The organism is Rhodococcus yunnanensis NBRC 103083 (assembly GCF_001895005.1).
Taxonomy (GTDB): Bacteria; Actinomycetota; Actinomycetes; order Mycobacteriales; family Mycobacteriaceae; genus Rhodococcoides; species Rhodococcoides yunnanense.
In genome coordinates this window covers 747,774-805,444 of the sequence record NZ_BCXH01000001.1, presented here as the reverse complement: position 1 = coordinate 805,444, position 57,671 = coordinate 747,774, and the positions used below count along the sequence as shown (strand labels likewise).

Annotated in this window: 55 protein-coding genes and 1 pseudogene (2 of these 56 cut by a window edge); 28 read left to right on the top strand and 28 right to left on the bottom strand. The window is 63.4% G+C overall.

Annotated elements, in window-relative coordinates; all coding sequences use genetic code 11:
* The 4 genes from RY1_RS03625 to RY1_RS03610 form a co-directional block, all read right to left on the bottom strand.
* A protein-coding gene (locus RY1_RS03625; RefSeq protein ID WP_072802082.1) for a polyprenol monophosphomannose synthase crosses the window boundary here: on the bottom strand, window positions 1–542 show its 5' portion. 199 nt of this gene lie to the left of the window's left edge; the window shows 542 of its 741 coding nt (coding positions 1–542); it begins with the start codon at window positions 540–542; the stop codon falls past the left edge of the window.
* Window positions 543–664: 122 nt separating this feature from the next.
* Window positions 665–1,432, bottom strand: a complete 768-nt coding sequence (locus tag RY1_RS03620) for a 2-phosphosulfolactate phosphatase (RefSeq protein ID WP_072802081.1) — start codon at window positions 1,430–1,432, stop codon at window positions 665–667.
* 18 nt (window positions 1,433–1,450) lie between these two features.
* Complete coding sequence (locus RY1_RS03615; RefSeq protein WP_072802307.1) at window positions 1,451–1,639, bottom strand: hypothetical protein; 189 nt, start codon at window positions 1,637–1,639, stop codon at window positions 1,451–1,453.
* Window positions 1,640–1,647: 8 nt separating this feature from the next.
* A complete protein-coding gene (locus tag RY1_RS03610) occupies window positions 1,648–2,760 on the bottom strand; it encodes a GGDEF domain-containing protein (RefSeq protein ID WP_072802080.1) in 1,113 nt (370 codons plus the stop codon).
* Window positions 2,761–3,054: 294 nt separating this feature from the next.
* On the opposite strand from RY1_RS03610, the gene RY1_RS03605 reads away from it, so the two are divergent.
* Together RY1_RS03605 and RY1_RS03600 are read left to right on the top strand one after the other, a co-directional pair.
* Window positions 3,055–4,470 carry a sugar porter family MFS transporter gene (locus tag RY1_RS03605; protein ID WP_174565310.1) on the top strand — a complete coding sequence of 472 codons (1,416 nt, stop codon included), beginning with the start codon at window positions 3,055–3,057 and terminating at the stop codon, window positions 4,468–4,470.
* Window positions 4,471–4,499: 29 nt separating this feature from the next.
* A complete protein-coding gene (locus tag RY1_RS03600; RefSeq protein ID WP_072802078.1) occupies window positions 4,500–4,856 on the top strand; it encodes a universal stress protein in 357 nt (118 codons plus the stop codon).
* Between the two features lie 10 nt (window positions 4,857–4,866).
* Here the strand turns inward: RY1_RS03600 and nuoN are convergent, their stop codons facing one another.
* The 15 genes and pseudogenes from nuoN to RY1_RS03525 form a co-directional block, all read right to left on the bottom strand.
* Complete coding sequence (nuoN, locus tag RY1_RS03595; protein ID WP_072802077.1) at window positions 4,867–6,441, bottom strand: NADH-quinone oxidoreductase subunit NuoN; 1,575 nt, start codon at window positions 6,439–6,441, stop codon at window positions 4,867–4,869.
* Window positions 6,438–8,015 carry an NADH-quinone oxidoreductase subunit M gene (locus RY1_RS03590; protein WP_072802076.1) on the bottom strand — a complete coding sequence of 526 codons (1,578 nt, stop codon included), beginning with the start codon at window positions 8,013–8,015 and terminating at the stop codon, window positions 6,438–6,440. The genes nuoN and RY1_RS03590 overlap by 4 nt, the downstream gene beginning before the upstream one ends.
* The gene (gene nuoL, locus RY1_RS03585) at window positions 8,009–9,889 is read right to left on the bottom strand and encodes an NADH-quinone oxidoreductase subunit L (RefSeq protein ID WP_072802075.1); all 1,881 of its coding nucleotides are present in this window, start codon (window positions 9,887–9,889) and stop codon (window positions 8,009–8,011) included. The genes RY1_RS03590 and nuoL overlap by 7 nt, the downstream gene beginning before the upstream one ends.
* 1 nt (window position 9,890) lies before the next feature.
* Window positions 9,891–10,190 (bottom strand): NADH-quinone oxidoreductase subunit NuoK, encoded by a 300-nt coding sequence (nuoK, locus tag RY1_RS03580; protein WP_068375643.1) that lies wholly within the window; start codon window positions 10,188–10,190, stop codon window positions 9,891–9,893.
* The gene (locus RY1_RS03575) at window positions 10,187–10,909 is read right to left on the bottom strand and encodes an NADH-quinone oxidoreductase subunit J (RefSeq protein WP_072802074.1); all 723 of its coding nucleotides are present in this window, start codon (window positions 10,907–10,909) and stop codon (window positions 10,187–10,189) included. The genes nuoK and RY1_RS03575 overlap by 4 nt, the downstream gene beginning before the upstream one ends.
* Window positions 10,906–11,409, bottom strand: coding sequence for an NADH-quinone oxidoreductase subunit NuoI (nuoI, locus tag RY1_RS03570; protein WP_072802073.1), 504 nt, complete (start codon window positions 11,407–11,409; stop codon window positions 10,906–10,908). Before nuoI ends, RY1_RS03575 begins: the two co-directional genes overlap by 4 nt.
* Before the next feature lie 22 nt (window positions 11,410–11,431).
* Window positions 11,432–12,649, bottom strand: a pseudogene (gene nuoH / locus RY1_RS03565) (NADH-quinone oxidoreductase subunit NuoH); the annotation flags it as partial.
* Entirely contained in the window at window positions 12,646–15,033 is a 2,388-nt protein-coding gene (locus RY1_RS03560) for an NADH-quinone oxidoreductase subunit G (RefSeq protein ID WP_072802071.1), read from the bottom strand. The pseudogene nuoH and the gene RY1_RS03560, both read right to left, overlap by 4 nt.
* Entirely contained in the window at window positions 15,030–16,328 is a 1,299-nt protein-coding gene (gene nuoF, locus RY1_RS03555; RefSeq protein WP_072802070.1) for an NADH-quinone oxidoreductase subunit NuoF, read from the bottom strand. The genes RY1_RS03560 and nuoF overlap by 4 nt, the downstream gene beginning before the upstream one ends.
* Before the next feature lies 1 nt (window position 16,329).
* Window positions 16,330–17,157 carry an NADH-quinone oxidoreductase subunit NuoE gene (gene nuoE, locus RY1_RS03550; RefSeq protein WP_072802069.1) on the bottom strand — a complete coding sequence of 276 codons (828 nt, stop codon included), beginning with the start codon at window positions 17,155–17,157 and terminating at the stop codon, window positions 16,330–16,332.
* Complete coding sequence (nuoD, locus tag RY1_RS03545) at window positions 17,154–18,470, bottom strand: NADH dehydrogenase (quinone) subunit D (protein ID WP_072802068.1); 1,317 nt, start codon at window positions 18,468–18,470, stop codon at window positions 17,154–17,156. The genes nuoE and nuoD overlap by 4 nt, the downstream gene beginning before the upstream one ends.
* The gene (locus RY1_RS03540) at window positions 18,470–19,132 is read right to left on the bottom strand and encodes an NADH-quinone oxidoreductase subunit C (RefSeq protein ID WP_072802306.1); all 663 of its coding nucleotides are present in this window, start codon (window positions 19,130–19,132) and stop codon (window positions 18,470–18,472) included. The genes nuoD and RY1_RS03540 overlap by 1 nt, the downstream gene beginning before the upstream one ends.
* Window positions 19,120–19,674, bottom strand: coding sequence for a NuoB/complex I 20 kDa subunit family protein (locus RY1_RS03535; protein WP_072802067.1), 555 nt, complete (start codon window positions 19,672–19,674; stop codon window positions 19,120–19,122). The genes RY1_RS03540 and RY1_RS03535 overlap by 13 nt, the downstream gene beginning before the upstream one ends.
* A 37-nt stretch (window positions 19,675–19,711) precedes the next feature.
* Window positions 19,712–20,071, bottom strand: coding sequence for an NADH-quinone oxidoreductase subunit A (locus RY1_RS03530; protein WP_072802066.1), 360 nt, complete (start codon window positions 20,069–20,071; stop codon window positions 19,712–19,714).
* A gap of 226 nt (window positions 20,072–20,297) precedes the next feature.
* Window positions 20,298–20,681: a response regulator transcription factor gene (locus RY1_RS03525; RefSeq protein ID WP_072802065.1), complete on the bottom strand. Its 384-nt coding sequence runs from the start codon at window positions 20,679–20,681 to the stop codon at window positions 20,298–20,300.
* Window positions 20,682–21,290: 609 nt separating this feature from the next.
* Here RY1_RS03525 and RY1_RS03520 point away from each other — a divergent pair.
* Window positions 21,291–22,709: an MFS transporter gene (locus RY1_RS03520; protein ID WP_139279701.1), complete on the top strand. Its 1,419-nt coding sequence runs from the start codon at window positions 21,291–21,293 to the stop codon at window positions 22,707–22,709.
* A 628-nt stretch (window positions 22,710–23,337) separates the two neighbouring features.
* Here the strand turns inward: RY1_RS03520 and RY1_RS03510 are convergent.
* The gene (locus tag RY1_RS03510; RefSeq protein WP_072802062.1) at window positions 23,338–23,970 is read right to left on the bottom strand and encodes a CG0192-related protein; all 633 of its coding nucleotides are present in this window, start codon (window positions 23,968–23,970) and stop codon (window positions 23,338–23,340) included.
* Between the two features lie 181 nt (window positions 23,971–24,151).
* Here RY1_RS03510 and RY1_RS03505 point away from each other — a divergent pair, with 181 nt between their 5' ends.
* Window positions 24,152–24,334 (top strand): hypothetical protein, encoded by a 183-nt coding sequence (locus tag RY1_RS03505; RefSeq protein ID WP_072802061.1) that lies wholly within the window; start codon window positions 24,152–24,154, stop codon window positions 24,332–24,334.
* A gap of 2 nt (window positions 24,335–24,336) precedes the next feature.
* Here the strand turns inward: RY1_RS03505 and RY1_RS03500 are convergent, their stop codons facing one another.
* Window positions 24,337–24,879, bottom strand: coding sequence for a dihydrofolate reductase family protein (locus RY1_RS03500; protein WP_072802060.1), 543 nt, complete (start codon window positions 24,877–24,879; stop codon window positions 24,337–24,339).
* Window positions 24,880–25,024: 145 nt separating this feature from the next.
* On the opposite strand from RY1_RS03500, the gene RY1_RS03495 reads away from it, so the two are divergent.
* The 6 genes from RY1_RS03495 (at window position 25,025) to RY1_RS03470 (ending at window position 35,403) form a co-directional block, all read left to right on the top strand.
* Window positions 25,025–26,536, top strand: a complete 1,512-nt coding sequence (locus RY1_RS03495) for an aldehyde dehydrogenase family protein (protein ID WP_139279722.1) — start codon at window positions 25,025–25,027, stop codon at window positions 26,534–26,536.
* Between the two features lie 38 nt (window positions 26,537–26,574).
* Entirely contained in the window at window positions 26,575–28,095 is a 1,521-nt protein-coding gene (locus RY1_RS03490) for an APC family permease (RefSeq protein ID WP_072802059.1), read from the top strand.
* A complete protein-coding gene (locus tag RY1_RS03485; protein ID WP_072802058.1) occupies window positions 28,092–29,645 on the top strand; it encodes a GMC family oxidoreductase in 1,554 nt (517 codons plus the stop codon). Before RY1_RS03490 ends, RY1_RS03485 begins: the two co-directional genes overlap by 4 nt.
* Window positions 29,629–31,512, top strand: a complete 1,884-nt coding sequence (locus tag RY1_RS03480; protein WP_072802057.1) for a putative nucleotidyltransferase substrate binding domain-containing protein — start codon at window positions 29,629–29,631, stop codon at window positions 31,510–31,512. Before RY1_RS03485 ends, RY1_RS03480 begins: the two co-directional genes overlap by 17 nt.
* 23 nt (window positions 31,513–31,535) lie before the next feature.
* A complete protein-coding gene (locus RY1_RS03475) occupies window positions 31,536–34,214 on the top strand; it encodes an MGH1-like glycoside hydrolase domain-containing protein (RefSeq protein ID WP_072802056.1) in 2,679 nt (892 codons plus the stop codon).
* Window positions 34,215–34,299: 85 nt separating this feature from the next.
* Entirely contained in the window at window positions 34,300–35,403 is a 1,104-nt protein-coding gene (locus RY1_RS03470) for a zinc-binding dehydrogenase (protein WP_072802055.1), read from the top strand.
* On the opposite strand, the gene RY1_RS03465 is transcribed toward RY1_RS03470, so the two are convergent.
* On the bottom strand, window positions 35,385–36,197 hold the full coding sequence (locus RY1_RS03465; protein WP_072802304.1) for an ABC transporter ATP-binding protein: 813 nt from the start codon (window positions 36,195–36,197) through the stop codon (window positions 35,385–35,387). The genes RY1_RS03470 and RY1_RS03465 overlap by 19 nt on opposite strands.
* 218 nt (window positions 36,198–36,415) lie before the next feature.
* Between RY1_RS03465 and dapB the strand changes: the two genes are divergently transcribed.
* The 5 genes from dapB (at window position 36,416) to zwf (ending at window position 40,994) form a co-directional block, all read left to right on the top strand.
* Window positions 36,416–37,174, top strand: coding sequence for a 4-hydroxy-tetrahydrodipicolinate reductase (gene dapB / locus RY1_RS03460; protein WP_072802303.1), 759 nt, complete (start codon window positions 36,416–36,418; stop codon window positions 37,172–37,174).
* A 7-nt stretch (window positions 37,175–37,181) separates the two neighbouring features.
* The gene (locus RY1_RS03455) at window positions 37,182–37,649 is read left to right on the top strand and encodes a hypothetical protein (protein ID WP_072802054.1); all 468 of its coding nucleotides are present in this window, start codon (window positions 37,182–37,184) and stop codon (window positions 37,647–37,649) included.
* Complete coding sequence (locus RY1_RS03450) at window positions 37,646–38,095, top strand: flavodoxin family protein (protein WP_072802053.1); 450 nt, start codon at window positions 37,646–37,648, stop codon at window positions 38,093–38,095. Before RY1_RS03455 ends, RY1_RS03450 begins: the two co-directional genes overlap by 4 nt.
* A gap of 172 nt (window positions 38,096–38,267) precedes the next feature.
* Window positions 38,268–39,488, top strand: coding sequence for a winged helix-turn-helix domain-containing protein (locus tag RY1_RS03445; protein ID WP_072802052.1), 1,221 nt, complete (start codon window positions 38,268–38,270; stop codon window positions 39,486–39,488).
* Between the two features lie 51 nt (window positions 39,489–39,539).
* Window positions 39,540–40,994, top strand: coding sequence for a glucose-6-phosphate dehydrogenase (gene zwf, locus RY1_RS03440; protein WP_072802051.1), 1,455 nt, complete (start codon window positions 39,540–39,542; stop codon window positions 40,992–40,994).
* A gap of 2 nt (window positions 40,995–40,996) precedes the next feature.
* Here zwf and RY1_RS03435 read toward each other — a convergent pair whose 3' ends face one another.
* A complete protein-coding gene (locus RY1_RS03435) occupies window positions 40,997–41,503 on the bottom strand; it encodes an Arc family DNA-binding protein (RefSeq protein ID WP_072802050.1) in 507 nt (168 codons plus the stop codon).
* A 97-nt stretch (window positions 41,504–41,600) separates the two neighbouring features.
* Between RY1_RS03435 and thyX the strand changes: the two genes are divergently transcribed.
* Genes thyX through RY1_RS03420 form a run of 3 tightly spaced genes read left to right on the top strand, consistent with a single transcriptional unit; the run spans window position 41,601 to window position 45,141 of the window.
* Complete coding sequence (gene thyX, locus RY1_RS03430; protein WP_072802049.1) at window positions 41,601–42,353, top strand: FAD-dependent thymidylate synthase; 753 nt, start codon at window positions 41,601–41,603, stop codon at window positions 42,351–42,353.
* Between the two features lie 56 nt (window positions 42,354–42,409).
* Window positions 42,410–43,318 carry a 4-hydroxy-tetrahydrodipicolinate synthase gene (dapA, locus tag RY1_RS03425; protein ID WP_072802048.1) on the top strand — a complete coding sequence of 303 codons (909 nt, stop codon included), beginning with the start codon at window positions 42,410–42,412 and terminating at the stop codon, window positions 43,316–43,318.
* A complete protein-coding gene (locus tag RY1_RS03420; protein WP_084727146.1) occupies window positions 43,315–45,141 on the top strand; it encodes a ribonuclease J in 1,827 nt (608 codons plus the stop codon). The genes dapA and RY1_RS03420 overlap by 4 nt, the downstream gene beginning before the upstream one ends.
* A gap of 53 nt (window positions 45,142–45,194) precedes the next feature.
* Here RY1_RS03420 and RY1_RS03415 read toward each other — a convergent pair whose 3' ends face one another.
* Window positions 45,195–45,974, bottom strand: a complete 780-nt coding sequence (locus RY1_RS03415) for a sulfite exporter TauE/SafE family protein (protein ID WP_072802046.1) — start codon at window positions 45,972–45,974, stop codon at window positions 45,195–45,197.
* A 62-nt stretch (window positions 45,975–46,036) separates the two neighbouring features.
* Between RY1_RS03415 and RY1_RS03410 the strand changes: the two genes are divergently transcribed.
* Both RY1_RS03410 and RY1_RS03400 read left to right on the top strand, forming a co-directional pair.
* A complete protein-coding gene (locus RY1_RS03410) occupies window positions 46,037–46,660 on the top strand; it encodes a TIGR03085 family metal-binding protein (protein WP_072802045.1) in 624 nt (207 codons plus the stop codon).
* A 92-nt stretch (window positions 46,661–46,752) separates the two neighbouring features.
* A complete protein-coding gene (locus RY1_RS03400; protein WP_174565309.1) occupies window positions 46,753–49,422 on the top strand; it encodes an FtsK/SpoIIIE family DNA translocase in 2,670 nt (889 codons plus the stop codon).
* Window positions 49,423–49,490: 68 nt separating this feature from the next.
* Here the strand turns inward: RY1_RS03400 and RY1_RS03395 are convergent, their stop codons facing one another.
* The gene (locus tag RY1_RS03395) at window positions 49,491–49,772 is read right to left on the bottom strand and encodes a YciI family protein (protein WP_072802043.1); all 282 of its coding nucleotides are present in this window, start codon (window positions 49,770–49,772) and stop codon (window positions 49,491–49,493) included.
* A 51-nt stretch (window positions 49,773–49,823) separates the two neighbouring features.
* Complete coding sequence (locus RY1_RS03390) at window positions 49,824–50,408, bottom strand: amino-acid N-acetyltransferase (RefSeq protein ID WP_371829436.1); 585 nt, start codon at window positions 50,406–50,408, stop codon at window positions 49,824–49,826.
* 116 nt (window positions 50,409–50,524) lie between these two features.
* Here RY1_RS03390 and pgsA point away from each other — a divergent pair, with 116 nt between their 5' ends.
* From pgsA to RY1_RS30045, 6 genes are all read left to right on the top strand, one after another.
* Entirely contained in the window at window positions 50,525–51,148 is a 624-nt protein-coding gene (gene pgsA, locus RY1_RS03385) for a CDP-diacylglycerol--glycerol-3-phosphate 3-phosphatidyltransferase (RefSeq protein ID WP_072802042.1), read from the top strand.
* On the top strand, window positions 51,145–51,645 hold the full coding sequence (locus RY1_RS03380; RefSeq protein WP_072802041.1) for a CinA family protein: 501 nt from the start codon (window positions 51,145–51,147) through the stop codon (window positions 51,643–51,645). Before pgsA ends, RY1_RS03380 begins: the two co-directional genes overlap by 4 nt.
* 97 nt (window positions 51,646–51,742) lie before the next feature.
* Window positions 51,743–52,084 carry a helix-turn-helix domain-containing protein gene (locus RY1_RS03375; protein ID WP_072802040.1) on the top strand — a complete coding sequence of 114 codons (342 nt, stop codon included), beginning with the start codon at window positions 51,743–51,745 and terminating at the stop codon, window positions 52,082–52,084.
* 237 nt (window positions 52,085–52,321) lie between these two features.
* Window positions 52,322–53,137 carry a PspA/IM30 family protein gene (locus RY1_RS03370; RefSeq protein WP_072802039.1) on the top strand — a complete coding sequence of 272 codons (816 nt, stop codon included), beginning with the start codon at window positions 52,322–52,324 and terminating at the stop codon, window positions 53,135–53,137.
* A gap of 62 nt (window positions 53,138–53,199) precedes the next feature.
* On the top strand, window positions 53,200–53,991 hold the full coding sequence (gene pspM, locus RY1_RS03365; protein WP_174565308.1) for a phage shock envelope stress response protein PspM: 792 nt from the start codon (window positions 53,200–53,202) through the stop codon (window positions 53,989–53,991).
* A gap of 149 nt (window positions 53,992–54,140) precedes the next feature.
* The gene (locus RY1_RS30045) at window positions 54,141–54,314 is read left to right on the top strand and encodes a hypothetical protein (protein ID WP_169914549.1); all 174 of its coding nucleotides are present in this window, start codon (window positions 54,141–54,143) and stop codon (window positions 54,312–54,314) included.
* On the opposite strand, the gene RY1_RS03360 is transcribed toward RY1_RS30045, so the two are convergent.
* Together RY1_RS03360 and RY1_RS03355 are read right to left on the bottom strand one after the other, a co-directional pair.
* A complete protein-coding gene (locus RY1_RS03360) occupies window positions 54,301–55,212 on the bottom strand; it encodes a diacylglycerol kinase (RefSeq protein ID WP_072802038.1) in 912 nt (303 codons plus the stop codon). The two genes, RY1_RS30045 and RY1_RS03360, sit on opposite strands and share 14 nt — an antisense overlap.
* Entirely contained in the window at window positions 55,209–56,792 is a 1,584-nt protein-coding gene (locus RY1_RS03355) for an FAD-binding oxidoreductase (protein WP_072802037.1), read from the bottom strand. Before RY1_RS03355 ends, RY1_RS03360 begins: the two co-directional genes overlap by 4 nt.
* A gap of 118 nt (window positions 56,793–56,910) precedes the next feature.
* Between RY1_RS03355 and RY1_RS03350 the strand changes: the two genes are divergently transcribed.
* Both RY1_RS03350 and RY1_RS03345 read left to right on the top strand, forming a co-directional pair.
* A complete protein-coding gene (locus tag RY1_RS03350; RefSeq protein WP_072802036.1) occupies window positions 56,911–57,522 on the top strand; it encodes a TetR/AcrR family transcriptional regulator in 612 nt (203 codons plus the stop codon).
* On the top strand, window positions 57,522–57,671 hold the 5' portion of the coding sequence (locus tag RY1_RS03345; protein WP_072802035.1) for a glycerol-3-phosphate dehydrogenase/oxidase. It continues 1,383 nt past the right edge of the window; the window shows 150 of its 1,533 coding nt (coding positions 1–150); its start codon is at window positions 57,522–57,524; the stop codon falls past the right edge of the window. The genes RY1_RS03350 and RY1_RS03345 overlap by 1 nt, the downstream gene beginning before the upstream one ends.

Here is a 57,671-nt window from a genome sequence, read left to right as displayed (position 1 = left end):
ATCTCGCGGAGCGTTTTCGCGTGCCACGCCTTGAATCCCGCCGTCGCATCCTTGACCCTCAGGCGGAGAATCGCGTTGACGTAGAAGTTCGCCCACGCGGACAACGCCTTGCGATGCCACGGCCAGTCGCTGGCGACAGCGCCTCCGGGAACATATCGAGATCCGAGTACGACCGACGCATCAGTGCTGGTGAGCGTTTCGATCATCGTCGGGACGACGTCGGCCGGATGGGACAGATCGGCGTCCATCTGGACGACGATGTCGGCGCCCTCGGCGAGAGCCTGTGTCATGCCCGCGACGTACGCTCGGCCGAGACCGTTCTTCTCCGTGCGGTGCAACACCGACACCGGAATGGGTCCCGTCTCGCTCAATTCGTCGGCGATCTTTCCGGTGCCGTCGGGTGAGTTGTCGTCCACGACCAGAACGTGCAAATTCTCTATGCCCAGGTCGGCGAGGAGCCCGACGAGCTTGGGCAGATTCTCGCGTTCGTTGTACGTCGGTACGACGACGGTCGTCTTCGGGGCGACGCTGGGATAAGTCACGCTCGTATGATCCGTGATCGGGGTGGCAAGAACCAAATAACGGACATGCTTGTAGGCCCCCTGGCCGGGTTTGCCCAGCTCGTGGCCGAGATGAGACAGGCCACTGTATGGCGTGCGTCACATCACGCCAACACCGCTTCGTCCGTGAAGCAACCGTTGCGAAGCACTGGAACTGTTCGGCTGCCGTCGACCTCGGCGGCAATGTCGACATCGGCAGCGAAGCCGATGTCGATCAGTTCCTGCCCGGAGGCACACTGGCGAAGACGGTCGTGCACGGCCGACGACACCGCTGTCCACGCATCGATCGCGACCCGGGCTTCGGGGGAGAACGAGCGTGCAGGATCACGCAGTGCCAATTCGGCGAGGACGTAGCCGGCGCCCCACAAGTCCTCCACAGCAGGCCGCAGTTCCCCGTCCGGCCAGCGTTCACCGGCGGCGACCACCGACACCACTGCGTTCGGTCCGACCGTGTGCGAGATCCATGACGCGACCGCAGCGGCGTTTCGCAGGCTCGCGCCTACACAGACGGTCGTCTCGGTGGACAGCGCCGAGGCGATGGTCGAACCGTTCGGTGACGGAAGCACGAGGCGGGCGGGAGCCTGACCCATTCGCAGCGTGGCCGGAGACAGGCTGATCTCGCCCGCTCGCGCAACCGAACGCCCGACGGCCAGTGACGCATCTTGGCTACGCGCCAGGGTGCGAGCGGTCTCGTCCCGTGAGTGCCAGGGGATCACGTGGGTCCCTCGATCCAACGCCACCGAGAGCGTGGTGGTGAAGGAGAGAACATCGACGACCACTGCGACGTCGGATGCCGGTGCGAGTGCCGCGGCGCCGGACGGTCCCCAGTCGAATCGACCGTTGTGTGACAGTTGTCGGTGGGCAGGGTTCACCGAGTGTTTCTAGCACGATCACAGCAGGGAAAGGTGACCGTGCTCCACCATCGATTGAGTGCCCTCGTACGGCGACGGGCCCTCGGGCGGCCCGAGAATCTGGCGTACGACGAGAGTTGCCAGCGCGGCGAGTAGCGCCACCACGACGACCACGGCTACGACCGTCAGTAGCCGTCTGGGTCCTCCGAAGAGATCGTTCGAGCTCATGGGCTCCATCATGAGCTATCGGCAGGACCGTGATGGCACCGGCCCATGTCGTCCGCGGGCCCGTCGATGACGACGGAGTTTCCGCCGCGTCGTTTGGCCTCGTACATCGCCGCATCCGCTCGATCGAGCAGTCGATCGAGCGATGTCGACAGATCGCGTACCGGAATCGGGCGAAAATGAATTCCGATGCTGGTCGTGGTGAGCCCGGCCGAATTGCACGCGGGGATCGATGCTCTCAGCCGATCGGCCGCGGCTGCAGCGGCGTGCAACGACCCGGTGACGACTGCGACGAATTCTTCACCCCCGGTGCGCGCGGTGACTGCAGGAGCCGGGAAGACGGCCACGATGGTCTGCGCAGTTCGTCGCAGGACGTCGTCGCCGTAGCTGTGCCCGTAGTTGTCGTTGACCGACTTGAAGTTGTCGAGGTCCACGACGATGACCGACACTCCGATCTGTTCGGGGGCGTTCAACACCGCCACCGCAGCGTCGAGTCCTCTTCGGTTGCGGAGACCCGTCAACGGGTCGAAGTGTGCGACAGCGGCGTCCTGCCGAAGGAACATGAGGAACGACTGAGTCAGGACCGGTGACGATACGAGGACGAGTATCAGAACGATGAGGTAACCGGTGTACTGAGCGAAGTACGCACCGGGCTCGGACACGGCGCGCACGTAGAGGACGGCGCACGTCGCGACCGCCCAGAGCTGATGTCCGACGAAGACCTTGGCGCTGTGGAATGCGGCGACATAGTTTCCGGTGACGCCGAGGAGCGCTGCACACGGCAGAATGGCGGTGGGCCCGTCGAGCAGAAGCAGGACGGTCGCGACACCCACCTCGGAGTAGACGACGAACGCGAGCGACCAGGTCAGCGACGGGAAGGGTCCTCGAATCCACAGGTATCCGACACCGATGGTCGTTGCGGCGATGAAGGCGAGTACCCACTGCGCCGCACCGATGTTCGCGGCGAACGGGGTGAACAGTGCCAGCGTGCACGCGACGCCGTACATCCAGCAGTAGAACCCGATGAGAACGCGTGTTACGCGCAGCATCGGGTGCGTAAGGGTGTAGCCGACCGTCCAGGCGTAGTCCGACGGTTGAGACCACCATGCACGCAGTGAACCCATCGAAGAACCTCTGTACTCCCTGTCCCCGCCGACCCGATTGCACGTATTCAATCAGAACAAGAGACTGGGCGGTCGGAAAGGCGACGGCCGTGACGGTCCGATGGCCCGATGGTCGCCGCAGTCGATCCTTCACGGCACATCCTCGGGTGATCTGGTGGCTACGAAACCGCTGGTGGTATCGATTCAGTGACGCGTATGGGACGATGAAGCGCTTGTGATCCAGTTCTCAGCCGACTATGAATATGTAAAGACATACGTACAAGGGAAATCGGCAGTGGACCAGATGGGATCGAGATGACCCGCAGTAACGGATCGGCCGGCATAGCTCTTCCGCCGGACACAGCAGGGAAACACAGCCATCGGCTCGGCATCATCGCGGTGATCGCAACCTTCGGTGGTCTCTTGTTCGGCTACGACACCGGCGTCATCAACGGCGCACTGGAGCCGTTGAAAGAGGATCTCGGGCTCAGTAGCTTCACCGAAGGCTTCGTGGTCAGCATCCTGATCTTCGGCGCAGCAATCGGGGCGCTCGTCGGTGGCCGGTTGTCGGATGTGTACGGCCGACGCCACAACATCCTGCTGTTGGCGATCATCTTCATGGTCGGCACGCTCGGGTGTGTACTCGCGCCGAACTGGGAAACTCTTTCGGTCTTTCGATTCGTCCTCGGTCTCGCCGTCGGTGGGGCCTCGGCGACAGTGCCGGTGTATCTCTCGGAGATCTCGCCGGTGGAGCGACGGGGCAGTGTCGTCACTCGCAACGAGGTGATGATCGTCAGTGGGCAGTTCGCGGCTTTCATCATCAACGCGATCATCTTCAACGTATGGGGTGAACACGCGTCGGTGTGGCGCTTCATGTTGCTCGTCGCCGTCGCGCCGGCCATCGTTCTGTTCGTCGGAATGCTCCGGATGCCCGAAAGTCCACGTTGGCTCGTGCTCCAGGGGCGCGACGACGAAGCCCTCGAAGTGTTGAAGCAGGTCCGATCGGACGAGCGCGCCGAGGCGGAGATGGCAGAGGTCCATCGCCTCGCCGAAGAGGAAAAGCTGTCCAAGACGGGCGGTGCGACCGACCTGTCCGTCCGATGGATTCGTCGTCTGATCTACATCGGTGTCGGTCTCGGCGTATTTCAACAGTTCACCGGAATCAACTCGGTGATGTACTACGGAACCCAGCTGCTGGGGGATGCCGGATTCTCGGCCAATGCTGCGATCGTGGCCAACATACTGAACGGACTGTTCAGTGTTCTCGGCATCACCGTCGGCATCTACCTGATGAACAAGATCGACCGACGCACGATGCTCATCGGCGGATTTGCACTGACCACCACATTCCATCTGCTCGTCGGATTGTCAGCGCTGCTTCTGCCGGACGGCACGCTCAAGGCGTACTTCATCCTCGTCTTCGTCGTGCTCTTCGTCTTCTGCATGCAGGGCAGCATCGGACCGCTCGTCTGGTTGATGCTCGCAGAAATCTTCCCCTTGAAGATCCGAAGCTTCGCCATCGGGATCTGCGTATTTGCGCTGTGGATCGCCAATGCGGCTGTTGCGCTTCTCTTTCCGCCGATCGTGTCGGCGCTTGGGATCGCACCGACGTTCTTCATATTCGTCGTGCTCGGCCTGATCGCGCTGGTTTTCATCGTCACTCAGGTTCCCGAGACACGCGGCCAGTCGCTCGAAGAACTCGAAGACCGGTTCCGCAAGGAATACTCGTAGCGGTTCGACAATCCGAGAAAGGTAGTGACATGTCAGTTCTGGTTGCAGTAACCGACAGCCCCGAGGGTATTTACTCCCTCTCCGCCGCTGCCGAAGAGGCGGCGTTGCTGAGCACCGATCTGATAGCGGTGAATCTGACGCTCGGAAAGCTGGACCTGACGGTCTTGCCCGAGGACTGCAAGGTAGTCGTCGTCGAGCGAGCAGGACGTGAGGACCGCGATCCGGTCGCCGCAGTCCTCGACGAGCTCGAGGAGTATCCCGACGTCACGCGCCTCGTGATCGGGATCAGGAAGAGAAGTAGAGTGGGAAAAGCCCTGCTGGGCAGCGTGAGTCAGCGGCTCCTCCTCACGTCACCGGTATCGGTCCTGGCGGTCAAGGCGCCGTAGACCCCGGTTGTCACCGGAGTAGTAGTGCCGCGTCGGCGAGGTTCAACAAGGGCTGTGGAAACAGCCCGAACACGACGGTCGACACGACTCCGAACCCGATGGCGGCAAGCGTGGCGAAGCTCGGTGTGACGACGGCCGGAAGTCGGCCGTCGTCACCGACTTTCGCGTCGGCGAAGAACATGAGCACGATCACTCGCACGTAGAAGACTGCGGCAATCGCGCTGCTGACTACGCCGACGACGACGAGCGGGACTGCTCCGCTCCCGGCGGCGGCCTGGAAGACGGCGAACTTACCTATGAATCCACTGGTCAGCGGTATTCCCGCAAACGAAAGTAGAAGTAAGGCGAACATCGACGCCAACAGCGGGGACTTACGGCCGATGCCGGCCCATCGAGATATGTCGCCGACCTCACCCGTCTCGTCACGCACCATCGTCACCACCGCGAACGCCGCCACCGTACTGAAGCCGTAGACGAACAGGTAGAACAGTGTGGCCGACAGACCCTGGGCGTCGAGAGCGATGATTCCGGTGAGGATGAAGCCGGTGTGCGTGATCGACGAGTACGCGAGCATGCGTTTGATATCGGTTTGCGTTACCGCGAGTACCGAACCGAGCAGCATGGTCGCGATAGCAACCGCCCACAGGGCGGGCCGCCAATCGTCCTGCAGTGCGGGCAGCGCGACGTAGAACAGCCGCAGCATCGCACCGAACGCGGCGATCTTGGTGGCTGCCGCCATGAAAGCGGTGATGGGCGTAGGCGCGCCCTGGTAGACGTCGGGGATCCACGAATGAAACGGGACAGCACCGACTTTGAACAGCAGGCCGACCCCGGCGAGCGCGGTACCGAGCACGGCAAGCACGGTGCTGCCCGATCCCTGCCCGAGCGCCTCGCCGATTCCGTCCAGTTCCGTCGTCCCCGCGTACCCGTACAGCATCGCCGTGCCGAAAAGAAAGAATGCGGACGAATAGGCGCCCAGGAGAAAGTATTTCATCGCGGCTTCCTGCGAGAGCAACCGTCGGCGACGAGCCAGGCTGCACAAGAGGTAGAGCGGCAGTGAGAAGACCTCGAGCGCCACGAACATGGTGAGCAGGTCGTTGGAGGCAGGAAACAGAAGCAGGCCGCCGAGTGCGAACATCGTGAGCGGAAACACTTCGGTCTGTGCGGCGCCCGCATGGGTAGCCTGGCGTTCGGCGAGACTGCCAGGTACCGCCGATGCCTGCGGGGCAAAAGAGTCCGCGCGCGTGCGCTCGAGTCTGCGCTCACCCACGAGCAGAATCGAGGGTATGGCAACGAGCAGCAACGTCGCTTGCAGGAACAAGGTCGGGCCGTCGACCGCGACCGAACCCATGACGGCGCGAACACCCGTCGAATCCGACGAGGCATACGACACGCACAGCACTGCTACCGCCACCGAAGCGGCAAGTGCGCCGCCCAGCGCAAGGACCATCTGCGTACGGTAGCGCGCACCTCTCGGCATGAAGGCCTCGACGAGAACACCCAGTATCGCGACGCCGAAGACGATCAGCATCGGAGACAGTTGGCTGTACTCCACGCTCGGTGCGTCGAGAATTCCATTGTTCATCGGTGGCCTCCGTCCTGGGTCGCCTCGGCGTCCTGCGCTGGTTGGGCCGGAAGTGGATCCTGGAGATCGACCGCGGTCATGGTTGTCCGGACTGTCGGGGAGACTATGTCCAACAACGGTTTCGGGTAGACGCCGAGAACTATCAGCAGCGCGATCAGCGGCGCCATCACCGCCAGCTCGCGCGGGCCGAGATCCTTCACCTCGTCGTTCTCCGACGATCGGGGTCCGGTCATGATGCGCTGGTAGAGCCAGAGCACATAGACAGCCGACAGCACCAAAGCACTGGTCGCGACGACGGCGGCAACATGGTATCGAGCGAACGTCCCTATCAGAACGAGGAATTCGCTGATGAACGGCGCCAGTCCCGGAAGTGACAGCGTTGCCAGTCCCGCGATCAGGAAAGTGCCTGCGAGGACGGGCGCCACTTTCTGAATTCCGCCATAGTGCGCGATGACCCGAGTGCCTCGCCTCGACACGAGAAATCCCGCAACGAGAAAGAGTGCGGCCGTCGAGATGCCGTGATTGACCATGTAGAGCGTGGACCCTGTCTGCCCCTGTGTCGTCATCGCGAAAATCCCCAGGATGATGAAACCGAAATGCGAGATGGAGGTGTACGCGATCAATCTCATGACGTCGGTCTGTGCGATGGCAAGGATTGCACCGTAGACGATTCCGATCACGGCCAGCGTGACGATCACCGGCGCGAAGTACTTGGACGAGTCGGGGAACAGGTGTAGGCAGTATCTGAGCATCCCGAAGGTGCCGACCTTGTCCACAACAGCCATCATGAGTACCGCCGTTGCAGGCGTCGACTCGACGGCGGCGTCCGGCAGCCACGAATGGAAAGGCCACAGTGGTGCCTTCACCGCGAACGCGAACATGAATCCGACAAAGAGCGCATTGAGCACCGACGAGCTCACTCCGAGCTCACCTGCCGACGCCGCCGCGGCGATCTCCCGGAATCCGAACGTGCCCCCGTCGAACGCGTCGGATCGTGCTGTGACGATGTAGAGCCCGACGACGGCAGCCAACATGACCAGTCCGCCGACGAGGTTGTACAACAGGAATTTCACGGCTGCGGCCGCCCTGCCCTTGCCACCGAATCCGCCGATGAGGAAATACATCGGGATGAGCATGGCCTCGAAGAACACGTAGAACAACAGCACGTCGAGTGCGCAGAACGACATCAGGACCATCGATTCGACGATCAGAATCGATGCGACATAGGCGTGAGCGGACTTACCGGGCCGAACGTCGTTCCATCCCGCCACCAGCAACAGTGGAAGAAGGACAGTCGTGAGCAGTACGAGAACCAACGCGATGCCGTCGACGCCCAACTCGTAGCGGGCGCCGAACGACTCTATCCACCAGTGTGATTCGATGAACTGGAAGCTCTCACCGCCGGGTTCGAAACGGATGGCGAGCACAACGGCCACGGCAAGGGTCAGAAGTGACGTCGTCAGCGCGGCGACCTTGGCGACCTCGGGTCGAGTCCTCGGTGCAAGGACGGCTGCTGCGGCCCCGATCAGCGGAAGGATCCACAGGGTCGTCAGCCAGGGAAATGACGTCACCACACCATCACCGCCACCATCATGGCGACCAGAACTGCCGTTCCGGCCAACATCGTCAGCGCATAGGAACGAACGTAGCCGGTCTGTACGTTCCGAATCCGCGAGGACAATGTCGATACACCTGCACCGACGGCCTGGGTGGCCCCGGATATCGCGGCGTCGTCGAATCGTGCGGTCGCACGAGTCAATCGCTGTCCAGGACGCATCAGGGCGGCTTCGTTCAGTGCGTCACCGTAGAGGTCGACTCGCGCGGCTGTGGTGAACACCGAGACGGACTGGGGCGCAGCGGACGGAATGGGCTTGCGTGCGTAGCGCGCGTACGCGAGCGTGACTCCCGCTGCGACGACTCCGAGTGCCAGCACCGTCACGACCCATGCGGGGATCACATGAGCCTCATCGGCTTCACCGACTACAGGTTCGAGCCAGTGCGTCAGCGAACCACCGAGCGTGAGCAGGGCGCCTGCAGCAACCGATCCGACGGCAAGGACGATCATGGGCGCTGTCATCACCGGCGGGGATTCGTGCGGATGCGCCTCGGGTTCCCATCGAGCGTCACCGAAGAAGGTCATGAGCATCACGCGGGTCATGTAGAACGCAGTGAGACCGGCACCGAGGAGAGTGACAATGCCGAGCACGGTGCCGTGAAGTCCTCCCGCGCCGAACGCGACCTCGATGATCTTGTCCTTGGCGAAGAAGCCGGAGAACGGTGGAATCCCGATGATGGCCAGATATCCGAGTCCGAAAGTCACGAACGTGATCGGCATCGCAGTGCGCAACGCTCCGAACTTGCGCATGTCCACCTCGTCGTTCATTCCGTGCATGATCGAGCCTGCACCGAGGAACAATCCTGCCTTGAAGAAGCCGTGTGTCAGCAGCAGCATGATCGCGAACGTGTAACCCGCAGGGCCGAGACCTGCGGCGAGGAACATGTAGCCGATCTGACTCATCGTCGATGCGGCCAGAGCTTTCTTGATGTCGTCCTTGGCGCAGCCGATGATCGCGCCGAACAGCAATGTCACTCCGCCGACGATCACCACGGCAGTCTGTGCGGCAGGTGCGGATTCGAAAATCGGCCCCGACCTGACGATGAGGTACACACCCGCCGTCACCATCGTGGCGGCATGGATCAGCGCAGAGACGGGTGTCGGGCCCTCCATCGCGTCGCCGAGCCACGATTGCAGCGGTACTTGCGCGGACTTGCCGCATGCCGCCAACAGTAGAACGAAACCGAGCGCGGTGAGCGTTCCGTTCGATGCGGCGTCCGAACCGGCGAACACGTCGGCAAAGGACACGCTCCCGAAAGTGGTGAACATGATCATCAACGCGACCATCAGACCGATGTCGCCGACACGGTTGACGATGAACGCCTTCTTCGCTGCCGTCGCGGCCGACGGTTTGAACTGCCAGAAGCCGATGAGCAAGTAGGACGCCAGACCGACGCCCTCCCATCCGACATAGAGGCCGAGGAAGTTGTCGGCGGTCACCAACAGCAGCATTGCGGCGAGAAACAGGTTGAGGTAGGCGAAGAATCGTCTTCGGTCCGGATCCTCGGCCATGTATCCCACGGCGTAGACGTGGATGAGTGTGCCGACTCCGGTGATCAGCAGAACGAAGCACATCGACAGCTGATCGAGCCGAAAGCCGAAGTCCACCTGCAGCTCTCCCACCGGTATCCAGCTGAAGAGGGTGTCGGACACTGCACGATCCTCGGCGGGTGTGCCGAGCATGTCCACGAACAGAACCACCGCGAACACAAAGGCAAGAGTCGACATCGCTGTGCCCAGCAGATGGCCCCATCGGTCCGTTGCGCGTCCGCCCAGCAGCAATAGTGCAGCACCGGCCAAGGGCAACGCGGGGAGAATCCAGAGCGCGGTCACGTCAGTTCTTCAGCAGGTTTGCGTCGTCGACCGAGGCCGAACGCCGGGTGCGGAAGATAGTCATGATGATCGCGAGCCCGACCACCACTTCGGCCGCCGCGACGACCATCGTGAAGAACGCGAACACCTGGCCCTCCAGATTTCCGTGCATTCTCGCGAATGTCACGAATGCCAGATTCGCTGCGTTGAGCATCAACTCGATGCACATGAAGACCACGATCGCATTGCGGCGCAGAAGAACTCCCGCGGCCCCGATCGAGAACAGCAGTACCGACAGATAGAGGTAGTTCTCCGGGTTCACAGTTCGTCGCCTTTCCGGTGGCCTCGGTGCATCGGATTGACCGAGAGCTCCGACAGCGAACCGTCGGGAAGCCGCGCGGGCCAGTCGACCGCGTTGTGCCGCGCATACACGCCAGGACTCGGCATCGGTGTGACGTGTGTGCCGTCCCTGAAGCGTTGTTCGGAGAGTGCACGCTGACCTTTTCGTTCCTCGAAATGCTCACGGTGCGCGAGGATCATCGCGCCGACCGTGGCGACGATCAACAGTGCGCCGGTGAGTTCGAACGCCCACAGGTATCGAATGAAGATCAGCTCCGCGAGACCCTCCACGTTGCCGCCTGCGTTGGCCGCGCCGAGTCCGACGAAGTCAGGCCGGCCCGATTCCACCGAGGCGTTGCCGATTGCTCCGATCACCACGAGCCCGAAGCCGAGTCCTGCGGCGACGGCGGCAGGCCGCTGTCCTTTCAGAGTTTCGGTGAGCGAATCGGCCGAATCCACACCGACGAGCATCAGCACGAACAGGAACAGCATCATGACCGCACCGGTATAAACGACGATCTGGACGACACCCAGGAACAACGCACCCTGCGCGATGTAGAAGACGGCGAGAATGATCATCGTGACGGCGAGGAACAGAGCTGAATAGACCGCTTTGGTGGCGCACACCATCGCTACCGCACCGAGAACGGCAAGCCCGCCGAGGAGCCAGAACTGGACGGCCTCGGCGGTCGATGTGGTCACCGGACCGTTCCTCGGTAGTAGTCCGCCGCGGTAGCTCCCTCGGTCATCGGATGTGGGGCCGGTTCCACGCCGGGTTGCAGCGGTGCCAGTAACCGGTCCTTCTCGTAGATGAGGTCGGCGCGGTTGTCGTCGGCAAGCTCGTAGTCGTTCGTCATGGTCAGCGCACGCGTCGGACAGGCCTCGATGCACAGGCCGCAGCCGATGCAGCGAAGGTAGTTGATCTGGTAGACCTGCCCGTACCGTTCTCCGGGCGAATACCGTTCCTCCTCTGTGTTGTCGGCACCCTCGACGTAGATTGCATCGGCCGGGCACGCCCACGCACACAACTCGCATCCGATGCACTTCTCCAAGCCGTCGGCATAACGGTTCAGCTGGTGACGTCCGTGGTAGCGCTGGGCCGTCGGCGCTTTCTCTTCGGGATAGAACTCGGTGACCGGCTTCTTGAACATCGTTGCGAACGTGACACCGAATCCTGCTATCGGACCGAGAAATTCAGGCATCGCTGCGCTCCTTCGTATGGGTTGGCAGGGATTGACCCGGCAACGGTGGTACCGGGAAGCCACCGGCCATCGGGTCGAACGGGGGCAGTTCCGTCGGCGGACTGCTCGACTCGGGTTCTCGGTGCAGCCTGCGCCACACGAACACCGCCGCAAGCAGAACCACGATTGCACTGACGACGACGAGAGCCGATGCCCAGGAGCCGTACCCCTCGAGACGGAACGCGCGAACGGTCGCGACCAGCACGATCCAGATGAGGGAGAGCGGAATCAGAACCTTCCAGCCGAGATTCATGAACTGGTCGTAGCGGAGACGGGGGAGTGTGGTCCGTAGCCAGATGAAGACGAAGAGGAACACCCACACCTTCGCGGTGAACCAGAGCACCGGCCACCAACCGGAATTCGCGCCGTCCCAGATGCTGATCGGGAACGGGGCGTGCCAACCGCCGAGGAACAATGTCGTAGCGAGGGCGGACACCGTCACCATGTTGACGTATTCGGCGAGCATGAACATCGCGAAATTCAGCGACGAGTATTCGGTGTGGAAACCGCCGACCAGCTCACCCTCGGCTTCGGGCAGATCGAACGGAGCACGATTGGTCTCGCCGACCATCGATGTCAGATAGATCAGAAACGACGGGAAGAGCAGAAAGATGTACCAGGTGCCTGTCTGTGCCGCAACGATTCCCGACGTGGACATCGTGCCTGCATACAGAAAGACGGCAGTGAACGACAAGCCCATCGCGATTTCGTACGAGATGACCTGGGCAGTGGATCTGAGGCCTCCCAGCAGCGGGTAGGTCGATCCGGATGCCCAGCCGGCCAACACGATCCCATATACGCCGACCGAGGTGACCGCCAGAATGTAGAGGACACCGACCGGCAGATCCGTCAGCTGCAGCGGCGTTCGGTGACCGAGGACCGATACCTCGGGGCCGAACGGAATCACGGCGAACGCCATGAACGCGGGGACGGCTGCGATGACGGGTGCCAGCAGATAGATCGGCTTGTCGACTCCCTTCGGGACGATTCCCTCCTTCAGCGCCAGCTTCACACCGTCGGCGAGGCTCTGCAGGATCCCACGCGGTCCGACTCGGTTCGGACCTACGCGCATCTGCATGCGTGCCATGATCTTGCGTTCGGCGAGAATCGCGACCAGCGGCGTCAGAATCAGGAAGACGAACACTGCGAGCGCCTTGGCAACGACGAGCCACCACGGGTCGATACCGAATCCGGCAATCATGTTCTCACCTCGATTGCGGGGCCGATGCGGACGGTAGCTCCATTGCCCACTGCCAACGCCGAGTTGACGTCCGAGCCGGGGGAGCGGCGCGGCAGCCACACGACACGATTCGGCAGATCGGTGATCGCCAAGGGCAGGGTGATGGCACCGCGGTCCGACGTCACCGTGACCCAGTCTCCTTCCGTCACACCGATCTCGTCGGCGGTGGCCCGAGACAGTCGTACCGCCGGTGTCCGGGCAGTGCCTGCGAGGTGAGGCTCGCCGTCCTGCATCCGACCGGAGTCGAGCAACATCCGCCAGGTGCACAGGATTGCTTGACCGGACCCGGGAGTACGTGGCACGGCCGGGGCGTGTCGAGGCGGGAGATGTCGTGGTCCCGACCACGACGGAAGCGCGTGAATCTCGGTTCGGGCGGAGGCCACGTCGGGGAGTCCGATCGGGGCCCCCATCTCCGCTGCCAGCGCATGCAACACTCGCCCGTCGGGCAGCGCTCTCGTCCCGGTCACAGCGACGTCGAACGGCCGGGGTCTGCCCTCCCAGTCCACGAAGGTGCCCGCTTTCTCGGTGACCGGCGCGACCGGGAAGACGACATCTGCGCGCTCGGTGACGCGACTGCGACGGATCTCGAGACTGACGACGAAGGACGCACCGTCGATCGCCGCCGCGGCCCCGGCTGGATCCGGCAGATCGGCAAGTTCGAGACCCCCGATGACGAGGGAGCCGAGAGTTCCTGTCGCCACGGCGTCGAGAATTCCCGAGCTGTCCAGGCCCTCGGTGTTCGGAAGGTGTGGGACGCCCCAGTACTCGGCGAGTTCGGCCGACGCGCGGTCGTCCGTGACCGGTCTGCCGCCGGGCAGAAGATTGGGCAGTGCTCCCATGTCGAGGGCTCCGCGGTCTCCTGCGCGCCGGGGAATCCACGCAACGGCGGATCCGGTCGTCTCGGCGAAACGGACTACGGCCGAAAGTGCTCCGGGTGATTCGGCGAGGCGCTCGCCCACGAGCACCACAGTGCCGGGGGTAGCGAAGAACTCCGACTCGGGTGAGCTCGCGAGACCGTCGAGTATCGCGGCCTCACCCGATGGGGCGCAACGGATCAGGCGCGCACCGAGTTTCGTGATCCCCGCAGATGCGAACGGAGCTATGGCGCAGACATTCTGATGCCTCGTCCTGACGGCCTTGCGGAGTCGAAGGAACACGATCGGCGCCTCTTCCTCCGGCTCCACACCGACGAGAAGAACTTCCGGAGCCTGCTCGAGCCGCTTGTAGGTGACCTCCATCGATCGCGCGGCGACGTGAGAGCCGAGGAACTCGGCTTCCTCCCGGCTGTGTGCGCGGGCCCGGAAATCGATGTTGTTGTTTCCCAATGTCACTCGCGCGAACTTCGAGTAGGCGTATGCATCCTCGACCGTCGACCTTCCGCCGACGAGTACACCGCTCCCTCGCTCGGTCGAGGCCAATCCGCGTGCCGCCGCGGCAAGCGCCTCGGACCACGACGCGGGTGCAAGTATTCCGTCCGGACCCCGAACGAGAGGGGTGGTCAGCCGGTCTCGCTCGGTCGCATAGGCGAACGCCCATCGGCCTTTGTCGCAGTTCCATTCTTCGTTGACGTCGGGATCGTCGCCTGCCAACCGGCGCAACACTTTTCCACGTCGATGATCGGTGCGCTGAGCGCAGCCGGCGGCGCAATGTTCACACGTGCTCGGCGTGGACACCAGATCGTACGGACGCGCTCGGAATCGGTAGGCTGCCCCGGTGAGCGCACCGACCGGGCAGACCTGAACGGTATTGCCGGAGAAGTACGATTCGAAGGGCTCGTTCTCGAAGATCCCGACCTGCTGGAGCGCGCCACGTTCGAGAAGGTCGATGAACGGGTCGCCCGCGATCTGCTCCGAGAATCGAGTGCAGCGTGCACACAGGACGCACCGCTCGCGGTCCAGCAACACTTCCGAGGACAACGGGATCGGTTTTGGGTAGGTCCGCTTGGTCTCGGTGAACCGCGACTCGGAGCGGCCGGCGGACATCGCTTGATTCTGAAGCGGGCATTCGCCGCCTTTGTCACAGACCGGACAGTCGAGCGGATGATTGATCAGCAGCAGCTCCATCACACCCTGTTGGGCTTTTGCCGCGACGGGTGAGCTGGCCTGAGTGCTGACCACCATCCCGTCCGTGACGGTGGTGGTGCACGACGCCAGGGGCTTGCGTTGTCCCTCGACTTCGACGAGACATTGCCGGCAGGCACCGACGGGGTCGAGCAGCGGATGATCGCAGAATCGAGGAATCTGGACACCGATCATCTCCGCGGCCCTGATGACCAGAGTTCCTGGCGCAACGCGCACTGGAACGCCGTCGATGGTGACGGTGACGGTCTCGATCTCGATGGTCATGAGGACAGAGCTCCTGCCATCAGCGTGCTGCGGTGTGGATCGAAGGGACATGCTGTGCCCAGATGGGCGATGTATTCGTCGCGAAAGTGTTTCAGCGACGACGTGATCGGGCTGACTGCACCGTCGCCGAGCGCGCAGAAGGACTTTCCCGCGATGCTGTCCGAGATGTCGAGAAGCGTCGTCAGGTCGGCCTCGGTACCACGACCCTCTTCGAGGCGAGCGTAGATCTGGACGAGCCAATAGGTGCCTTCGCGACACGGCGTGCACTTGCCACACGATTCGTGTGCGTAGAACTCCGTCCAGCGCCGCACCGCTCGGACCACGCAGGTGGTCTCGTCGAAAATCTGCAGCGCTTTGGTTCCGAGCATGGACCCCGCTGCGCCGACACCTTCGTAGTCCAACGGAACGTCGAGATGCTCCTCGGTGAAGATCGGTGTCGACGATCCGCCGGGGGTCCAGAACTTGAGTCGATGGCCCGCGCGGACACCACCGGACAGGTCGAGTAGCTCGCGGAGAGTGATGCCCAGCGGGGCTTCGTACTGCCCCGGCCGGGTGACGTGCCCGGACAGCGAATACAACGTGAATCCGGGTGACTTTTCGCTTCCCATCGACCGAAACCAATCGACGCCGTTCGAGAGAATCGACGGGACGCTTGCGATGGACTCGACGTTGTTGACCACCGTAGGGCACGCATACAAGCCTGCCACCGCGGGGAACGGCGGTCGCAGGCGTGGTTGACCGCGTCGGCCTTCCAACGAATCGAGTTGAGCAGTTTCCTCACCGCAGATGTACGCACCGGCACCAGCGTGAACGACCACTTCGAGGTCGAATCCGCTGCCGAGAATATTTCTTCCTAGGTATCCCGCTGCGTACGCCTCGGCAACCGCAGCATGAAGACGTCGCAGTACCGGCACGACCTCGCCTCGGAGGTAGATGTACGCGCGATGCGCGCGAATTGCGTAGGCGGCGATGATGATTCCCTCGAGCAGTACCTGCGGCGTCGCCAGTAGCAGTGGCATGTCCTTGCAGGTACCAGGCTCGGACTCGTCGGCGTTGACCACGAGGTAGTGCGGCTTGTCGTCTCCTTGGGGGATGAAGCTCCATTTCATACCCGTTGGGAATCCGGCACCGCCTCGTCCTCGGAGTCCTGCGTCCTTCACCAGTGCGATGACGTCGTCCTCGTGCATATCGAGAGCGCGGCGCAGGCCCACGTAGCCGTCATGACGCTCGTACGTCTCGAGCGTCCATGATTCGGGGTCGTCCCAGTATCGACTGAGCACGGGAGTCAATGGCACGTCAGTGTCCCTTCTCGGGCGGAACCGATTCCGTCGGCGCAGGGGCTGGCTTGTCCTTGGCCGACTCGGAGGCGGCAGCGTCCTCGGACCCGAGGGGAGCCGATCCGCTGTCCGTCGGAGCCGCGGCTTCAGGTGCCCGCATTCCTTGCTCGCGTGCAACGAGCAGCCCGGCCAACGTCGGATCACCCGGGCGGCCGCCTGCCTGCACGGCGCCGAGACGTTCGTCGGGGAAGCCTGCGAGGATTCGTTCGGTCTCGCGGAACGTGCACAGCGACGCACCCCGCGTCGGTACTACTTCCTCGCCGGAGCGGAGCGCGTCGACGACAGAACGTGCGGATTCCGGTGTCTGATTGTCGAAGAACTCCCAATTGACCATGACTACCGGCGCGTAGTCGCACGCAGCGTTGCATTCGACGTGAGTGAGAGTGATGTGTGCGTCATCGCCGCTGACGTGTTCGCGAAGCGCATCGTAGATCGCATCGCCCCCCATCACCGCGCACAGTGTGTTGGTGCAGACGCCGACCAGATAGTCGCGGGTCGGCTCGCGCCGATACATCGAGTAGAAAGTCGACACCGCGGCGACCTCTGCACCGGTGAGTCCGAGCCGGTCGGCACAGAATCCGATTCCCGTCGGGCTGACGTATCCCTCCTCGGCTTGCACCAGGTGCAGCAAAGGGAGCAGCGCCGATCGCGCCATCTGTGAATCGGGTTGCTCGGGCGGGGAATACCGGGCAACAATCCGATCTGCATCATGATCGAGACGTGCACGCACCGTGTCGGAATAGGGCGTGGGCCGACTGCCGAGCCGGACGAAAACGGGATCGCTCATCGATCGACTCCGCCCATCACAGGATCTATGCTGGCCACCGCCGCGATCACGTCCGCAACCATGCCTCCCTCACAGGTCGCCGCGACGGCCTGAAGGTTGGTGAACGACGGATCGCGATAGTGCACACGAAACGGTCGAGTGCCGCCGTCGCTGACCATGTGTACGCCCAACTCGCCGCGCGGCGATTCGACTGCGACGTAGACCTGGCCGGGAGGCACTCGAAATCCTTCGGTCACCAACTTGAAATGATGGATCAGCGATTCCATCGAGGTATCCATGATGTCGCGAACATGCTCCGACGAGTTGCCCATACCGTCCGGACCGACCGAGAGATCTGCCGGCCAGGCAATCTTCTTGTCGTCCACCATGATCGGACCTGGACGCAATCGGTCGAGGCATTGTTCGACGATCTTCGAAGACTCCTTCATCTCGTCGATACGCACCAGGTACCGGCCGTAGGCATCGCAACCGGTATCGATGCACACGTCGAACTCGTAGTTCTCGTAGCCGCAATACGGAGAGGACACACGCAGGTCGTGTGGCAACCCGGTGGACCGCAGCATCGGCCCCGTGATGCCGAGCGCCATGCACCCCGTCAGGTCGAGGTAGCCGATGCCTTTGGTGCGTGCCTTCCAGATCTTGTTGTCGTCCAGAAGATTCGACATGTCCGCGAGCCGGACGGGAAGCGTCTTCAACAGTTCTCGTGTCTTGTCCACGGCCCCGTCGGGCAGATCCTGGGCCAGGCCGCCGGGTCGAATGTATGCATGGTTCATGCGGAGACCGGTGATCATCTCGAACACATCGAGAATCAGTTCACGTTCCCGGAAACCGAACAGCATCGCAGTGACGGCGCCGAGTTCCATTCCGCCGGTGGCCAGAGCAACGAGGTGGGACGAGATTCGGTTGAGCTCCATCAGCAAGACCCGGATCACACTTGCCCGCTCGGGAATGTCATCGGTGATGTCGAGTAACTTCTCGACGCCCAAGCAGTACGCAGTCTCGTTGAAGAACGGCGACAGGTAGTCCATTCGGGTGACGAAGGTGACTCCCTGCGTCCAGTTGCGGTACTCGAGGTTCTTCTCGATACCGGTGTGCAGATACCCGATACCGCACCGTGCTTCGGTGACGGTCTCTGCCTCGATTTCGAGGATCAGCCTCAGCACACCGTGCGTCGACGGGTGTTGCGGACCCATGTTGACGACGATGCGTTCCTCGGGTGATTCCGCCGCGGATTCGGCTGCAGCAGCGACTATGTCGTCCCAGTCCTGTCCGGAAACGGTGAACGACTTTCCATGGTCTGCGATGTCGGTCATCAGTTGTACTCCCGCCGTCGATCGGGAGGAGGAATAGTGGCGCCCTTGTACTCGACCGGGATTCCTCCGAGCGGATAGTCCTTGCGTTGTGGGTGCCCTACCCAGTCGTCGGGCATCTCGATACGGGTGAGCGACGGGTGCCCGTCGAACACGATTCCGAAGAAGTCGTACGTTTCGCGCTCGTGCCAGTCGTTGGTGGGATACACCCCGACCAAAGTCGGAATGTGGGGATCCGATTCCGGTACGGACACTTCGAGTCTGATCCTCCGGTTGTGCGTGATCGACAACAGTGGGTAGACAGCATGCAACTCGCGTCCGTCGTTGTGTGGGTAATGGACGCCGTCGACCCCGAGGCACAGTTCGAACCGCAGCTCGGGGTCGTTGCGCAGAACCGTCGCCGAAGGAACCAGGTGTTCGCGCCGCACGTGCAGCGTCAGTTCGTCCCGAAACACCACAACAGACTCGAACGCTTCGTCGAACGACAGACCGCGTTCGGGGAGCGCACGCTCCAATTGGTCTGCGACGGCGTCGAAGTACCCCCCGTACGGGCGGGCCGTACTACCCACGGCATGGGTCGGTAGTACCAGCCTCCCGTATCCAGATGTGTCACCGGTACCACGGACTCCGAACATTCCACGTCGGTCGGACGTCACCGCAGCAATCCCTTCAGCTCGATGGTCGGCGCCGACTGCAGCGCGGCTGCCTCTGCGGCGCGGGCGACGGTCTCGCGGTCGACACCCAACGGCATGTCCTGAATTTTTTCGTGCAGCTTCAGGATCGCGTTGAGGAGCATCTCCGGGCGCGGCGGGCATCCCGGAAGGTAGATGTCGACGGGAACGACGTGGTCGACGCCTTGGACGATGGCGTAGTTGTTGAACATTCCGCCGGACGATGCGCAGACACCCATTGCGAGAACCCATTTCGGCTCGGCCATCTGATCGTAGATCTGGCGCAACACGGGCGCCATCTTCTGGCTGACGCGGCCGGCGACGATCATCAGATCGGCCTGTCTCGGAGAGGCACGGAATGCCTCCATTCCGAACCGCGCGATGTCGAACCTTCCCGAGCTGGTGGCCATCATCTCGATTGCGCAGCACGCCAAGCCGAACGTCGCCGGCCACAACGAGCCTTTCCTGACGTAGCCCGCGAGCCCCTCGACCGTGCTCAGCAGGAAGCCGCTCGGCAACTTCTCTTCGAGACCCATGTCAGACCCTTCTGTCGATGCAGCGGTGGAGGAGCGCTCAGTCCCAGCTGAGCCCCCCACGCCGCCATTCGTACGCGTACGCAACCGCAGCGCTGACGATGAACATCCCCATTGCCAGCAGGCCGAAGATGCCCAGCGCATCGAAGTGGACCGCCCACGGATAGAGGAAGACGATTTCAATGTCGAAAATGATGAACAACATCGCGGTGAGGTAGAACTTCACCGGATAACGACCCGCTCCCATCGGTTGCGCTGTCGGTTCGATGCCGCACTCGTAGGCGTCGAGCTTCGCTCGGTTGTATCGCCTGGGTCCGACCACGGCAGCGATGACTGCGGACACGACGGCGAAGGCGACTGCGACAGCACCCAGGGCGAGAATGGGGATGTACTCGTTCAACCTGTTTCACCTCTCCGCGTCTGCCTTGTGGGCAACTCAAGGAGCTCCGTCGGCCAAGAGGTCCTTAGCCGTTAGAAAAATGTGAGCTGAAACACAGCCTACCGGTGTGGGGGCCGGAGTTGTCATGATTTTCGGACTGCGAAGTAGGTGTGTCGTTCGAAAAGTTGATCTCGGGTCGGTCGGCAGCCGTCCGATCCGGGAACCGTTTGTGAATAAGGGGTTTCGATCAGCCGTGGAGAAGTTCGGTCACTGCCTGCGTCAGAACGAACGGGTCGATCGGATGCGGTACAGCGGCCTCCGCTCCTGACCACTTCGCCAACCACGCATCGGCCGGTCGGCCGGTGAGAACGACGAGGGGAGGGCAGTTGTTCAACTCGTCCCTCAATTGCTTGGCAACGCCCATGCCACCAGCCGGTGCAGCTTCCCCGTCGAGTATGGCCAGGTCGATTCCACCGGCGTCGAGATAGTGAACGACCATGGGCTCGCTCGCGACTTCGATGTACTCGAAAGTGGGCAGTGACGCGTCCGGGTGTGTGCCGATCGCCATAGTGACGTCGGCGCGCGTCGTGGTGTTGCTGCTGTACACGAGGATGCGCAACGGGGCGGTCACGAGTGGGATGCTACGTCCCGACGGTGAGCCTCGTCGCGGATTCGACGTACCTGCAGTGTTAGGTAAACCTTTGTCGGCCAACGGATCAGTGCCCTTCGATCAGTATTCGGGTGGGGTGAAGTAGTGGTTGCCGAATTCGACGATGTGGTCGAGGTCGCAGCGTGAGGACGGTACGGCGCAGCCGGGGTGGCGGCAGGTGGGGTAGTGGGAGCGGACCCACATGGCCAGTGCGGCTCCCGGGGTGTAGGTGAGCGCTCGCGGTGCTGGAGGCGCAGCCTGCAGTGCCGCACGTGAAGCAGCTTTGGGGACCAAACCGGCGGGATACGAGTGTGACGAGTACGCAACAACCCCCTGGCGTTCGCACGCCGGATCCAGATCGATCTGACTTGGTGTCCCCGTCGATACCACCGATCCGACCGTCGTCCACCTGAACGGCCTTCCCTATGTATTCACTTCTAGCTGACGCGGCAGTACTCGGCGGCCGTGTACCGAGAATTTCACCGTCGACGACCAAGCCCGCGCCGCGTCGACCGAACGACTGTTCAAACCGGTCGGTACGGTCGAGACGGCGACAGATGCGTTCGGTCTTTTCGAGAGAGGGGTGCTGTGTTGACCCGCGAAGTGTCGGACGTACTCACCGGGGCGGGCCGTGCCGTCTCCCCGCGCAAGCTCACGTTTGCGCTGTGCCTGGTGCAATTCGTCGACGTCATGTGCGTGACGATCGTCGTCACCGCGCTACCGCAGATGATCAGTGACTTCGGCGGGGCCACCGACAGTTCGGTGATCGCGACGGCGTATGCAACCTTTTTCGGTGGTCTGCTCTTGTTCGGAGCACGAGTAGGTGAACGCCTCGGTCATCGTCGCAGCATCCTCGCCAGCATCGCCGTATTCGCTGCGGCCGCAGCACTTGCTGCCCTAGCACCGTCGGCGTTCGTTCTTGCATCGGCCCGAGCACTTCAGGGTGCTGCTGCTGCATGCGCTGTCCCGTCGGCGCTTGCACTGCTGACTTCCCTCGCGCCCGACGATCGCCACCGGGCCAGGGCAATTGCGGCGTGGAGCGCGTCCGGCGCGGCCGCCGGAATCGCCGGCTATTTGGTTGCCGGCACCTTCGCGCAGTTTGGCGACTGGCGATTGATCTTTTGGTCGCTGCTGGCGATTTCCGCACTGCTTGCCATTCTGGTGTTGATGTACGTGCCCGACGATGTCGTAAACCGAAGTGCACTGCCGTTCAACGCACTAGGCGCGTTAACCGTGACCACCGCGATCATGCTGGTCGTCGTGGGTGCATCGGTGTTGGACGGGTTACGCCACTGGCTCCTGGCACTTGGGCTGTTCGCGTGCGCCAGCATCGCTGCCGCCGCTTTTCTTGCTGTGGATCGACGCTCGCGTAACCCGCTCGTTCCCTCCGCATTTGCGAAGATCGGCGCTGTCAGATGGGGCTCGGCCACCGCGTTCGTCAACACTGCCACTACCAGCGGTGGGGTTACAGTCTTGACTTTGTATCTGCAGAATCAGCTCGGATATTCGCCGCTGGCGGCTGCCGCGATTCTTATTCCCATGAGTGCTTTGGTCATTGCCGGATCCGTGACCGCCGGCAGATTCGACAGTCGAGTGGGAACCGGTAGAGCGGGCACGGTAGGAATGGGGTTTATTGCCCTGGGCCTCAGCGGACTCACAATTGGTTCGCCACAGCCGGTCGCCATGTTGACGGCCACGGCCGCAATGGGGTTCGGCCTCGGACTGTCCTCCGTCGCAAGCACCTCCACGGGACTATCGGTCCCCGGCGAACAGCGAACGATCGCCTCAGGCCTGGTCAATACAGCTGCGCAACTCGGCACCGCCATCGGCACCGCAGTGTTGCTGCTCCTGTCGAGCACTTTCGACGGCTCGTCCGACGTGAGCATCAGCGACCCGGTCGTTCCGCGGGTCGCGTGGTCATGTGCTGCGTTGACGGCGGCTTGTACAGCACTGGTGTGGTTCTACCGAACAGTCCGAGAAAGGCACACAGGATCCAAGCCACCAACGTGAACGGCACAATGGCCGATGTCAATATTCATCCGGGTGCTGATTGCACCGCCCTCGCTCGACCGCGTCGGTGTGCTTCTGGCCGTGGTCGACGCTACCGCGTCCGCTGAGCAAGCAATGGCGGGTATATGCGCATCCATCTCCGCGCCTTCCAAAGGTGACGTCCCAACCTACCGGCTCCGGCAACGTGCGTCGTCGTTGAATTCGACGTCCTCGACGAGGGTATTCTCGACGCCCAACACAGCGCGCCATAAGCAAGCGTTCTGCACGACGTTCTCCGTTTTTCAGTTGTGACCTTCGACAAGCCGAAACCTAGACGAGGGAAGGCGTGTGGACGTTCAAGCGCGATCAGTGATCCACGAACGTGTCACAAGAGCCGGATTTCCTGACGAACCGACTGCCCGCCACGTCAGAGTTAGGTTTGTCGTCGAGCAGATCGAGGGTGTGCTGCGGGAGCGCGGTTCGATGCGTCTTCGAACACTGACCCATCCCACCGACACACAGCTGGACGCCGTCGACCGGGTGATGGGAAGGCGCCAGCGTCTGAGCCTGTGCCTGTAGAGCGTCTACGTGCGTCCACCAGGCGTCTCGGCCAGGCGTTGTCCGAGCCGAAGAGGGGTCGTCCCCGACGTCACGTCAGGTGAGCGACAGCAAGCACGGCGGGTGCAATTCGGCCGGGCCAGGTCCCGGACAGGAACGGGTGCGTCGTCTCGGTCGGATTCGGGTCGATCACGCGGAGAACATCGAGATGCATCGAACCGGCCTCGATGGTCGTCGTGGTTCCGAGGACGGAGATTGTGCCAGGCTCCAATGTCGGAACATGTGCATCCGGATGCCCGCTGCCGGTTACGCGAGTGGTCACCTTGCGTTTCTCTGCCGAAACGGGTTGGTCGTACTCGAGTGTGGCTTCGACTCCGCCCGTAAGAATCGTTCGGGCCAGAGCCTCGATGTACACGGGATCTGCGACGGCGTCGTACACCCAGCGGCGACCGAGGACGGAATGTTCCATCGTCGTGACGAGATGGCGCTCGGCGCCCTCGAGGGGCGCGTCGCGATATGTCACGGGCGCGTGCACCACCCGTGTGCCGACGAGAAGAAGATGGGTCTCGATACCGACCGCTCCGGCTGGATCGTCGAACCGGTAAGCACCGAGAATCTCGACACCCGACGTGTCGAGATTCTCGATCCACGACTGATTCGGCAACCACGATCGCATCATGTCGAGCTTGCTGGGCGAGAGCGTCGCACGGTGTAGAAGGGCCATGGCGGCGACGCTACCCGCCTGGTGTGCGGAAGTTCATCGCCGAAAGTTCCACATCGCGTGTATCTGTAACGTTTGTCGGGGAGACGTTGATTAACTCACCGACTCCGGAAATGCGGTACCGCGACCCCCGACTCGGTACCGCTTCCGGAGCACCTGTCCGACGCCAGTCGAAGGAAGTTCCATGTTCGAATTCGTAACCGATCATTTCCCGCACGGTGGCGGACCGCGCGACGACGTCCTCGTCGAGTTCGGCGTCAGCCGCCAGGGCTTCGTCGAGCGGCTTCGGGAGATACTGCTGCAGAACCCGCCGCCGAAAGGGCTCGACGAGTCCGACGTGGCGATGCTTCTGGCAGCGTGTTCCTGACGTCAGCGAACGCCGTAGGTCGTGATGGTGTTGCCGGCGCTGGTGGTCCGGAACGACTGTAGTTCGAGCCTGGTCGGTGGGTCACCCGGCTCGAACAGCCGGCGTCCCGAGCCCGCGATCACCGGGTGTGTCATCAAAGTCAACGAATCGATGAGTCCTGCGAAAAACAGCGACCGGACGATGGCGATACCGCCGCACACCGCAATTTCGCCACCATCGGTGCTCTTCAATTCCTCGACGAACCGAATCAGGTCGCCGTTCACGAGTGTTGCGTTCTCCCACTCGAGGGTGCCGGTCAGCGTTGTCGAGGCCACGTATTTTCGTACCGGGTTGATGAAGGCTGCGAACCCGTCGTCCTCCGCCGTCGGCCAGTAGCTCGACCACTGCTCGTACCCGACGCGCCCGAGGATCACGGTGTCGACACGTCCGATCATGGCTCCCAGTTCTTCGCCCATCTCGGCGTCGAAACTGTCGAATTGCCACTCGTTCGGCGCCTCGACGATGCCGTCGACCGAGTGGAACAATCCTGCTGTCACTGTGCGCATGGTCAGTGGTCTCCTCGTGAATCGTTGGTGACGATGTGGACCTATCGGATTCGTACATTTCATCGCGGGCTTACGGTTGACTCGACTCCGAGTCCATGATCGCGCGGCGACGAAAAGAGGTACAGACGTGTCGGCATCCGGCAATGTGGCAATCGAACCAGGAAACCTTCGGCCTTCACTTCATATCGGCGGCGAATGGTCGGGATCTTCGGACGGCGGGACACGCGAGATCGTCGACCCGGCGACCGGAAGCGCGATACTCGTCGTCGACGAGGCGACGCCGGATGACGCCCGACGTGCGATATCGGTCGCTCGTCATGTATTCGACGACGGACGCTGGGCCGGAACGTCCGTCGCCGAGCGGACGGCGTTTCTGACGAAGATCGCCGATCTACTTCAGCGTGACAAGGAACAGCTCGCCCACATCGAGACGCTCGACACCGGAAAGACGTTGGCCGAGAGTCGTATCGACATCGACGACGTCACTTCGGTGTTTCGGTACTACGCCGAGCTCGCCGCCGTTCACGGGGACCGACTCGTCGATGTCGGTCGACCCGAGGTGATCTCGCGAGTCGTCCATGAGCCCATCGGGGTCTGCGTCATGATCGCGCCATGGAACTATCCGCTGCTGCAGATCTCGTGGAAGATCGCGCCCGCGTTGGCGGCGGGGTGCACGATGGTTCTCAAGCCGAGTGAGGTTACTCCGCTCAGTACGATCGCGTTCGTCAAGCTCGTGCAGGAGGCCGGTGTTCCAGATGGTGTCGTGAACCTCGTGCAGGGTAGCGGCGCGGTGCTGGGTGAGGCTTTGACGGCCAACCCCGACGTCGACTTCATCTCGTTCACCGGTGGTCTGGCCACCGGTCGGACCATTCTGGCTGCGGCAGCGTCGAACGTCACCAAGGTCGCGGTGGAGCTGGGCGGTAAGAATCCGCACATCGTGTTCGCCGACGCGGTCTCCGACCCGACGGCGTTCGCGGACTCGGTCGATCATGTGCTGACCGGTGTATTCCTGCACTCGGGCCAGGTGTGTTCGGCGGGTACCCGGCTCATCATCGAGGACAGCGTCGCCGACCTGTTCGTTGCGGCTCTCGCCGAGCGCGCTCGGGGAATCAGGATGGGGTCAGGACTCGATCCCACGAGCGAGACCGGTCCGCTCGTGTCCGAAGCGCAGCGCCGCAAGATCGAGAAGTACGTTGCGCTCGGTGTCGAGGAGGGTGCAGAACTCGTCGTCGGCGGGTCGCGACCGGACGATCGGGAGTTGGCCGATGGCAGCTATTTTCTTCCCACCATCTTCGACAGGTGTGATCGCACGATGAAAATCGTGCAGGAGGAGACGTTCGGCCCCATACTCACTGTTGAGCGATTCACAACCGAGGAGGAAGCTCTGCGACTCGGCAACGATACGAACTACGGTCTCGCGGCAGGTGTTCGAACGTCGGACAGTGCGCGAGGCGAGCGGCTGGTGCGCGGTCTTCGACACGGGACGGTGTGGCTCAACGATTTCGGCATCTACACAGCAGCCGCCGAGTGGGGTGGATTCAAGCGTTCGGGTAACGGCCGGGAACTGGGCCCGTCCGGTTTGTCCGAATATCAAGAAGCGAAGCATATTTGGCACAACACCTCGCCTACGGCGGCCGGGTGGTTCGTCACCAGATAAGCACGTTTCGGTTCTGCCACAGAAAGGCAGCGCGAGCCATGGCAATCAATTCCGCCAGTGGAATGGACGACTTCGGATACAAGGAGTCCCTCGATCGGAGTCTCGGTAAATTCGCGAGTTTTGCAGCCGGCGTCAGCTACATCTCCATTCTGACCGGAACCTTTCAGCTGTTCTATGTGGGTTTCGGAAATGCAGGTCCTGGATATCTGTGGTCGTGGCCGATGGTGTTCGTCGGTCAACTCTGCGTGGCTCTGTGCTTCATGGAACTCGCGGCGAAGTATCCCGTCGCCGGGTCGGTGTACAACTGGGCCAAACTGTTGGGCCGCAGAGTCGTCGGTTGGTCTGCTGGATGGTTGATGCTGACTGCGTCGATAGTGACTCTGTCCGCGGTCGTGTTGGCCCTCCAATTGAACTTGCCGCGGATATGGAGTGGCTTCCAGATCATCGGGGACGGAAGCGGGTCCAACGACTACGCCACCAATGCAGTGTTGCTCGGCGCGATCTTGATCGCGATCACGACGACGATCAACGCCCTCGGGGTGCGATTGATGGCGATGATCAACAGTTCCGGGGTGTTCATCGAGTTGATCGCGGCAGTGCTGATCGCGGTCATTCTGGCGGCGAACATCACGCGCGGGCCCGAGGTCTTCTTCTCCACCAACGGATACGGCGCAGGCGAAAGCGGCGGATACCTCGGTGCATTCCTGGTCGCATCGCTGGCGTCGGGATACGTCATGTACGGCTTCGACACCGCGAGCTCGCTGGGCGAGGAGACGGTAGAGCCTCGCCGTACGGCACCCAAGGCGATTCTCCGGGCGATACTGGCGTCCTTCGTGATCGGAGGCGCGATTCTCGTGTTCGCGGTGATGGCGGCGCCCGATCTCGAGGATCCGGCGCTGGCCACGCCGGAGGGCAGCTTGCAGTCCATCGTGGAGGCCGTCATGTGGGGTCCACTCGGCACGATCTTCCTGATCTGCATCGTCATCGCTGTCATCGTGTGTTCGCTGGCGGTCCACACTGCAGCAATCCGACTGACGTTCGCCATGGCACGCGACAACGCACTCCCATTCGGTGAAAGTCTGGCCAAGGTTCATCCGAGAACGCAGACGCCCGTGGTCCCGGCAGTCACCATCGGCGTCCTGGCGATCCTGATCCTTGTCGTCAACATCGGACAGCCCCAGATCTTCACCGTCCTGACGTCGATCGCGATCATCATGATCTATCTGGCGTATCTGATGGTGACGGGTCCACTGCTGGCGAAACGTCTGCGGGGCGAGTGGCCACCGAGAGATCTGAAGCCGGGCGGCTATTTCACCATGGGGAAGTGGGGTCTGCCGATCAACATCCTCGCAGTGCTGTGGGGTGTGGGGATGGCGGTCAATCTCGCCTGGCCACGCGAGGCCATCTACGGGACCCCCTGGTACAACACGTGGGGAGCATTCGTCTACATCGGAGGAATTCTCGGGCTCGGTCTGCTGTGGTACGCCGTCAAGGGCCGTCGCCACATCGGGACGTTGTCCTCGCACGCATCGACAGGTGACGAAAGGAGTCCGGCATGACCGACGCTGCCTTCGACTACGTGATCGCAGGAGGCGGCACGGCCGGTTGCGTTCTGGCGGCAAGGCTGAGCGAGGATCCGGCCGTGACCGTCTGCCTCGTCGAGGCCGGGCCATCGGACGTGGGGGACGACAACATTCTCGTGCTGTCCGAGTGGATGCATCTGCTCGACTCGGGATACGACTGGGACTACCCGGTCGAGCCACAGGAACGCGGAAACAGCTTCATGCGTCACGCTCGCGCAAAAGTGTTGGGCGGTTGCTCTTCTCACAACTCTTGCATCGCATTCCACCCGCCTGCAGGGATTCTCGACGACTGGGAGGCTGCCGGGGCGACGGGATGGGGTTCGAAGGACATCCTTCCGCTCGTCGCCCGCGTCGAGAACAACGACACCGGTCGAGGGCACGACGGACCGGTTCGAATCAGGGACGTTCCCCCCGAGGATCCCTGCGGCGCTGCAGTATTGGAGTCGGCGGCAAGAATCGGTCTGCCGACAGTGCAGTTCAACAGAGGCGATACCGTCCTCAACGGTGCCGGATGGTTTCAGATCAACGCCGGCGAGGACGGCACGCGGATGTCGACGTCGCATGCCTATCTTCATCCGATTCTCGGATCCCGCCCCAACCTCGAGGTCCGAACCGGAAGTTGGATCAGCGAAATTCTCATCGACGACGCGCTCGTTGCCACGGGAATTCGCTGTCAGCGCCCCGATCTGACGGGCTACGACACCGTGACCGCTCGACGTGAGGTCATCGTCACGGCAGGCGCGATAGACACCCCGAAACTCCTCATGCTGTCCGGCATCGGACCGGCAGATCGGTTGCGCGAGCTAGGGATAGCTGTTCGCGTCGACTCACCGGGGGTCGGGGAGAATCTGGACGATCATGTGGAGGGTCTGGTCTTCTGGGAAGCATCTCGTCCGATGGTGACGACATCGACGCAGTGGTGGGAGATCGGCCTGTTCGCCACCACCGGGCCGAACCTGACGTACCCGGACGTGATGATGCACTACGGCAGCGTGCCGTTCGACATGAACACTCTCCGCTGGGGTTACCCGACCACCGACAACGGATTCTGTCTGACGCCGAACGTCACCCAAGGCTTGTCGCGCGGCACCGTGCGACTGCGTAGCCGCGACTTCCGCGATCGGGCCAAGGTCGATCCGCGGTACTTCACCGATCCCGGGGGCCACGACGACTCCGTCATGCTTGCCGGTGTGAAGCTCGCCCGGCGGATCGCCGCCGAAGCCCCGCTGTCGGGGTGGATCGAACGCGAGCTCGCACCGGGACCGGACGCGGTGACCGACGACGAGCTTCTCGACTACATCCACAAGACCCACAACACCGTCTACCATCCGGCCGGCACTGCGCGCATGGGCGCGGTGGGAGACCCGATGGCAGTTCTGGATCCGGATCTACGAGTGAAGGGTGTACGGAACCTGAGAGTCGTCGACGCGTCGGCGATGCCGAAACTGCCGTCGGTGAACCCGAACATCACCGTCATGACCATGGCCGAGAAATGCGCAGATCTGGTTCGTGGACGACACAGCTGAATTCCTTCGGCGCTATCCGCCGTTCCAGACCGCGACCCTCGGCGAGCTCGAGGACCTCGCGCACGCGGCCTCGACCGTCGAATATGCCACCGGTGCGCTGATTCTCGATGTCGACATGCGCGACGTCGATTCGGTGTGGGTGGTCCGATCCGGGAGAGTGGTGATCCTGCATCCCGATGATCGGGCGCTGACCGCGGTTCCCATCGACGCGATCGAGGTCGGTGGTGTGTTCGGTTTCTCGGCAATGCTCTCGGGTGCGACATTCGGTTTTCTCGCGCGCACCACCGAGTACAGTGTCGTCGTGCAGCTACCGGGTGCGCTGATGCGCCCACTGTTCTCGAAGCCGGCGGGCCTGGCGTTTCTGGCAGACGCGGTCTCCTCGGCCAATGCGCAGATCGGTGGACCTGCAGACCGGTCGACCGCACGGACAGTCGGCGAGTTGCTCTCCGGTCCAGCCGTCGTCGTCGATCCCGACACCGGTGTGCGAGATGTCGTGCGCACGATGACCGACCGAAGGTCGTCCTGCGCGCTGGTGTCGCTTCTGGGCGGAAGATACGGCATCTTCACCGATCGCGATCTCCGCGAGAAAGTGGTCGCTGCAGGGATCGACATCGATACCCCCGTCCGTGCCGTGATGACCTCGCCCGCGGAGACGGTGACGCCGGATCGACTCGCGGCGACAGTACTCGTGGACATGCTGGAGCGAGGACTGCGGCACATGCCGGTCGTGTCCGTTCGCGGCGAAGTCCTCGGTGTCATCGAAGATTCCGAGCTGCACGCTGCCTCCACGCGTCGTAGCTTCGTTCTGCGCCGCTCGATCGCGGTCGCCTCGACCGAGACCGAGCTGGCTTCCGCCGCACATCGAATTCCCGATCTCGCGGTCGACCTTTTCCGCGGCGGTACCGAGGCCACCGCTGTCAGCGCGATTCTGTCGGTGGTCATCGACAGTGTGGTCCGCCGAGCACTCGAACTCGCGTGGTCGGCGAACCCAGAGGTACCGCGATCGGACGTCGCCTGGCTGACACTCGGTTCCGTCGCGCGCAGGGAGGCGATGCCGTCGTCGGATGTCGACAGTGCACTGTCGTGGTCGGACCGCCTGCCCGATCCGGCCGACGGCGACAGAACGCGAGATACCGCATCGATGGATCTCGCGCGCGCAGTACATCTGATCCTCGAGAAGTGCGGGCTACCCGCGGACTCCAACGGAGCAGTGGCCAGCTCGCCACGTTTTGCCCGGTCGGCGACGCAATGGCGGTCGGCTGCAGCGCACTGGCTCAGCAATCCGTTCGGAGATCGTGGAAACCCCACGGGCGATTCCGGGCTCATCATGTCCTCTCTGCTCGTCGACGGCAGGGTCGTGTGGGGCAACCGCGACCTTCACACGGTGCCGCTGGTGTACCGCACACTCGCCGAGGACCATCCGGAAGCACTGCGACTTCAACTTCGCGATGCACTGGCAGGCCGAGCCCGATCGAGGTCACTGCGTGACGTTCTTGCCCGTCGCGGTGGGACGTTCGATCTCAAGGCACACGCGATCACACCGATCGTCAATCTCGCGCGTTGGGGCGGCATGTCGGTCGGAGTCGCATCCGCGTCCACCCCGGCGAGACTCGCGGCCGCGTCGGGAAACGGGCTGCTGACGGATCGAGACGTCGGGGTGCTGACCGAAGTGTTCGACCTGTTGCAGAGATTGCGGCTGGGGCATCAGATCGAGCAGGTGGCCGCGGGGGTGCGGCCCGGTGACGTACTCGTCATGGCCGATCTGTCGGCGCTGGAGCGAAGTCTCCTCGGCGATGGAGTCAGGGAAATCGCCGCGGTTCAACGACGCGTCGGCTACCTGGCGGGCAGTGTCGGCGTGCGTCGGTGAGCTGAAACCAGCAGACTGATGCGGTGACCGACGCTGCCGCAACACCACCCACGCCGTCCTCCGCGGAACATTCGCGGCTCGCCGAGTCGCCGGGGGTGACGGGCCCATGGCGACAGTGGGGCCCCTACCTGGCGGGTCGGCAGTGGGGGACCGTCCGGGAAGACTACTCGGCCGACGGCGACGCGTGGCAATCGTTTCCGTTCGACCAGTCCCACGCTCGCGCGTACCGCTGGGGTGAGGACGGTTTGGGCGGAATCAGCGACCGCTTCGGCTTTCTCAATTTCGCGTTCGCTCTGTGGAACCGGAAGGATCCGATTCTCAAGGAGCGACTGTTCGGGCTCACCAACGGTGAAGGCAACCACGGCGAGGACGCCAAGGAGTACTGGTGGGTCATCGATGGCACGCCGACGCACAGCTGGATGCAGTGGCTGTACCGGTACCCGCACGCGGAGTACCCGTACCGGCAACTACGTGAAGAGAACGCCGGCAGAGGACGTGACGAGAGAGAGTACGAACTCGCGGACACGGGCATTCTCGACGAGAACCGGTTCTTCGATGTCCAGGTGACGTACGCGAAGGCGTCGCCCGACGACATCTGCATCGTCATCTCCATCACCAATCATGGTCCAGAGGCCGCGTCCGTCGACCTGTTGCCGCACCTGTGGCTGCGCAACACCTGGGCGTGGGGTCGCGACGAACGCGGTGGGACGCTGACCGAGCTGGTGCCACCGGAGTTGCAGTCGGGCGGGATGCGAGCGATCGAAGCCGAGCACGGATTTCTCGGCAAGTACTACCTCAGCGCCGAGGGCGGTCCCGAGGTTCTGTTCTGCGACAACGAAACCAACGCCGCGGAACTGTGGGGTCAGGAGAACCGCACGCCGTACAGCAAGGACGGAATCGGCCATCGCGTCGTGAACGGGGACGAGTCCACGGTCAATCCCGAGAAGACGGGCACGAAGTCGGCTTTCTGGTTCTCCTTCGAGGACATCGCTCCAGGTGTGACGAAGGAGGTGAAACTTCGACTTTCCACGAACGAACCGGACTTGCAGACCTTCGGACGAGGTTTCGACGCTGTCGTCGCCGATCGCCGCGCCGAGGCCGACGAGTTCTACGCGTCGGTGATCGGAGCCGAACTCGACGAGAGCGACCGACATGTCGCGCGTCGGGCATATGCGGGGTTGTTGTGGACCAAGCAGTTGTACCGATACGACGTCGAACAGTGGCTCGAAGGCGACAAGGTGGGTGAGCCCGCACCGGAAACTCGTCAGGGTGCAGGGGGTAGGAACACCCATTGGCGGCACCTTGCGCTCGCGGACGTCATCTCGATGCCCGACGAGTGGGAGTATCCGTGGTTCGCTGCGTGGGACTTGGCTTTTCACACTATTCCACTCGCCCATGTCGATCCCGATTTCGCCAAGGAGCAGCTCGTGCTCATGTGCCGTGAGTGGTCGATGCACCCCAACGGGCAGCTGCCGGCGTACGAGTGGGAGTTCGGCGACGTCAACCCGCCCGTGCACGCGTGGGCCGCGTGGCACGTGTACCGCATCGACGGCTACCGCGATCGGGAATTCCTCGTGCGTGTGTTCACGAAACTACTGCTCAACTTCGCGTGGTGGGTGAACAGGAAGGACTCCGAGGGGTCGAACATCTTCGAGGGCGGCTTCCTCGGAATGGACAACATCGGTCTGTTCAATCGGTCCGCGCCCTTGCCGCCGGGCTTTCGGTTGGAGCAGTCCGATGCTACGAGCTGGATGGCCTTCTACTGCCAGCAGATGTTCAAGATCTCGCTCGAACTGGCACGTCACGACAGCGCATGGGACGACGTCGCCACCAAGTTCTTCGCGCATTTCCTGTCCATCGCCCGAGCCGTGAAATCGTTCGGCTCGCAGCACATCTCGTTGTGGCACGAAGAAGACGGCTTCTTCTACGACGTTCTCGTCCCGCCCGACGGTGACGCGGTTCCACTGCGTGTGCGGTCCATGGTCGGGCTGTTGCCGATACTCGGTGCCACCGAGATTCCGTCGTGGGTCGAAGACGAATGCCCGGACCTCACAGCCCGACTGCGTTGGGTTCAGCGTCGTCGGCCGGAAATGGTGTCGCCGCTGCTCGCTCGTAAGGACGGCGACGAGGTGCGAGTCCTGTTGTCGTTCGTCGAACCGGAGCGACTCAGGAGAGTGCTCGCGCGCATGTTCGATTCCGAGGAGTTCCTGTCGCAGTTCGGTATTCGGTCGTTGTCTGCGTCCTATCGAGACGGTGTCACATACGATATCGGTGGCCGCAGCCTGTCTATCGAATACGAGCCGGGGGAGTCGCGGACAGGGATGTTCGGTGGCAACTCGAACTGGCGCGGCCCGGTCTGGTTCCCGGTCAACGTACTGCTCGCAGACAAACTGCGCGCCTACGGCCGTCACTACGGCGATACTTTCACCATCGAAATTCCCACCGGATCGGGTAATCACCGCACACTGACCGACGCGGCCGATCTCATCGACAACGGCCTCGCGGCGCTGTTCCGACCTGTGGACGGCAAGCGACCGGCGGACGGGCAACGCATCGAGTCCAGTGACGATCCGTTGTGGAGCGTGCACCCGACCTTCAACGAGTATTTCGACGGCGACACCGGCGAGGGGCTCGGTGCATCGCATCAGACCGGATGGACCGGTCTGGTAGCCCACCTGCTGAGACCGCGACTGCCGCTGTAACTACCTGACCTACAGCCGTATCGTCCTGACCTACAGCCGTATCGTCCTGACCTACAGCGGTATCGTCCTGACCTACAGTAGGGCCATGAGAATTCGCGGCGCAGTACTCGAGGAAATCGGACGCTCACGGCCCTTCGCCGAGTCGCAGCCCATCTCCATCTCGGAGCTGGATCTGGCCCCTCCCGGGGAGGGTGAGCTTCTGATCCGCATAGAGGCTGCGGGCCTGTGCCACTCCGATCTGTCGGTCGTGGACGGCAACAGGGTGCGTCCGGTGCCGATGCTGCTCGGCCACGAGGCCTCGGGACGGGTCGAGGCACTCGGGTCGGGGGTCGACGACCTCCCCATCGGAACCCGTGTCGTGATGACCTTCCTTCCTCGCTGCGGCGACTGTGCGGGGTGCCGCACGGACGGACTGATGCCGTGCATCCCGGGTAGCGCCGCGAACAACGAGGGAACGCTACTGGACGGCGGCGCACGTCTGACGCGCGACGGTGCCGAGGTCAAGCACCATCTCGGGGTGTCCGGATTCGCGACGCACGCCGTTGTCAGTCGCAAATCGGTGGTCGCGGTGGATGACGACATTCCTGCCGATATTGCAGCCGTACTGGGTTGTGCTGTCCTGACCGGCGGGGGCGCAGTTCTCAACGCCGGCCGGCCGAAAGCAGGTCAGTCGGTCATGGTCGTCGGGCTCGGCGGCGTCGGCATGGCAGCCGTTCTCACCGCGGTGTCCGTAGGAGCGGGAGAAGTGATCGGCGTCGACGGAGTATCGGAAAAGCTCACCACTGCACGCGAACTCGGTGCGACACAGACATACACACCGGCCGAGCGCGAGGAGAAGGGCATCAAAGCCGACATCGTCATCGAGGCCGCGGGCAACGCACGGGCGTTCGAGGCCGCCGTCGCGGCGACGGCACCGGGCGGTAAGACGATCACCGTCGGACTGCCTTCGCCCGACGCGCGCTCGACGATCTCACCGTTGGGCCTCGTCGCCGAAGCTCGAACCATCATCGGAAGCTACCTGGGTTCGGCGGTGCCGGCCCGCGACATTCCCACGTACGCCCAAATGTGGCGCGAGGGACGGCTTCCGGTGGAGAAGTTGATCTCCTCGCGTATCACGCTGGACGAGATCAACAGCGGCATGGACGAACTCGCCGACGGCAACGCAATCCGTCAGGTCATCACCTTCTGAGTCGCGGTCGCTACCCACCTGCCGTTCCGCCTGCTGATCTCGATGGGGTGATCGAAACATTCGCTGATGTTCTTCGTCGTGAGAACGTCGTCGACATGACCGTCGGCCATGATGCGGCCGTCACGTATCAGAACGGCGTGCGACGTCGACGCCGGAATCTCTTCCAGATGATGCGTGACGAGAATGCTGGCCAGCGAAGGATGTTCGCCGCGCAGGTCGTCCAGCGCCGTCAGAAGCTGTTCTCGTGCAGCGAGATCGAGACCGGTAGCGGGCTCGTCGAGAAGCAATACCGCGGGATCGGGAAGCAATGCGCGCGCGATCAGCGCGCGCCCGCGTTCGCCTTGCGACAGAGTGTGCCACGACGAGCCGCTGCGGTGCGCCACCCCGAGCGAGTCGATCAGTGCGTGAGCACGGGCAACCTGCTCGTCGGTCGGCGACCACCGCGGAATCAGATCGGGAGTGTTGGTCAACCCGGTGAACACGACCTCGAGCAACGTCAGCGGTGCTTCGACGCGAAGCCGAGGGTCGACATGGCCGATGTGTGTTCGTAGCTCGCGCATGTCGACCCGGCCGAGCTGGTGTCCGAGGACGTGGACGGTCCCGTGGGTGGGATGGACGAACGCGCCGAGAAGACTGAGCAGTGTGCTCTTGCCTGCCCCGTTCGCACCGAGAAGAACCCAGTGTTCGCCCTGCTCCACGCGTACCGTTGCCTGGCTCAGGAGGTACCTTCCTCCGCGGACGAGATCGACGTTGTCCGCGAACAGCACGCTGTCGGTGGTGGCTTCTGTGGTCACGAGGGTGACCGTATCTCTCGCGGTGAGGTCCGGCTCTCGCACCCCGGCTCCGCAGGGTGCGAGAACCTCCGCTCTGCGTAGCAGTGCCAGTGCGGAGATCAGCCAACGATATCCGGGACGCGATCTTCATCGATCCCTTACCGACCCGACCGAGGGTGGGCCGAGGTCAGTAGGCTTCTTCGATATCAGCAGTGTCGAAGAAAGCGAGTGAAGCAGTCGTGAAAGCACAAGCACCTATCCGGGTCGGCGTTCTGGGTGCCCGCGGCAAGGTGGGGCAGGCGATCTGCACTGCTGTGACGGGCGCAGACGGACTCGAACTGGTCGCGGAAGTGGATCAAGGCGACCCGATTTCTACCCTCGTCGATGCGTCCGTTCAGGTCGTCGTCGACTTCACTCATCCCGACGTCGTGATGAACAACCTGCAGTTCCTCGTCGAACATGGCATTCACGCTGTCGTCGGGACCACCGGATTCGACGAGGGGCGTCTGGCGACAGTGCGTTCCTGGCTCGAATCCTCGCCGGAGACCGGTGTTCTCATTGCCCCCAACTTCGCGATCGGCGCGGTGTTGACCATGCATTTCGCCGAACAAGCAGCGCGTTTCTTCGATTCCGTCGAGGTCATCGAGCTTCACCATCCGAACAAAGCCGATGCACCGTCGGGAACGGCATATCGGACCGCCGAACTGATCGCGAAAGCACGCGAGAAGGCGGGCGTTGCCAAGAGCCCCGATGCGACGACAGTGGAGTTCGACCATGCCCGCGGCGCCGAGGTGGACGGGGTGCGTGTGCACTCGATTCGTCTCGCCGGGCTCGTCGCCCACCAGGAAGTCATCCTGGGCACTCTCGGCGAGACGCTGACCATCCGCCACGACTCACTCGACCGCACGTCGTTCGCCCCCGGTGTGCTTCTCGGTGTCCGCGAGATCGCCGGCCGCCCCGGACTGACCGTCGGCCTCGACCCGTTCCTGGATCTGTAGGGCCACCATGAACAAAGCGACGAAAGTTCTGATCACCATCGCCGTGATGGTGCTGATCCTCGGTTTCTACTTCTATCTTCTCGGCAGCCGAGGTGTGTCACTGATCCAGGATGGCGGGGCAGTGAGTATCGGGCTCGGCATCGGGGTGATCCTGCTGCCGATTCTGGGTCTGTGGATCGTCTGGGCAACCCTCAAAGCGGGTTTCGAGCATCAGCATCTTGCGGACCGTATTCGCGACGAGGATCTCGAACTCGATGTGTCCGATCTGCCGCGCATGCCCTCCGGGAGAATCGCTCGCGACGCGGCGGACGAGATGTTCCAGAAGGTCAAGGGCGAGTGGGAGAAGGACCCCGACAACTGGCGCAACTCGTACCGTCTCGCCAGGGCGTACGACTACGCGGGTGACCGAGGACGCGCACGCGAGACGATGAAGCGGGCCGTCGAACTCGAACGAGACGAGACCGCTTCGCGATGACCGTCCTCCTCGTCGTTCATCACACGCCGTCGCCGCCGACTCGCGAATTGCTCGAGGCGGTACTGGCAGGAGCGGCGGACCCGGGCATCGAGGGTGTGACGGTGCGCAGTGTTCCCGCTCTGGGTGCGACGGTGCCCGACGTGCTGGAAGCAGACGGATATCTGTTCGGAACGTCCGCCAACTTCGGGTACATGAGCGGAGCGCTCAAACACTTCTTCGACACCACGTACTACACGTGCCTGGACGCAGTCGCAGGCCGTCCGTACGGGTTGTGGGTGCACGGCAACAACGACACGGCGGGCGCGGCCACCGCGGTGCAGAAGATCGCGACGGGCTGGGGTCTGGAGAAGGCTGCCGCAGGTCTCGAAGTCACCGCTGTGGACAAGGCCGCCCGAGACGCGTGCTACGAGCTGGGCGGCACGTTGGCGGCAACGTTGATGGGATGAGCGGTAGAACAGCGGACGTGTACGCGGCGTTTCCACCGGCCGAGTATCACCAAGGGTCCGGCGCCGCTGTCCACCACAGGGCCGTGTATTGGAACGCAGGTCCCAGGCGCTCGTTCGCACGGCAGGAATCCCTGAGCCCTTTCGTGTCGTAGCCGCGTGGCATGGTGGCCTCATGCGCGACATGAGTGCTGCCATGGCCAGACGTACCGCGCTGGCTGCGCAGGGATTGGCAACGCCACGCAAGGCCACGGTCGGCTCTGCCTCGCCGCGGGCCGTGGCGAACGTCCTCGGCCGGACACAGTTGCTACAGATCGACTCGGTGTCGGTGCTGGTTCGCGCGCACTACGCGCCGGTGTTCAGTCGGATCGGTTCGTACGACCGAAGCGATCTCGACACCGCAGCGTGGACCGACACGACGCGGCGACCCAGAAAGCTGGTCGAGTACTGGGCACACGAGGCCGCGTTGATTCCCGTGGAGGACTGGCCGCTGATGCGCTGGCGGACACAGTTGTACGAGCACGGTAGGTGGGGCGGTGCCAAGTCGATCCTCGAACGGAATCCGACCCTCGCCGACGACGTTCTCGGCGTCATCGCCGATCGAGGTCCGTCGAGTGCGGGGGACATCGAACGCGAACTCGAAGTCGAGCGCCCCGGTCGCAAGGGGCCGTGGTGGGATCGAAGCGAAGTCAAGGTCGTGTGCGAGCAACTGTTCGCCGCGGGCGTCGTGTCGGTGGCGACCCGTGCCGGATTCGTTCGTCACTACGACCTGACCGAGCACGTGATTCCCGCCGCTATCCTCGCCCGGGAGGTGGACGAGGAAGACGCAGTTCGTACGCTCGTGTCGAAATCCGCTGGTGCACTCGGCATCGCAACAGAGCCGGATCTCCGTGACTACTACCGGCTTTCGCAGAAGCAGACCAAGAATGCGATCACCGATCTCGTCGAGGACGGAACTCTGGAGCCGGTGCACGTGCGGGGGTGGGGCGCGCAGGCGTATCTGCACAGCGAGGCTCGGGTACCACGGTCTGCGCGCGGGCGTGCGTTGCTGTGCCCGTTCGATCCGATGATCTTCTTCCGGCCGCGCGTCGAGCGACTCTTCGATTTCCACTACCGGATCGAGATCTACACGCCGCAGCACAAGCGAACTCACGGTTACTACGTCTTCCCGTTTCTGCTCGGCGACGAGTTGGTCGCCCGCGTCGACCTCAAAGGGGACCGAGCGCGGTCCGAGCTACAGGTGCTCGGGGCGTTCTTGGACGGCGACCGCGATGCCGGAGCCGTCGCGGCGGAGTTGATGCAGGAGCTCCGAGAAATGGCGGACTGGCTCGAACTCGAGCGCGTCGTCGTCGGCGAGAGGGGCGATCTGGTGGCCGCGCTCGCTGCTGCCGGGTGAACTTCCGGGTTCGTTCAGCGGACACGGTCGAATGGTGCCACTATCACCGGTGTGACCTCGCACGCGTCTCTGCACTCCAGCGAACTGCCACCTCAGGTCGTCGTACTGTTCGGAGCAACCGGCGACCTGGCACGTCGCAAACTCTTGTCCGGGATGATGCATCTCGCGCTGTCGGATCTGGCCCCACGCATACGCGTCGTAGGCACCTCGCTCGAGGAGATGACGAGCGACGAATTCCGACAGATGGCGCTCGAAGCAATCGACGAGTTCTCCTCACGCAAAGTCTCCGAGGAGCAGTGGCGTCAGTTCGCCGGAAAATTGAGCTACGTCTCCCAGAAGGCGGGGCCTGCCGCGCTGGGAGAAGCCGTGGCACGGGCGGAAATCGAACTCGGTCCTGACTCGCGCAGACTTCACTATCTCAGCGTGCCGCCCAAGGCCGCGCTGGCCGTCGTGGAGATGCTCGGCGCCGCGGACCTGGTCAAACGATCCCGCATCATCATGGAGAAGCCGTTCGGGACCGACCTCGCGAGTGCCATCGCATTGAACGCGAAGGTCCACGAGACGTTCGACGAGGACCAGATCTTCCGTATCGATCACTTCCTCGGCAAGGAACCAGCGCAGAACATCCTGGCGTTTCGATTCGCGAACGGGCTGTTCGAGCCCATCTGGAATCGCAACTTCATCGACCACATCCAGATCGACATACCCGAGAAGCTCACGCTCGACGGACGAGCGAATTTCTACGAGTCGACCGGCGCGTTCAAGGACATGGTGGTGACACACCTTTTCCAAGTACTCGCGTTCATGGCGATGGAACCGCCGACGGCACTGGAACCGAGTGCGATCAGCGAGGAGAAGAACAAGGTCTTTCGTTCCATGGTCCCGCTGGATCCACGAAAGGTGGTGCGCGGGCAGTACTCCGGGTACCGCGACGAGCCAGGGGTGGCGCCGGATTCGGAGACCGATACCTTCGTCGCACTGCGATGCGAGATCGACAACTGGCGGTGGGCGGGGGTGCCGTTCTATCTGCGGACAGGAAAGCGGCTGGCCGAGGGACAACGCATCATCTCGATCGCATTCCGGGAACCGCCGAAGAGCATGTTTCCTGCAGGATCGGGTGTCGGCGCGCAGGGACCGGATCATCTGACGTTCGACCTGGCCGACGCCTCGAAGGTCTCGCTCTCGTTCTACGGCAAGAGGCCGGGACCCGGCATGCGGCTGGACAAATTGTCGATGCAGTTCGCAATCCAGGAAACCGAACGTGTCTCCGACGTACTCGAGGCCTACGAGCGGCTGATTCTCGATGCGATGCACGGCGATCACACACTGTTCACGACGGCGGAAGGCATCGAGCGACTGTGGGAGGTATCGGCGCCGTTGCTCGCCGATCCGCCGCCGGTCCGGCTGTACACACCGGGATCGTGGGGGCCGAACGCAATTCACCAGTTGATCGCGCCGCACGCGTGGCGACTGCCGTTCGAACGTGCGTGGCGCGAGAAGAGATAGTGTCAGAAGTTGGGTCGTTCCTTGCGCATCTGGTCACGTAGCGCGCCTTGAACCGCCTGTGAAAGCCAGGAATTGAGTGATACGCCGTTCGACGACGCAGCTTCCTCGGCGCGATCCTTCATGTGTTCGACCATGCGCAGCGTGACTCGCCTCATTTCGCCGGTGACGTCCTCCATCGTCGGATAGTCGTCGGTCGATCGGGCGGAGGTGCCGTCCGGTGCGTCGGGGTTCTCGCTGCTCGTTCTGTCGTCACTGCCGGCCTCGTCGATCCTTCGACGAACCTCGCCGACCGCGTCGGTGCCGTCGAGCCGTACATGAACGGATCGGTCGTCGAGTTCGGTAGAGATCTCGGCTGCGAATTCGGACAGGGCACCGAGCAGCATGAGTCGGGCCGACGCCTCGGCTGCGGCGCCGAGCGCTTCGGCGGTCCTGCGTGTGTGTTCGTCGCCGAGGGCGGCGGCGGCAGCCAGGTCGGCGCGCAGCGAGTCGGTGTACTTGTCGAGTTTCATGACGCCAGTGTGACGTCATTGATGACGTCATGCAAGACGTCACTCGTGGAGCGGATAGGGTTCGAAGAGATTTCAGCAGCTCGAGGGAGGGACGACGGTGTCGAAGACGGTGTCGCTGAAAGTGCAGTTGGTGGCGAAGACCGATTTTGTCCAGCCTGCTGATATTCCGTGGGAGACCGACGCCGATGGCGGCCAGGCGCTCGTGGAGTTCGCGGGTCGTGCGTGCTATCAGAGCTGGTCCAAACCGAATCCACGTACCGCCACCAATGCGTCGTACGTGCAGCATCTGCTCGATGTCGGGCACCTGTCGGTACTCGAACATGCCAGTGTCAGTTTCTACATCACCGGCATTTCGCGCTCGTGCACGCACGAATTGATTCGGCACCGGCATTTCTCGTACTCGCAGCTTTCGCAGCGATTCGTGCCCGAGCGCGACGCCAACGTCATCGTTCCACCGGCAATCGAGGGCGATCCGGTGCTGGAGGCGCTGTTCGAGAAGGCCACCGACGCATCCAGGGCCGCGTACGTGGAGCTGTTGTCGGCATTGGAGGACAAACTGGACGGGGTGACCGGTGCAGCGCTCCGGGGCAAGCAAGCGCGTCAGGCCGCGCGATCGGTCCTACCGAACGCAACCGAGACTCGGCTCGTCGTCAGCGGAAACTACCGTGCCTGGCGGCACTTCGTGTCGATGCGTGCCTCCGAGCATGCCGACGTCGAGATCCGCCGCGTCGCAGTGGAGTGCCTGCGTCAGCTGGTAGCCGTGGCACCGGACGTCTTCAGCGACTTCGAGATCGCCACACTGCCCGACGGGTCCGAAGTGGCACAGAGTCCCTTCGTCACCGAGGTCTGACGGGCACCGAGGTCTGACAGCGGTCGGGTGGGGAGCACCGGGTAACCTTTCTGACCATGACATACGGTGACGCCGCTCCTCCCATCCAGCCACCGTTCGGGACGGTGCTCACCGCCATGGTCACGCCGTTCACCGCCGACGGCAAGCTGGATATCGATGCGGGTGTGCGCCTGGCCCACCACCTGGTGGAACAGGGACACGACGGGTTGGTGCTCGCCGGTACCACCGGAGAGTCGCCGACCACCACCGAGAACGAGAAGCTCGAACTGATGCGCGCGGTGATCGCAGCTGTCGGCCATCGCGCGAGGATCATCGCAGGTGCTGGCTCCAACGACACCGCGCACAGCGTCGAACTGGCCCGCGATGCTGCCCGAGCGGGAGCTCACGGGCTCCTCGTCGTCACCCCGTATTACTCACGCCCGCCACAAGCCGGCCTGTATGCGCATTTCACCGCCGTCGCAGACGCTACCGACCTTCCGGTTATGCTCTACGACATTCCTCCTCGTTCGGTGGTTCCCATCGAAACCGAAACATTGCGCAGGTTGGCCGAACATCCCAGGATCCTTGCGGTCAAGGACGCGAAGGGAGACCTCAACGCAGGTGCGGAATTGATCGCCACCACTGGATTGCAGTTCTTCTCCGGCGACGACCCGTTGAACCTGCCGTGGTTGTCCGTGGGTGCCACCGGATTCGTCAGTGTGATCGGACATCTGGTGCCTGCGCGCCTCCGCGAGCTGCACACGGCGTTCATGGTCGGCGACATCGCACGCGCACAGGCGATCAACGCGAGCCTCATCCCCGTCATCAGGTCCGTCTCACGCCTCGGAGGCGTCAGCGCAGCCAAGGCGGGCCTACGACTCATCGGACTGGACGTCGGTGAACCCAGACTTCCCCAGGTGCCACCGAGCATCGACCAAATCGAATTGCTCGCAGCAGACCTGCGAGCAGCAGGAGTTCTTGTATGAGTAGACCAGCACGATCACGCGGCCGCGCCACCCGAAGCGCCGGACCTCCAGCAGACAAGCCCGCGCAGGCATCGAAGCCTGTCGTGCAGAGTTCGGCGCGAACCCAGCGGCCTGATACCCGCAAGGAGTTCGACCCGACCGACCGCCTCGGCACTCCGCCGAAAGCGCCGTTCAAGGGTTTGCGCATCGTCGCGCTCGGCGGCATCGGCGAAATCGGTCGCAACATGACCGTCTTCGAACATCAGGGCAAGCTTCTGATCGTCGACTGCGGCGTTCTGTTCCCCGAGGATCAGCAGCCGGGCGTCGACCTGATTCTCCCGGACTTTCGGCACATCGAGAACCGCATGGCCGATGTCGAGGCAGTGGTGCTCACCCACGGCCACGAGGACCACATCGGCGCGGTTCCGTTCCTCCTTCGTCTACGGCCGGACGTGCCGGTCGTGGGATCGAAGTTCACTCTCGCCCTCGTTGCGGCCAAGTGCCGCGAACATCGCCTTCGTCCCAACCTGGTCGAGGTCATCGAAGGCCAGAAGACGAAGCACGGGCCGTTCGAGTGCGAGTACTTCGCCGTCAATCACTCGATTCCCGACGCGTTGGCGATCGCGATCCGCACCGAGGCAGGGCTGGCTCTGCACACCGGCGACATCAAGCTCGATCAGCTGCCCCTCGACGGCCGACTGACCGACCTCGCCGGCTTCTCACGCTTGGGCGACGAAGGCGTCGACCTCTTCCTGGTGGACTCCACCAACGCCGAGGTACCGGGATTCGTCACACCGGAGCGCGAGATCGGCGGTGTGCTCGACACTGTCATCGGCAAGGCGAAGCAACGCGTCATCGTGGCGTCGTTCGCGAGCCACGTGCACCGGATTCAGCAGGTCATCGACGTCGCGGAGCGATACAACCGCCGCATCGCGTTCGTCGGTCGATCGATGGTGCGCAACATGCAGATCGCCCAGGACCTCGGATACCTGCGCGTGCCCGAGGGTCTCGAGGTCAACGTCGACACGGCGGCGACGCTGCCCGACGACCGCCTCGTATTGATCTCCACCGGATCCCAGGGCGAGCCGCTCTCCGCACTCTCGCGCATGGCACGCGGTGAACACCGCCAGATCAACGTCAAGGCCAACGACCTCGTCGTGCTGGCGTCATCGTTGATTCCGGGCAACGAGAACTCGGTGTTCGCTGTCGTCAACGGGCTCGCCAAGCGGGGTGCAACCGTCGTGACCCAGCAGAATGCCAAGGTTCACGTCTCCGGTCACGCGTCGGCAGGCGAACTGCTGTATCTCTACAACGCCGTTCGTCCCACCAACGCGATGCCGGTGCACGGTGAATGGCGGCACCTGCGTGCCAACGCCGCGCTCGCCAAGGCGACCGGTGTCGCCGACGACCGTGTCATCCTCGCCGAGGACGGTGTCGTGGTGGACATGGTCGACGGTCTGGCCCGCATCGTCGGGCAGGTGCCGGTAGGGCATGTCTACGTCGATGGATTGTCCGTCGGTGACGTCGGTGACTCGACATTGTCCGATCGACTCGTACTGGGGGAGGGCGGCTTCATCGCCATCACCGTCGCTGTCGATTCGACGACGGGTCGCGCGGTCACCGCTCCCGAGGTGTCCGGCCGTGGATTCTCCGACGACCCGGCCGCGCTCAAGGAGGCAGGCCAGCTGGTGGAGGCCGAGCTGCTGCGCCTCGCCTCCGACGGCGTCACCGACACGCACCGCATCGCTCAGGCAGTGCGACGCGTGGTGGGCCGGTGGGTGGCGGACAAGTACCGCCGCAAGCCGATGATCGTTCCGACCGTCATCGCGGTCGGCCAGAAGTAGTACGCCGTGCGTGCAGGGTTGCGTCCGAACGTGACCCTGCACGCACGTGGCCCTCAGGCCAGAAGTCGCCACAGTCCGATGAGGCCGATCACGACGATCGTGACCCGCAACGCCCACGGCGAAAGTTTTCGGCCGTATCGAGCGCCGACAGTACCGCCGACCAGCGAACCCGCTGCGATGAGCCCGGCAGCGGCCCAGCTGATGTCGTGGAAAGCGACGATCGTGAAGGTCGCTGCCGCAACGACATTGACGATGAGTGACAGCAAGTTCTTTGCGGCGTTCATGCGTTGCATCGAGTCGGGCAACAGCACACCCATCACGCCGATCAGCAGAATGCCCTGTGCTGCAGTGAAATACCCGCCGTAGACGCCGACTGCGAAGGTCCCGAGGGTCAGCAGGACCAACTTGGTGCGGCTGACGTGATCGGCGGCAACTCCTGCCGCCTCCGAACGGTTTCGAGCCCATGCCTGGATGCGGGGCTGCGCGACGACGAGAACCAGCGCGCCGACCAGGAGGAACGGGACGACGGCGGAGAAGACCGACTCCGGTAAGTGGCGGAGCAGCCATGCACCGAGGAGCGCGCCCACGAACGACGCGGGCATCTGCCACCTCAGCCGCGACCATTGTCCCTTCAGTTCGCGTCGGTAGCCCCATGTGCCGGAAACACTGCCAGCCACGAGCCCGACCGCGTTCGACATCGTCGCAACCACCGGCGGATATCCGAATGCCACGAGAGTCGGGAACGTGATGAGTGTCCCCGATCCGACTACCGCGTTGATCGCACCTGCGCCGAAGCCTGCAACGAGAATGATCAGAATTTCGGAGATCGGCACCGATCAGAGATTACGGATGCTGGGCGGTGTGTCCGCCGACGGGGCACGTACGGTGGATCGTTGTGAGCCTCGCACAGCACGAACGCGCCGAATTGGTCCTGACGATGACTGCGGTAGGGCAGTCCGCACCGACGTTGTGCGGTGAGTGGACGGCCCGTGATCTTGCCGCGCACCTCGTAGTCCGCGATCGACGCCTCGACGCGGCCCCCGGCATTCTTCTGCCGTTCCTGGCGGGATACACCGAGCAGGTCCAGAAGCGTGTCGCGTCGCGGCCCTTCGAGGACCTGATTTCCGACATCGCCTCCGGCCCGCCGTTGTGGTCGCCGTTCAAGCTTCTCGATCCACTGGTCAATGCGGGGGAGATGTTCGTGCATCACGAGGACCTGCGGCGGGCGCATCCAGGGTGGCAACCTCGATCGCTGTCGGTGAAAATGGAGAACACGCTGTGGTCGGCGGCAGGATTGGTGGGCCGTCTCGCGTACCGCGCATCGCCGGTCGGAGTGACACTCCGTACCTCCGACGGACGCACGGTGACGGTCAAGAAGGGCCGCGGACGAGAGGTCGTGTTGGTGGGCAAGCCGTCGGAATTGCTGTTGTACGTATTCGGCCGCAGCGAGGTCGCTGTCGATTTCCAGGGCGAGCAGGGTGATATCGACGTGGTTCGAGCTCTGGATCGGAGCTTCTGAGCTGCGTGTGACGTGCGGTCCGAGCAACTCGGGACGTCTGTTACTCGTGTTGCGGATGGTTTTGAAGGTGCCCTTGCGACTAGCCTAGGGGCATGGCAGGAAAGACCAGCACCCGAAGCTCGAGCGCCGGCGATTCGACGACATCGCGTGCTTCGGGGGGATCACGAAAGCCTTCCGGGGGACGCACCGCACGGACGGTGACGACTCCACGGAAGCCCACTGCTCCTCGAAAGTCGACCGGTCCGCGCGGGGGAGCCACGTCACGGACCCCGGCGGCACGTCGGCCTGCGAAGAAGAAGAACGGCACCGGGGTGCTGTCGGCTGTCGGTCGTGGCGTCTCGTCCACGTGGTCGATGGCCGCGAAGGGCGTCGGTGCCACCACTCGCACCGTCAGCAAGGCAAAGGACATCGAGCACGGTCACCGACGCGATGGAATCGCGCTCGGTCTGATCGCCGTCAGTGTCATCGTGGCGGCGGCCGTGTGGTTCAGCGCGGGCGGGCCGATCGGCGAGTCGATCGAGATCGCCGTACGTGCGGTAGTCGGTAACGCCGGTTACGTCCTACCCGTTCTGGGTGTCGCCGTCGCTGTGATCATGATGCGATCGGAGCCCAATCCCGACATCCGTCCGCGGTTGGTGCTTGGATCGATCCTGCTGGCTCTTCCGGTTCTCGGTCTGTGGCACATGGCTGCTGGATCGCCCACAGGCACCGATGGGCGCTCGAAAGGTGGCGGATTCGTCGGCTACGTCGCCGGCGGTCCCATCGCAGACGGGCTGACCGTGTGGCTCGCCGTCCCGCTTCTGCTGCTCGCCGGCCTTTTCGGGGTTCTGCTGCTGACCGGCACGACCGTGCGGGACGTGCCGGATCGGCTGCGGTCGCTGTTCGGGACTGACAGCAGGGGAGACGAGTACGGCGACTACGACCCCGCCGACTACGGATCGGACTTCGCCGACGACGGATACGGCGGTTACGACGAAGGCGGATTCGACGGGTACCCGGTCGACGCATCCGGCTCGGGAGGCTCGTACGACTCGGGTCGGTCCGCAGGGCACTCTCCCGCCGACAACTACCCGACCGAGGAATACGTTCCCGTCAAGAAGTCGCGTGCCCGCAGGACGCCTCCGGTGGAGGCTCCGACGGAGGTCATTGCTCCCGAAGCGGAAGCGCCGGCGCCGGCGGCAGTGACACCGCCGCGCCCCAAGCCGAAGCCCATCGTCAAGGCGACGGAACCGCAGCCTTCGGCCGAAGAAGACAAGATCGTGGTCGACCGTGTTGTCGATGGGGACTACACGCTCCCGTCGTTGTCGCTTCTGATCGAGGGCGATCCACCCAAGACGCGCAGCCAGGCGAACGACACGATGATCGAAGCCATCTCCGAGGTACTCGAGCAGTTCAAGATCGACGCCGCGGTCACGGGCTTCACTCGCGGACCGACCGTCACGCGGTACGAGGTCGAACTCGGCCCGGGCGTCAAGGTCGAGAAGATCACCGCTCTCGCGCGCAACATCGCCTATGCCGTCGCCACGGACAATGTGCGTCTGCTCGCGCCGATCCCCGGCAAGTCCGCAGTCGGTATCGAGGTGCCGAACTCGGACAGGGAGATGGTGCGCCTGGCCGACGTGCTGACCGCGCCGTCGACGCGTAAGGACCACCATCCGTTGGTGATCGGGCTCGGAAAGGACATCGAAGGAAATTTCCAGAGCGCGAACTTGGCGAAGATGCCCCACCTCCTGGTGGCGGGTTCGACGGGTTCCGGTAAGTCGAGTTTCGTCAACTCGATGCTGGTCTCGTTGCTCGCACGTGCGACTCCGGACGAGGTCCGGATGATTCTCATCGACCCGAAGATGGTCGAGTTGACGCCGTACGAAGGTATTCCGCACCTCATCACCCCGATCATCACGCAGCCGAAGAAGGCAGCGGCAGCGCTGGCGTGGCTGGTCGAGGAGATGGAACAGCGGTACCAGGACATGCAGATGAACAAGGTCCGCCACATCGACGACTTCAACAAGAAGGTGCGATCCGGCGAGATCACGGCCCCGCTCGGCAGCGAGCGCGTCTACCGCCCGTACCCGTACATTCTCGCTATCGTCGACGAGCTCGCCGACCTCATGATGACCGCTCCCAGGGACGTCGAGGACGCCATCGTCCGTATCACCCAGAAGGCTCGTGCGGCCGGCATCCACCTCGTGCTCGCCACGCAGCGGCCGTCGGTAGACGTGGTGACCGGTCTGATCAAGACCAACGTGCCGTCGAGGCTCGCGTTCGCGACGTCGTCGCTGACCGACTCCAGGGTCATCCTCGATCAGCCGGGCGCCGAGAAGCTCATCGGCATGGGCGACGCGCTGTTCCTCCCGATGGGGGCGGGCAAGCCGACGCGTCTGCAGGGAGCGTTCATCACCGACGAGGAGATATCGGCCATAGTCGACTTCGCCAAGAATCAGGCGGAGCCCGAGTACAACGAGACGGTCACCGCGGCCAAGGCGTCGGACAAGAAGGACGTCGACCCGGATATCGGCGACGATCTGGACGTGCTGCTTCAGGCTGTCGAACTGGTTGTGACCAGTCAGTTCGGCTCGACATCGATGCTCCAGCGGAAGCTGCGCGTCGGATTCGCGAAAGCGGGCAGGTTGATGGATCTGATGGAGAACCGAGGCGTCGTGGGTCCGAGCGAGGGCTCGAAGGCCCGCGAGGTGCTGGTGAAGCCGGACGAGCTGGATGGATTGCTGTGGTCGATCAAGGGAGGCGACCCCGACGAGGAGTGATGCACTGCCCGCTCGTGCGTGCGTACTGACGTCGGACGTCACTACGCACGCACGGTCTGTGTAGTCGACTAGGCGAAGGCACCCATGACCGGATTCCACTCGGTGATCACCGAGGCCTCGATCAGGTTCTCCAGCGCGAACGGATCCTGTGCGAACAGTTCCTGGACCGACTCGCGGTCGGTGCCGTCGACGATGATCAACGCGCCGCTACCGTCGGTGTACGGGCCGCTGCTCAGAAGAATCTTCTTCTCCAGCAGGCTTGCGAGCCATGCGCGGTGATCGGCACGGTGGGTGTCGCGACCGTCGGTGGTGCTGGGCGAGTACGTGTAGACAACGGAGAACAGTGCCATGGAAAGTGTTTCCTCTTTTCGGGCCGTACGAGCAGGAGTGTCTCGATCCTGTCAGAGCGAGAGCAGCATTCGGGTATTGCCGAGCGTGTTGGGTTTGACGTAGCTCAGATCGAGGAATTCCGCGACGCCGGTGTCGTAGGACCGGCACATCTCGGCGTACACCTCGGCCGTCACCGGGGTGCCCTCGATCTCGGCGAACCCGTGTCTGGCGAAGAAGTCGACCTCGAAGGTCAGCACGAACAGTTTCTGCAGCGCAAGATCACGCGCGACGTGAACGAGCTTGTCGACGATGAGGTGGCCCGCCCCGTGTCCTTTCGCCGACGGATCGACGGCAACGGTGCGAACCTCGCCGAGATCGGCCCACAGCACGTGAAGAGCTCCGCAACCTATGACGCGTTCCGCCCGTTCCGCCACCCAGAATTCCTGCACGGCCTCGTAGAGAGTCACCAGGTTCTTCTCCAGCAGGATCTTGCCTGCGTAGATGTCGATCAGCCGCTTGATCTCGGGAATGTCCGAGGTGCGCGCACGTCGGACGAGCACTTCGTCACCGTTGCGTCGGTGATCATGGTCGTCGTGTGCTGGTTCCGGAGCCTCGTCGATGTGCTGTCGACTCGCCCGGTTCGGCGCAGAAGTCATGTGGTGAACAGTAGTCAACACGGCAACGGATATTCTTTCCGTGTGTCCGTCACCGAAGTGGTTCCCTTGCGGCAAGGACTTCGTTGTGCGGCGAGCACGTTCGGAGACGGGGCCGCATGAGCGAACCCGTCACTCCAGGCTCGCAGTTGCCGCACTGCAACTCCGCAACAGGAAGTTCCGACTCCGTTCCGATCGTCAACATCGCAAACATCCTCACGGTCCTGCGTATCGCGCTGGTGCCCGTGTTCCTGGTGGTGCTCTTCGTCGACGACGGACACGACACCGCGTGGCGGATCGGCGCGACGATCGTGTTCGCGGTAGCCGCGATCACCGACCGCATCGACGGGCAGTTGGCTCGCAAGTACGGACTTGTCACCGATTTCGGAAAGATGGCCGACCCGATCGCCGACAAGGCTCTGATCGGCGCCGCGCTCGTCGGGTTGTCGATACTCGGTGACCTTCCATGGTGGGTCACGATCGTCATCGCGGTCCGTGAGATCGGTATCACGCTGGTGCGATTCGCCGTGATCAGACACGGAGTCATTCCGGCGGGCCGCGGAGGCAAGGTCAAGACGCTCGTGCAGAGTTTCGCGATCGGGATGTACCTCTTTCCGCTTCCCGACGAAGTCCGTTTCGCATCCGTCGGATTGATGGGGCTTGCTGTTTTCCTGACCGTGTACACCGGCCTCGACTATCTCGTCCAAGCGGTTCGGCTCAGGCGTGGAGTGTTGTCGTCGTGACCGACCCTTTGGTCGACGGCACGGACGTCGGTCGTCTCGTACGAGTGCTGACCGAACGTGGACAGACCGTTGCGACGGCGGAATCCCTGACCGCTGGGCTCCTCGCCGCGACTCTGGCGGGCGTTCCCGGCGCCAGCGCGGTGTTGCGCGGTGGCCTCGTCGTCTACGCGACCGATCTGAAGGCCTCGCTGGCAGGGGTGAACGCCGATGTGCTCGACGCGGACGGGCCGGTCGCCGCGAGTACCGCGACGGGCCTGGCCGAGGGGGCCAGGGTGCGTTGCGGAGCCGATTGGGGTGTCGGGCTGACCGGCGTCGCGGGACCGGACAGTCAGGACGGACACGCTGTCGGCACCGTGTTCGTCGGCATTGCGGGTCCAAGCGGTACCGAGGTGAACGAGCTGCGACTGTCAGGTGACCGTTGGAGCATTCGACGGGATACAGTCCGTGAAGCCGTGTCGGAGCTCCTCCGACGCGTGCTCGTGCATACCAACGTATAAGGTCGGGAACCAATCGAACCCTGCTCTGCGTTGTAGCTCAAGATGGTCGAAGTAGCGAAACGAACACCAGGGATGATTTCGAACGAGGAGGAGCGAGATGGCGCTGCTATTGCGTGAAGCACTCGGCGACAGTCTGCGGCGCACTCGCGTTGCGCAGAGTCGCACATTGCGAGAGGTCTCCAACACCGCACGCGTCAGCCTCGGATATCTGTCCGAGGTCGAGCGTGGCCGCAAGGAAGCATCGAGCGAACTTCTTGCAGCTATCTGCGAGGCGTTGGCGGTTCCACTGTCCGATGTGATGAGCGACGTCAGCGTCTGCCTGTCGGAATCGACGGCGGCCGAGAAGAGGTCGCACGACGCCACCGAGCAGTCCCCTCGTATCGCGGGAGATACCCGGGTGGTCATTCCGGCCCCCACCCGCGCGCTCGCCGCGGCGTGACGGAACTTCAGCCTGACAGGACTTCGGTCTGACAGGACTTCGGCCTGACAGGACTTCGGTCTGACAGGACTTCGGTCTGACAGGAGATCGGCGATACTGTGAAGCATGCAGTTCGCACGGCAGAGAGACTCGACCAGTATTCTCGTGGCACGGGCAGGTTCATCGATGGTCACTGCACACGTCAGCTGACCCACTACGCGTCCAACGCGGCGCTACAGATGGAGGCAGGATCAACCCATGGCTAATCCTTTCGTCAAGGCCTGGAAGTACATGATGGCGCTCTTCAATTCCAAGATCGACGAGAAGGCCGACCCCAAGGTTCAGATTCAGCAGGCGATCGAGGATGCGCAGCGTCAGCATCAGGCGCTCTCTCAGCAGGCTGCCTCGGTGATCGGCAACCAGCGTCAGTTGGAGATGAAGTTGAGTCGCCAGCTCGACGAAGTCGAGAAGCTCAATGCCAACGCGCGTCAGGCCGTCACGCTCGCCGACCAGGCTGCAACGGCCGGTGACACCGAGAAGGCAACGCAGTACACCAACGCGGCCGAGGCCTTCGCAGCACAGCTCGTCACCGCGGAGCAGGGTGTCGAGGATCTGAAGGTGCTGCACGATCAGTCGCTGCAGGCCGCGTCGCAGGCGAAGAAGGCCGTCGAGCAGAATGCGATGGCGCTGCAGGCCAAAGTTGCCGAGCGCACCAAGCTGCTCAGTCAGCTCGAGCAGGCGAAGATGCAGGAGAAGGTCAGCGAGTCGTTGCGGTCGATGGACAGCACCTTGTCCGCGCCGGGCAACACGCCCAGCCTCGATGCTGTCCGGGACAAGATCGAACGTCGTTACGCCGATGCTCTCGGTTCCGCCGAGCTGGCGCAGAACTCCGTGTCGGGTCGCATGATGGAGGTTCAGCAGGCATCGGTCCAGATGGCCGGTCACAGCCGCCTGGAACAGATTCGGGCATCGATGGCGGGTGATTCGTTGCCGTCCGGCAATGCGGCGTCGACGCCGAAGCCGTCGATTGCCAAGTCGCCGAACGCAACTCCCGAGCCTCCCACGCAGAACTGAGCCGGAGCAGTACGAGAACGGTGAACACTCACAACCATGGCCGACCGCACACGCGGTCGGCCATGTCCGTTTCCGAGTCCGTGTCGAGTGTGCGCGCCGCGGCCGACGGCGCGCGTCGGTTCGGCGAGTCGATGGTCGACGCGGCAGGCAGATGGAACGATCCGCGGCAGAAGCAGATTCGACGGATACGGCGTGCACGCCGACGCGGGTCCTGGCTGGGTGGAGCGTCGGGAGTGTCCACCGCGTCCACCGTTGGTCTTGCGGCGGCGTCGGCACCGGAATGGATGATGCTCGCGACGGGCGGCACCGCGATGTTGTTCGCGGTTCCGGCGGTGTTCGCAGTCGGCCGTTTCCGGCGGCTGCGGGCTCAACCGCTCCCGCCGCAACGGCCTGGCCGGACAGCGCTGCCTGCACGTACCTCCGCTGCGCACGAACCGTTGCAGCGGCTTGCGGGTGCCCAGCGGAGCCTCTACGAGTTGAGCGGCGTTCTGTCGCGCTCGGAGTCGGTGGACCCCGCTGACCTTGCCGACACGATGGAGGTCGCCGAGGGTGCCGCCGCAGCTCTGCGTGCCATGGCAGGCGATGTCGTATCGATGGAACGCGCCGCGGAGTCCAATGCGAGGGCAGCTGCCCATCTGGAGTCGGCGATCAGCGGCGCGGCACACGATCTCGAGTCCGGCGTCGATCAGTACGAGGAGTTGGTCGCTGCTGCCGCGCGCCTGACGGCGCCCGCTCGTCTGCCGATGAGTTCGGTCGATGTGCGTCGAGCCGAGTTGACCTCGGCTACCGATCGGCTGGAGGGTTGGGCGACCGCGTTGGCCGAGTTGGCCGAGATCCGCCGCCGCCACTCCTGAAGACCCGCCGCTACTCCTGAAGTCCCGCCGCTACTCCGCACAGACCCTCAGGGTGTTCCCCCATCTTTCCCTGAATTCGTTGCCGACCTGGTGGTTTCGCGTCTCGATCGTGCCAGGATCGAGTGAGACACGAGGAAGGGAATGAAAATATGTTCTGGAAGATTCTGGGGATCATCGTCCTGGTATGGATTGCGTTCGCGGTGCTCGGGGCTGTGATCAAGGGCCTGTTCTGGGTGGCCGTCGCCGCGGCGATCGTGCTTGGCCTCTACTGGCTCGTCAAAGCGATCACGTCGGGAGAGAACCGCGATCTCACGAAGCTGTAGTGGTTCCGTCCGAGGAGAACCGGTCGCCGACGAGGACGTTCACCGCTCGGGGAACGGCTTCGAGGTGCACCGGAAGCACACGGAATCTCTCGCCGTCGGCATAGGCGGCCACGCCGGGCGCGGACAGGGTCACCCGACGAGATCGGTAGGTGTCCACCTCCGGCAACAGCACGTGCGTCCCCTTGTAGAGCGTCGGCGACAGTCGGACCAGCCGAGTCCTGGAGCAGGCACGCACGACGGTGACGTCGAGCAGACCGTCGTCGACGCGTGCGGTGGGGCAGATGGCCATTCCGCCGCCGTAGGTGCGTCCGTTGCCGACGGTCACGAGCGTGGCATCCAATTCCAGTGTGCGGTCGTCGAGTTCGATGGAATAGGTGATCGGGTGTAGACGGGCCAGCTCGAGCAGCATGGCCAGGTTGTATCGCAACGGGCCGCGTGGCCACCGAAGTCGATTGGCGCGCTCGGTGACGAGGCTGTCGAAACCGCTGGAGAGGACCGTGGCGAACCATCGGTTGTCCGCGCGGCCCAGATCCATCGTCCGTCGTCGGTCGTCCACGACGATGTCCGCGGCCGCGACGGGGCTGTCGAGCGGAACGCCGAGTGCCCTGGCAAGGTCGTTGCCCGTTCCTGCCGGCACGACTGCAAGTGCAGTGGCGGTGGTCGCGACGGCTTGCAGCGCGAGATTGACCATGCCGTCGCCGCCGACGACGACCAGCGTGCCCGTTCCCGAACCGACGACCCGCTTGGTTGCGTCGAGAGCTTCTCCAGGGGTTCGACTCTCGATGGAATTGACCTCGAGTCCTCGTTCCCTCATTCGCTCCGTCGCTGCGGCGGCGATACTCGGCGCGCGGCCACTGCCCGCGGTGGGGTTGGTCAGTACCGTCACCGAACGAGTCATGGGATCAGCTTGCCAGGATTGAGTACTCCTGCGGGATCGACCGCCGATTTGATGGCCCGTAGTACCGCTGCGCCCACGGGACCGATCTCCTGCACCATCCAGTCGCGGTGATCGCGGCCCACCGCATGGTGATGCGTCAGCGTAGCTCCGGCGGCGATCATCGCATCGGTTGCCGCAGCTTTCGCATCTCGCCATTGGGTGATCGGGTCCGCGGCGGCAGCGCACACCACCGTGAAGTACAGGGATGCACCCGTCTCGTACACGTGGGAGATATGGCACAGAACGACCGGGGGAGTCCCTGCGCCGCGAAGTGATTCGGTGAGCGCCGACGTCACCGCAGAACGGACGTGCGTCAACCGACTCCAGTTCGTCGCTGTTTCCAGAGTCTCGGCCAATGCGCCGACGTCGAGCAGCGCGTCGCGTAGATACGGACCGTCGAAACGTCCGTGTTCCCACGCGCGGGCCGCAGCCTCGTCGACCGGGTGCGCGCCTCCGTGCACCAGAATCGATTCCGCAACCGACATTCGTGCCGCCACGTCCTCGGCTGAGCCGTCGAATGTCGTGATGGCCAGACATCCTCCGTGCGAGGCGTCCACCACCGACGATTCCGACATCGCGGCGTTGATTCCGGTCTCGGTCTCGTCCGACAGTCTCATCACTGTCGGGCGGGACGAGACTGCGGCCAGGACGCGGAATGCCTCTGCACCTGCCGCGAAGTCGTCGAACCTCCAGGCGCGGTACGTGGTGGTCTCCGGGAGCTCGCGGGCTCGGACGGTGACGTCGGTGACGATCCCGAGGGTGCCCTCGGAGCCGAGGAACACCTGGCGGATGTCGGGGCCTGCAGCGGAGGCGGGGGCCGTGCGGCCCGGCTCGACGGTCCCGATGGGAGTGACCACCGTCAGCGCCTGGACCATGTCGTCGAATCTCCCGTAACCGGCCGAAGCCTGGCCGGAGGACCGCGTGGCCGCGAATCCGCCGATCGTGGCGTACTGGAACGACTGAGGGAAATGACCGAGGGTGAGACCGTGACGACCCAGCATTTCCTCGGCCTCGGGCCCGGTGACGCCTGCTTGGAACGTCGCCGTCCGAGACACGGTGTCGAGATCTGTCATCCCACGCATCCGGCGCAGGCTCACTGCGATCACGTCGTCGAACCACTCGCGTACGGGATCGAGGCCGCCGACGACGCTGGTGCCTCCACCGAACGGCACCACTGCGATCGAGTTGTCGCTGCAGAAGGCCAACAAGGACTCGATATCGGTGCGACCGGCCGGGAACACGACGGCGTCCGGGGCTTGGTGAACTTCGTCGTTTCGGCGTCGAAGCAAGTCGATGGTGCTCTTGCCACCCAGGTGAAGGATGCGCACCGCATCGTCGGTCGTCACGTGATCGACGCCGACGATGGTTGCGAGCGCCTGGATGCTGTCCCCGGTCAGAGTGCTCGGCCGTAGGCGAACGTCGTGTTCGGACTTCGGCGGTTCGTCCTGAGCGGTGATGCCCAAGATCGATCGGAGGACCGAGCGGGTGTGTGCGGTCAAGGGTCGCCGATTCTCCTGAGATCCCCACGCGTCCCATGCCATCATCGACGGACGCGCTGCGGGCAACTCCACCGGAGTATGTTCAGGCATGATCTATAGTGTTACACAACATAGTTGTTTGTAACTCGGATGTTCGTAAAGTTGTGAACGGGGTGTACTGGTGGCAGAGCCGTCCGTCGTCGAGGACGTCACTTCTACTTCCGCGGCGTCGCAATCGGTCGATGACCAGGTTCTCGACGCTGCGAGATCATGCATCCTCGAATATGGCGTCCGCCGAACGACACTGGCGGAGATCGCGCGCCGCGCCAAGGTCTCTCGCCCCACTGTCTATCGGCGGTGGGCCGACACGCGGGCGGTGGTATCGAGTCTTCTCACCCGCGAAATCGGCTCCGTCATGCCGTCGTTCGATCAAGATGCTTCTGCGCGGGAGCAGATCTCGTCGGCAGTATCGGTGGTCGCCGACGGCATTCGACTTCACCCGCTGTTCGTCAAGATACTTCGTTCCGACCCCGACATCCTGGCGACGTACATCCTGCATCGGCTCGGTACGAGTCAGTCTCTCATCATCGACGCACTTGTCCCGATAATCGAACGGGGTCAACGTGATTCGTCCATTCGTGACGGTGTGCCGGTGCATGTGGCCACGGTCCTGCTGCTGATGGTTCAATCGGCGGTGCAATCCGCGGAGATGGTGAGCAGCAGAATTTCGGGGGACGATCTGGTCGCAGAACTCGTCTACGCCGTCGATGTGTATCTGAGACCCCGGCTCTAGTGGATGTGTCAGCGAGTTCGGCGCTGAACGGCGACCGCCGTCGGCGTGAACTCGGCGCACTGTTCGACGGCGAGACAGTGGACGTCCTCGTTGTCGGTGGAGGAATAACCGGTACGGGAATCGCGCTGGACGCAGCATCGCGCGGGCTG

Coding starts and splice junctions, on each gene's coding strand:
- RY1_RS03615 (WP_072802307.1), bottom strand. CDS start 1,639: ATGAGCTCGAACGATCTCTTCGGAGGACCCAGACGGCTACTGACGGTC.
- RY1_RS03610 (WP_072802080.1), bottom strand. CDS start 2,760: ATGGGTTCACTGCGTGCATGGTGGTCTCAACCGTCGGACTACGCCTGG.
- RY1_RS03605 (WP_174565310.1), top strand. CDS start 3,055: ATGACCCGCAGTAACGGATCGGCCGGCATAGCTCTTCCGCCGGACACA.
- RY1_RS03600 (WP_072802078.1), top strand. CDS start 4,500: ATGTCAGTTCTGGTTGCAGTAACCGACAGCCCCGAGGGTATTTACTCC.
- nuoN (WP_072802077.1), bottom strand. CDS start 6,441: ATGAACAATGGAATTCTCGACGCACCGAGCGTGGAGTACAGCCAACTG.
- nuoI (WP_072802073.1), bottom strand. CDS start 11,409: ATGCCTGAATTTCTCGGTCCGATAGCAGGATTCGGTGTCACGTTCGCA.
- RY1_RS03560 (WP_072802071.1), bottom strand. CDS start 15,033: ATGACCATCGAGATCGAGACCGTCACCGTCACCATCGACGGCGTTCCA.
- nuoE (WP_072802069.1), bottom strand. CDS start 17,157: ATGAGCGATCCCGTTTTCGTCCGGCTCGGCAGTCGGCCCACGCCCTAT.
- nuoD (WP_072802068.1), bottom strand. CDS start 18,470: ATGACCGACATCGCAGACCATGGAAAGTCGTTCACCGTTTCCGGACAG.
- RY1_RS03535 (WP_072802067.1), bottom strand. CDS start 19,674: ATGGGTCTCGAAGAGAAGTTGCCGAGCGGCTTCCTGCTGAGCACGGTC.
- RY1_RS03510 (WP_072802062.1), bottom strand. CDS start 23,970: ATGGCCCTTCTACACCGTGCGACGCTCTCGCCCAGCAAGCTCGACATG.
- RY1_RS03505 (WP_072802061.1), top strand. CDS start 24,152: ATGTTCGAATTCGTAACCGATCATTTCCCGCACGGTGGCGGACCGCGC.
- RY1_RS03500 (WP_072802060.1), bottom strand. CDS start 24,879: ATGCGCACAGTGACAGCAGGATTGTTCCACTCGGTCGACGGCATCGTC.
- RY1_RS03490 (WP_072802059.1), top strand. CDS start 26,575: ATGGCAATCAATTCCGCCAGTGGAATGGACGACTTCGGATACAAGGAG.
- RY1_RS03485 (WP_072802058.1), top strand. CDS start 28,092: ATGACCGACGCTGCCTTCGACTACGTGATCGCAGGAGGCGGCACGGCC.
- RY1_RS03470 (WP_072802055.1), top strand. CDS start 34,300: ATGAGAATTCGCGGCGCAGTACTCGAGGAAATCGGACGCTCACGGCCC.
- RY1_RS03455 (WP_072802054.1), top strand. CDS start 37,182: ATGAACAAAGCGACGAAAGTTCTGATCACCATCGCCGTGATGGTGCTG.
- RY1_RS03450 (WP_072802053.1), top strand. CDS start 37,646: ATGACCGTCCTCCTCGTCGTTCATCACACGCCGTCGCCGCCGACTCGC.
- RY1_RS03445 (WP_072802052.1), top strand. CDS start 38,268: ATGCGCGACATGAGTGCTGCCATGGCCAGACGTACCGCGCTGGCTGCG.
- RY1_RS03435 (WP_072802050.1), bottom strand. CDS start 41,503: ATGAAACTCGACAAGTACACCGACTCGCTGCGCGCCGACCTGGCTGCC.
- dapA (WP_072802048.1), top strand. CDS start 42,410: ATGACATACGGTGACGCCGCTCCTCCCATCCAGCCACCGTTCGGGACG.
- RY1_RS03420 (WP_084727146.1), top strand. CDS start 43,315: ATGAGTAGACCAGCACGATCACGCGGCCGCGCCACCCGAAGCGCCGGA.
- RY1_RS03400 (WP_174565309.1), top strand. CDS start 46,753: ATGGCAGGAAAGACCAGCACCCGAAGCTCGAGCGCCGGCGATTCGACG.
- RY1_RS03395 (WP_072802043.1), bottom strand. CDS start 49,772: ATGGCACTGTTCTCCGTTGTCTACACGTACTCGCCCAGCACCACCGAC.
- RY1_RS03390 (WP_371829436.1), bottom strand. CDS start 50,408: ATGACTTCTGCGCCGAACCGGGCGAGTCGACAGCACATCGACGAGGCT.
- pgsA (WP_072802042.1), top strand. CDS start 50,525: ATGAGCGAACCCGTCACTCCAGGCTCGCAGTTGCCGCACTGCAACTCC.
- RY1_RS03375 (WP_072802040.1), top strand. CDS start 51,743: ATGGCGCTGCTATTGCGTGAAGCACTCGGCGACAGTCTGCGGCGCACT.
- RY1_RS03370 (WP_072802039.1), top strand. CDS start 52,322: ATGGCTAATCCTTTCGTCAAGGCCTGGAAGTACATGATGGCGCTCTTC.
- pspM (WP_174565308.1), top strand. CDS start 53,200: ATGTCCGTTTCCGAGTCCGTGTCGAGTGTGCGCGCCGCGGCCGACGGC.
- RY1_RS30045 (WP_169914549.1), top strand. CDS start 54,141: ATGTTCTGGAAGATTCTGGGGATCATCGTCCTGGTATGGATTGCGTTC.
- RY1_RS03360 (WP_072802038.1), bottom strand. CDS start 55,212: ATGACTCGTTCGGTGACGGTACTGACCAACCCCACCGCGGGCAGTGGC.
- RY1_RS03355 (WP_072802037.1), bottom strand. CDS start 56,792: ATGGCATGGGACGCGTGGGGATCTCAGGAGAATCGGCGACCCTTGACC.